Below are 55,287 nucleotides of genomic sequence, written 5' to 3'. Positions count from 1 at the left end.
CCGGCGGTCTCGGCGCTCGTCACCGTGCTGCTGGTGGCCGTGGCGGCGGGGCTCGCGGCGGCGGCGTACGCGGCGATCGGCGACGACCATCCCGGGCAGATCGCCGGTGCGGCCCTGCTCGGCGCGCCGAACGGGGTCTGGCTCGGCCTGCCCCTCGGTCTGTTCGTCCCCTGGGACGGCCACGCCTCCGGCGTCCTCGGCAGGTCCCTCCCCCGCCCGCTGGACCAGCTCCTCGGAGCGCACACCGATCAGCCCGTGACACTGGGCCGGCTGGCCGACCTGGACGGCCGGGTGTGGCTGCTGGCCCTGGCCGCGGCCCTGGCGATGCTGCTGGCCGGCGTCCTGACGGCGGTCCGCACGCCGGTGGTGCGGCAGGCCGACAGCGCCCTGGGTTTCGCCGCGCGGTGCGGACTGCGCCTGGGCATCACCACCGCCCTCGCCCTGCCCCTGCTCGCCTGGCTGACGGGCGTGTCCGTCGCCTCGTCCCTGTCCGTGCTCGGCTTCGACGCCTTCGACGCCGGCCTCGAACTGCACGGCCGCCTCGGCATGGCCCTGCTCCTCGGCGCGGCGTGGGGCGCGGGCGCCGGGGCGATCGGCGCCCTGACGGCCTGGGCGACGGGGGCGGCGGGGGGACGGGCGGTTTGGGCGGCTCGGGCGGCTCGCGGGGTGCCGGGGGGCGTGGCGGTCGGGGGTGACCGTGGTGGCGGGCGCGGGGGCGCCGGTGGTTCCGGACGCGGCGACGGTGTCGGGCCGTATGCGCCGAGCGCGCCGTACCGTCCGCCGAACCCGGACACGAATCCGTATCTCCAGGTGCCGGAGGACCTTCAGGTGCCGCGGGACCTGCGCGAGGAGGCGCCGGGTGCCGGGCCGGGGCCCGCCGGGGACGACATGTACGGCGCTCCGACCATCGCCCGCCCGCTCGGCTCCGCTCCCCCGCCGCCCCGGCGCCGTCCCCCGGCCCGGCGGGGTGAGCGCTCGCAGGGCTCCGACGGCACCGAATGGCCACCGCCGCCCCCTCCACCGCCGCCCCCGGCACCTCCGGGGAAGCCGAAGGGCCGGGGGTGAGTCGGCCGGGGGCGTGCACAAGCGCACGTCCTGCCCGCCGGGGCATCTCGTGGCACAGTCGTGGTGGGGCCGGGGGCCGCCGTGTGCGGGCCGGGCGGCGTCTCCCGGTGGCAAGATCCCTGACACCGGCGCGACATCCATTGTTCCGTGTCCGTCAGTCGGACCTCGACGGCGGACGGCACTGGGTGCCGGATACGGTGGTGACACCATGAGCGCTTCGCAGACCTCCGCTGAACAGACCCCCGAGGTCCCCACCCTCCTCGTCAAGATCTTCGGCAAGGACCGGCCGGGCATCACGGCGGGTCTCTTCGACACCCTCGCCGCCTATCTCGTCGACGTGGTCGACATCGAGCAGGTCGTCACCCGGGGCCGCCTGGTGCTGTGCGCGCTGGTGACGCAGCCGCCGGCCGGCCTGGAGGGCGATCTGAGGGCCACCGTGCACAGCTGGGCCGAGTCGATGAAGATGCAGGCGGAGATCATCTCGGGGCACGGCGACAACCGGCCCCGCGGCCTCGGGCGTTCGCTGGTGACCGTCCTCGGCCATCCGCTGACCGCCGAGTCGACGGCCGCCATCGCCGACCGGATCGCGAAGGCCGGAGGCAACATCGACCGCATCTTCCGGCTCGCCAAGTACCCGGTGACGGCAGTGGAGTTCGCGGTCTCCGGCGTGGAGACCGAGCCGCTGCGCACGGCCCTGGTCACGGACGCGGCGGCACTGGGTGTCGATGTCGCGGTCGTCGCTGCGGGCCTGCACCGGCGCGCTCAGCGCCTGGTGGTCATGGACGTGGACTCCACGCTGATCCAGGACGAGGTCATCGAGCTGTTCGCGGCGCACGCCGGCTGCGAGGACAAGGTCGCCGAGGTCACGGCGGCGGCGATGCGCGGGGAGCTGGACTTCGAGCAGTCGCTGCACGCGCGCGTGGCGCTGCTGCGGGGGCTGGACGCCTCCGTGGTGGAGAAGGTGCGCAACGAGGTACGGCTGACGCCGGGCGCCCGCACCCTGATCCGCACGCTGAAGCGGCTCGGCTACCAGGTCGGGGTCGTCTCCGGTGGCTTCACCCAGGTCACGGACGATCTGAAGGAACGGTTGGGCCTGGATTTCGCACAGGCCAACACGCTGGAGATCGTCGACGGCAAGCTCACCGGCCGGGTCACCGGCGAGATCGTGGACCGCGCGGGCAAGGCCCGGCTGCTGCGCCGGTTCGCCGCGGAGGCCGGGGTGCCGCTGTCGCAGACGGTGGCGATCGGCGACGGCGCCAACGACCTGGACATGCTGAACGCGGCCGGTCTGGGCGTCGCCTTCAACGCCAAGCCGGTGGTCCGCGAGGCCGCGCACACGGCGGTGAACTTCCCCTTCCTCGACACGGTCCTGTATCTGCTGGGCGTCACCCGGGAAGAGGTCGAGGCGGCCGACACGCACGACGAGGGCTGAGCAGGCCTGAGATGCGCGAGGGCCCGGTACCGCACAGGTGCCGGGCCCTCGCCGCATGGGTGGGTCACTCCTCGGGCGCCCAGTAGTCCGTGAGCGTGGCCACGCCCGGCTCCAGGCTCTTCCAGGGGCCGTCGAAGGACAGCAGCGCGAAACCGGCGGCCGGGAAGCCGCGGCGGTTCATCCGGTCGCGGGCGTCGCCCTCGGCGGTGCCGGACAGGATGTCGGCCAGGCCGTGGACGCCCGGGTTGTGGCCGATCAGGATCACGTTCCGCACGTCGTCCGGAGTCTCGTTCAGCACGGCGATCAGTTCGCCGGGCGAGGCCTCGTAGACCCGCTCCTCGTAGACGGTCTTCGGCCGGTGCGCCAGTTCGTGGACGGCGAGCTTCCAGGTCTCGCGGGTCCGGTTGGCGGTGGAGCACAGGGCGAGATCGAAGGTGATGCCGGTGTCGGCCAGCTTGCGTCCGGCGACCGCGGCGTCCTTGCGGCCCCGCTCGGCGAGCGGGCGCTCATGGTCGGACACCTGGGGCCAGTCGGCTTTCGCATGCCGGAGGAGGACGATACTGCGAGGTTCTGCGGCGCTCATGTGACCCAGCTTCGCATGAAACAGGCCATGCGGCGCAGGGAGTTGACATGCGGATTCATCGCGTACGGAGGCTCCTGGTCAGCGCGTCAGGAGCTGGTGGGCGCGCTCGAAGAGGTGCGTGATCGCCGGGTCGCCGCTCGCCGCGCGGGCGTCCGACGGGTTCAGTATCAGCGCCAGCAGTGCGATGAAGGCGAGCGCGGGGAGGGCGAGGGCCCACCAGGGCAGCCGGATGTCGACGCCGCCCGTGGTCGCCGGGTGGGGCCGGGAGTGGGTGCGGGCCGACATGATCGCCTCCGTGGGTCTTCGAGCGGGTCCGTGACCGGGTCGTGCGGTCACATCTCGAAGCTACGGAATCCGGGGCGGCCAACCCATCCGGACTTCCACCCAGTTGACCCTGACCCTTTCCCCCTAGGGGATGGTGGAGCTAACCCCACCATCCGCCCGAAGACGCGGGCCGGGACGCGGCCGTCACGGGGAGGCGAGGGTCGCGATGACGGCGATGATCACGAAGATGGCGAAGAACGAGCCGAAGACGATCAGCATCTTCTTCTGGCCGTTCTGCGGGTTCGGGTCGAGCACAGGCTGCATGCGCCCAGTCTCGCACCCTCCGCTCCGCGGGGGTCGGCCGGGGCGGCCGGTGCGTCCCGCCCCGCGGCCCGACCCCCAGGTCAGCGTGCGGTCGCCTCGTCCTCGACCGTGCGGTTGCGGCCCGCCAGGAAGCCCACCAGCATCTGCGGCAGCATCAGGCCCGTCATGAGGGCGATCGGCAGGCCCCAGCCGCCGCTCTGCTGGTAGAGCACGCCGACCAGCAGCGGGCCGGGGATGGAGATCAGATAGCCGGTGCTCTGTGCGAAAGCGGACAGCTGGGCCACGCCCGGCCCGCTCCGGGCCCGCATGCCGACCATCGTCAGGGCCAGCGGGAAGGCGCAGTTGGAGACGCCGAGCAGGAGCGCCCAGGCCCAGGCTCCGGCGGCCGGCGCGAAGTACAGGCCCGCGTATCCGGCGAGCCCGCACACGCCCAGGACCAGCACGATCGGCCCCTGGTGGGACAGCCGGGCGGCGACCCGCGGGATGACGAAGGCCAGCGGCACGCCCATCACCATGGTGACGGCGAGCAGCACGCCCGCGGTGCCGGCCGGGACACCGGCGTCGCGGAAGATCTGCGGCATCCAGCCCATGGTGATGTAGGCGGCGGTGGCCTGGAGGCCGAAGAAGACGGCGAGCGCCCAGGCCGTGCGGCTGCGGGTGATGCGCAGCGGCGCGTGCTGTACCGCCGCCCCCGCCCGCCGGTCCCCCGCCTGCCGTGTATCCGTGCGCCGTACGTCCCCGTACTGCGTCTCCCTACGCTGCTGCTCCGCGCGCTCCCGCTGCCCCGTCCGCGGCGCGGTCGCGGCCTCGCCGCCACGCTCCCGGACGAGCGGCAGCCAGGGCAGGACGGCGGCGCCCGCGAGGGCGCCCCACACGACGAGGCCGGACCGCCAGCTGCCGCCGAGGGCGTCGGTCAGGGGCACGGTCACCGCGGCGGCGAGGGAGGTGCCGAGGGCGAGGGCCATCGAGTACAGGCCGGTCATGGAGCCGACCCGGTCGGGGAACCAGCGCTTGACGATGACCGGCATGAGCACGTTGCTGACGGCGATGCCCATGAGGGCGAGCGCGCTGGCGGCCAGGAACCCGGCCGTGTTGCCGGCGAACGGCCGTATCAGCAGGCCGGCGGTGATGGCGGCCATGCCGGCGCACACCACGGCGGCCGGTCCGAAGCGGCGGGCCAGCCGGGGCGCGGTGACGCCGAAGACCGCGAAGCAGAGCGGAGGCACGGAGGTGAGCACGCCGGCCACGCTGCCGCTCATGCCGAGCCCGCCGCGGACCTCCTCCAGGAGCGCGCCGAGGCTCGTGATGGCCGGGCGGAGGTTCAGCGCGGACAGGACGATGCCGACGACGACCAGGCGGACCGCCCACGCGCGCGTGCGGGCGGCGCCGGGGGTCGTCTCGAGGCTGCTCGTCGTGGCGGCCGTACCGGGTTCGGTCGGTGACATCGCCGTACGGGTCTCCGCTGTCCGGGTTTCCTCACATGCCATGAGACCCATCATAGAATCATGGGATGATTGGTTGTCCATTCCGTGTTCCGGCCCCGGGGCGTCCCCGTCCGGGCCTCGCGTGCGAAGGTGTGCCATGCCCCTGAGCCACCCGCGCCGTTCGGCGCTGTCCGAGCAGGTCATCGCAGAACTGCGCAACCAGATCACCTCCGGCGAGTGGCCGGTCGGCGCGCGCATCCCGACGGAGCCGGAACTGGTCGAGCAGCTCGGCGTCGCCCGCAACACCGTCCGCGAGGCCGTCCGCGCGCTCGCCCACAACGGGCTGCTGGACATCCGGCAGGGCTCGGGCACCTATGTGGTGGCGACGAGCGAGCTGGCCGGCGTGATGCACCGCCGGTTCGCCGACGCCGACCCCCGGCACATCGCCGAACTGCGCGCCGCGCTGGAGTCGGCCGCCGCGAAGCTGGCCGCCGAGCGGCGCACCGAGAAGGACCTCAAGCAGCTGGACGCGCTGCTGGACCGGCGCGAGGTGGCCTGGGAGACCGGCGAGGCGGAGGCCTTCGTGACCGCCGACGCCACCTTCCACCTGGCCGTCGTGGCCGCCTCCCACAACGACGTGATCACCGCGATGTACGCCGATCTGAGCGAGGTGCTGCGGGACTGGCTGCGCGCGGACGTGGGCGCGGAGCTGACTCCGGAGACGTACATGGACCACACGCGTCTGGTGGACGCGATCCGCACCGGGGACGCCGAGGCGGCGGCGGCCGAGGCCGCGAGCTATCCGTTCCTGTGCCGCCCGGGCCGGTTCAGCGCCCCTTCCGGTGACTGATCGAGCCGCTCAGTGCTCGTTCTGGTGGCTGATCCACACCGAGCGGACTTCCTTCCAGCACCGGCCCGTCAGCCGTACGGTCATGGCGGGTCCGGTGTCCACGGGTGCGCTGTCGGTGTCGATGTCCCACCAGCGGGCGCACTCGATGTGCAGACGCACGCGATCGGTGTCGACATAGGGATTGTGGCAGTACGCCACCACATGGGAGCCGTGGACGGTCGTACGGCAGGTGGCCCCGAAGCTCGGCGCGGGGGGCTTTCCGTGGTCCACGCGCGCGTAGGGCATCGCGTCGTACGGCAGGAGGAGCACGAGGGCCACGGCCACGGTCACCGGGGCCAGGCTTCGGGACAGGCGCACAACGGGACCTCCTCGGCCGGGCTGGGGAGGGACGCGTGGGGTGAACGCTCAATCCAGGGTGAGCCGCCCGGGCCGCGCGGCGCCCGGCAGGTGGGCCGAACGGGTGACGCCCCGCTCCCCGCGCTGCGGGAAACGGGGCGTCAGGGTACGAGGATCAGGCGCCGATGGCGTGCAGACCGCCGTCGACGTGGATGATCTCGCCGGTCGTCTTCGGGAACCAGTCGCTCAGCAGGGCGACGATGCCCTTGCCGGCCGGCTCCGGGTCCTTCAGGTCCCACTCCAGCGGGGCGCGGGTGTCCCAGACGGAGGCCAGCTCGCCGAAGCCCGGGATGGACTTGGCGGCCATGGAGCCGATCGGGCCCGCGGAGATCAGGTTGCAGCGGATGTTCTGCTTGCCCAGGTCACGGGCGATGTACCGGCTGGTGGCCTCCAGGGCCGCCTTGGCCGGGCCCATCCAGTCGTACTGCGGCCAGGCGAACTGCGCGTCGAAGGTCAGGCCGACGACCGAGCCGCCGTTCTGCATCAGCGGCAGGCAGGCCATGGTGAGCGACTTCAGGGAGTACGCCGAGACGTGCATGGCGGTGGCCACCGACTCGAACGGCGTGTTGAGGAAGTTGCCGCCGAGCGCGTCCTGCGGCGCGAAGCCGATGGAGTGCACGACGCCGTCGAGGCCGCCCAGCTCCTCGCCGACGACGTCGGCCAGCCGACCCATGTGCTCGTCGTTGGTGACGTCCAGCTCGATGACCTTGGTGGGCTTCGGCAGCTTCTTGGCGATGCGCTCGGTCAGCGTGGGCCGCGGGAACGCCGTCAGGATGATCTCCGCGCCCTGCTCCTGGGCCAGCTTGGCCGCGTGGAAGGCGATGGAGGACTCCATCAGCACGCCGGTGATCAGGACGCGCTTGCCCTCGAGGATTCCGCTCATGGTGATCAGTGACCCATTCCCAGTCCGCCGTCAACGGGGATGACGGCTCCAGTGATGTACGAGGCGTCGTCCGAGGCGAGGAACCGCACCGTCGCGGCGATCTCCTCCGGCTGCGCGTAACGGCCGAGCGGCACCTGCGAGACGATGTTCTGGCGCTGCTCGTCGCTGAGCACCTTGGTCATGTCGGTGTCGACGAAACCGGGCGCGACGACGTTGAAGGTGATGTTGCGCGAGCCCAGCTCACGGGCGAGGGAGCGCGCGAAGCCGACGAGGGCGGCCTTGGAGGCGGCGTAGTTCGCCTGGCCCGCCGAGCCGAGCAGGCCGACGACGGACGAGATCAGGATGACGCGGCCCTTCTTGGCGCGCAGCATGCCGCGGTTGGCGCGCTTGACCACACGGAAGGTGCCGGTGAGGTTCGTGTCGATGACCGAGGTGAAGTCCTCCTCGGACATGCGCATCAGGAGCTGGTCCTTGGTCACACCGGCGTTGGCGATCAGTATCTCGACCGGGCCGTGCTGCTCCTCGACCTCCTTGTAGGCCTGCTCCACCTGCTCCGGGTCGGTGATGTCGCACTTGACGGCCAGGCAGCCCAGTTCCGTCAGGGCGGCCGGCGGCTCACCCGAGCGGTACGTGATCGCGACCTTGTCGCCGGCGTCGGCGAACGCGCGGGCGATGGCGAGGCCGATGCCCCGGTTTCCTCCGGTGACGAGAACCGAGCGGCTCAACGGATCACCCTTTCGATAGCGGTCTGCAGATGTCGGACAACCCGCCCGGACACCTGGATGACAGGCGGCTTCATCGAAAACCTATCGGTACGGCCGGGCCCGTGGGCAATCGGGCACCGACAGTGGCGGGCGGGAGTCACTGTCGGGTCCCTACAGAACCGCTCGGTCCGGGCGCGAAACGTGTGGTCCGCCGGGCCGCTCCCGCGACATGATCGGACCGACAGGCCACGACAGCAGGGAGACCTCCGTGCCCCATTCCATCGACGAAGCCTTCACGGCGCTTCCGCTAAGGTCCCTCGCCGACGCCGCCCTGGCACGCGCGCGTGCGCTCGGGGCCGAGCACGCGGACTTCCGGTTCGAGCGGGTGCGCAACGCGTCCTGGCGGCTGCGGGACGCCAAGCCCGCCGGGTCCTCGGACACCACCGACCTCGGGTACGCGGTGCGGGTCGTGCACGGCGGTACGTGGGGCTTCGCCTCCGGTGTGGACCTGACCATGGACGCGGCCGCCAAGGTGGCCTCGCAGGCGGTGGCCATGGCCAAGCTGTCCGCGCAGGTCATCAAGGCGGCCGGGTCGGACGAAAGGGTGGAGCTGGCCGACGAGCCGGTGCACGCGGACCGCACGTGGGTGTCGTCGTACGAGATCGACCCGTTCTCCGTGCCGGACGAGGAGAAGGCCGCGCTGCTGGCGGACTGGAGCGCACGGCTGCTGGCCGCGAAGGGCGTCAACCACGTGGACGCCTCCCTGCTCACCGTGCACGAGAACAAGTTCTACGCCGACACCGCCGGGACCGTGACGACCCAGCAGCGGGTGCGGCTGCATCCGCAGCTGACCGCGGTGTCGGTGGACGAGTCCAGCGGCGAGTTCGACTCGATGCGGACCCTCGCGCCGCCGGTCGGCCGGGGCTGGGAGTACCTGACCGGCACCGGCTGGGACTGGGACCAGGAACTGGAGCGGATCCCGGAGCTGCTCGCCGAGAAGATGCGGGCGCCGAGCGTGCAGCCGGGGCTGTACGACCTGGTCGTCGACCCGTCCAACCTGTGGCTGACCATCCACGAGTCCATCGGGCACGCGACGGAGCTGGACCGGGCGCTCGGCTACGAGGCCGCCTACGCCGGCACCTCCTTCGCCACCTTCGACCAGCTGGGCAAGCTGCGTTACGGCTCCGAGCTGATGAACGTCACCGGCGACCGCACCGCCGAGCACGGCCTGGCGACCGTCGGGTACGACGACGAGGGCGTCGAGGCGCAGTCCTGGGACCTGGTGAAGGACGGCACGCTGGTCGGCTACCAGCTGGACCGGCGGATCGCCCGGCTCACCGGCTTCGACCGGTCCAACGGGTGCGCGTACGCCGACTCCCCCGCGCATGTGCCGGTGCAGCGCATGGCCAACGTCTCGCTCCGGCCGGACCCGGCGGGGCTGTCCACGGAGGACCTGATCGGGAGTGTCGACCGGGGCATCTACGTGGTCGGCGACCGTTCCTGGTCGATCGACATGCAGCGGTACAACTTCCAGTTCACCGGGCAGCGCTTCTTCAGGATCGAGAACGGGCGGATCGCCGGTCAGCTGAAGGACGTGGCGTACCAGGCGAACACGACCGACTTCTGGGGCTCGATGACCGCGGTCGGCGGTCCGCAGACCTATGTCCTCGGCGGCGCTTTCAACTGCGGCAAGGCCCAGCCGGGGCAGGTGGCCTCGGTGTCGCACGGGTGCCCGTCCGCCCTCTTCAGGGGCATCAACATTCTGAACACCACGCAGGAGGCCGGTCGATGAGCGCCCGTACGAACAAGCCGCACGAGATCGTCGAGCAGGCGCTCGCGCTGTCCCGGGCCGACGGCTGTGTCGTCATCGCGGACGAGTACTCCACGGCCAACCTGCGCTGGGCGGGCAACGCGCTCACCACGAACGGCGTGACCCGCGGCCGTACGCTCACCGTGATCGCGACCGTGGACGGCAAGGAGGGCACCGCCTCCGGTGTCGTGTCGCGCTCGGCGGTCACCGCTCAGGAGCTGGAGCCGCTGGTGCGGGCCGCCGAGACCGCGGCGCGCGGAGCGGGGCCCGCCGAGGACGCGCAGCCGCTGGTCGGCGAGGTGGCGCAGTCGCCGGACTTCACGGACGCGCCCGCCGAGACCTCCTCCGCGGTGTTCGCCGACTTCGCCCCGGCGCTCGGCGAGGCGTTCGCACGCGCGCGTGCGGGCGGCCGTGAGCTGTACGGCTTCGCCAACCACGAGCTGGTTTCGACGTACCTGGGCACGTCCACCGGGCTGCGCCTCAGGCACGACCAGCCCACCGGCACGCTGGAGGTGAACGCCAAGTCGCCCGACCGCACCCGCTCGGCGTGGGCGGGCCGCTCCACGCGGGACTTCAAGGACATCGACCCGGGTGCCCTCGACGCCGAGCTGGCGGTACGGCTCGGCTGGGCCGAGCGGCGCGTGGAGCTGCCCGCCGGCCGGTACGAGACGCTGCTGCCGCCCACGGCCGTCGCGGACCTGCTGATCTACCAGTTGTGGTCGGCGTCCGGCCGGGACGCGGCCGAGGGCCGGACGGTGTTCTCGAAGCCGGGCGGCGGCACGCGTGTCGGCGAGAGGCTCACCGAGCTGCCGCTGACCCTGCGCAGCGACCCGAACGAGCCGGGCCTTGAGTGCCCGCCCTTCGTGGTCGCCCACTCCTCCGGCGGGGACCAGTCCGTGTTCGACAACGGGCTGCCGACCCACACGACGGAGTGGATCGGCGAGGGTGTGCTCAAGCACCTCACGACCACCCGGCACAGCGCGGGTCTGACCGGGCTGCCGGTCGCCCCGGTCCTCGGGAACCTGATCCTGGACGGCGGGAACGACCGCTCCCTGGAGGACATGGTCGCGGGCACCGAGCGCGGGCTGCTGCTGACCTGTCTGTGGTACATCCGCGAGGTGGACCCGGCCACGCTGCTGCTCACCGGTCTGACCCGGGACGGCGTCTACCTCGTGGAGAACGGCGAGGTGACGGGGCAGGTGAACAACTTCCGGTTCAACGAGTCGCCGGTCGACCTGCTGCGGCGGGCCACGGAGGCGGGCCGTACGGAGAAGACGCTGCCGCGCGAGTGGAGCGACTGGTTCACCCGGGCCGCGATGCCGGCGCTGCGGATCCCTGATTTCAACATGAGCTCTGTCAGCCAGGGCGTATAACCTCGTAGGCGTTCGTGGTCGGGTGTCACCCGGCTGCCCGAAGATCATCAAGGAGACACGAGAACCGTGACGGACATCGTCGACGAGCTGAAGTGGCGTGGGCTCATCGCCCTCTCCACGGACGAGGACGCACTGCGCAAGGCGTTCGCGGACGGCCCCGTCACGTTCTATTGCGGCTTCGACCCGACCGCGCCCAGCCTGCACCTCGGCAACCTGGTGCAGATCCTCACGATGCGTCGCCTCCAGGAGGCCGGTAACCGGCCGCTGGCGCTGGTCGGCGGTGCCACGGGTCTCATCGGCGACCCGAAGCCGACGGCCGAGCGCACGCTGAACGCGCCGGAGACCGTGGCGGGCTGGGTGGACCGGCTGCGCGCCCAGATCGAGCCGCTGCTGCACTTCGACGGGCCGAACGCCGCTGTCATGGTCAACAACCTGGACTGGACCCAGGGCCTGTCGGCCATCGAGTTCCTGCGGGACATCGGCAAGCACTTCCGGGTCAACAAGATGATCGCCAAGGAGGCCGTCTCCCGGCGGCTGAACTCCGATGCGGGCATCAGCTACACCGAGTTCAGCTACCAGATCCTGCAGGGCATGGACTTCCTGCAGCTCTACCGGCGGTACGGCTGCGCCCTGCAGACGGGCGGCAGCGACCAGTGGGGCAACCTCACGTCGGGCACGGACCTCATCCACCGGGTCGAGCAGGACGCCGTGGTGCACGCGCTCGGTACGCCGCTGATCACCAAGGCGGACGGGACCAAGTTCGGCAAGACCGAGTCCGGCACGGTCTGGCTCGACCCCGAGATGACGACGCCGTACGCGTTCTACCAGTTCTGGGTGAACGCGGACGACCGTGACGTCTCGAAGTTCCTGCGCATCTTCAGCTTCAAGTCCCGGGAGGAGATCGAGGAGCTGGAGCGGCAGACACAGGAGCGGCCGCAGGCCCGGGCCGCGCAGCGTGCGCTCGCCGAGGAGCTGACGACGCTGGTGCACGGCGCGGACCAGACGGCCGCGGTGATCGCCGCGTCGCGCGCCCTGTTCGGGCAGGGCGAGCTGTCGGAGCTGGACGGCCGGACGCTGGCCGCGGCGCTCTCCGAGGTCCCGCACATCCAGGTCGCAGAGCTGGGTCCGGTGGTCGATCTGTTCGCCGAGGTCGGGCTCGTCGCCAGCAAGTCCGCCGCGCGGCGGACCGTGAAGGAGGGCGGGGCCTACGTGAACAACGCGAAGGTCGGCTCCGAGGACGCGGTGCCCTCGTCCGAGGATCTGCTGGACGGGCGGTGGCTGGTGCTGCGGCGGGGGAAGAAGAACCTGGCCGCGGTGGAGGTCGTTTCCGCTTAGCGCCGTGTGGGGCGGGGGGAACGCAGCCCCGCGCCCCATTCGGGGCGCCCCCGCTCAGCGAGATCTCACGCCCCGACCCTCTCCTGCTTCCGCTTGCCCAGCGTCGCCATGTACAGGGCGTCCACCGCTGCGACGATGATGATCGCCGCCACGAGCTGGAAGGCGTGCCGGGTCCAGTCGATGCCGCGGGTCTGCGCCACGCCGACGGCGCGGGCGACCGCGTTGCCCACGATGGCGCCGAGCATGCCACAGATGGTGGTCAGCCAGAGCGGGCTGTGCTGCTTGCCCGGGATGACCGCCTTGGCGATCAGGCCCAGCACGAATCCCACGATGATCGCCCACAACCAGCCCATGGCTGCCTCCTCGTACGGCTCGACGTGAGCATTACGGCAAGTGTGGGTCGGTGGTCCGTACGGCGCATGTCGGGTTCCCCCGTGCGCGGTACGGCCGGTGGCGTTGCCGCAGGCAGCGGGCGACCCGGTCTCGTGGGCTGCGCAGCCGCGGCGTAACGTAAAGGGTTGGGGCGAGCCGATGTGGGCGGATGGTGGAATGCGATGCGGAAACAGCACGGCGGCAACGTCCAGGTGTTCCGGATCACCGGAGCCCGGACGGGACTCGCCGAGGACGTACGGGGCCGGCAGCGCAGGTACGTCATCTCGATGACGATCCGCACGGTGTCGGTGATCCTCGCGGTCTCCCTGTGGAACGTCGAGCGGTACATCGCCGTCGTGGCGCTCGTCGCCGGGGCGCTGCTCCCCTATATCGCGGTGGTGATCGCGAACGCCGGCCGGGAGCGGCCGCCGTCCCTGCCCTCCACGTTCATCACCGCGCCGACGCGGCCGATGATCACGCCGCCGCGGGCGGAGGAGGCGCAGGCGGAATCCGTTCCGGAGGATGCGGCGGCTCGTCCGACGGCGGCGGGTGGTGAGCGGTCGGACCCGATGTGACCGTTGCGGATACGCCGGAAGCGGAATGCCGTCGCCCGTCAAGCTCAAGAAAAGCTCAGATGGATCGTGTAGTTCCAGTGCCGGGCGGCGGGGTAGCCGTGACATACTGCGTACGCGCTCCGCATCCCCCGTCGGAGCGACGGACCGACGCCGGGCAGCTCCCCCCGTGGCTGCTCGGCGTCGCCTTGTTCAGGCCCCTTCTGCACGACGAACCCGAGACGAACCCGTGAGTGACGAGACGCCGATCTGCTCCGCCAAGGGCTGCCGTGCCGCTGCAGTGTGGGTGCTGGCGTGGAACAACCCGAAGATCCACACGCCGGAGCGGCGCAAGACGTGGCTCGCGTGCGAGGAGCATCGCGAGCATCTTTCGCAGTTCCTCGGAGTGCGGGGTTTCCTGAAGGACGTCGTGAAGTTCGCCGACTGGCAGGATCCCGAGGACGCCTAGCCGCCGATCGCCGACATCGGTCGGTCCGGCTGGACGAACGACGGGTCGTCCAGGCCCGCTCCCGCCTTCTTCCCCCACATCGCCAGCTTCCAGATGCGGGCGACCTCCTCGTCGGGAGCGTCGCTGCGCAGCGCTGCGCGCAGGTCCGTCTCCTCCGTCGCGAAGAGACAGGTGCGTATCTGCCCGTCGGCCGTGAGGCGGGTGCGGTCGCAGGCCGCGCAGAAGGGGCGGGTGACCGAGGCGATGACGCCGACCCGGTGCGGGCCGCCGTTCACCAGCCAGCGCTCCGCCGGGGCCGAGCCGCGCTCGTCGGCGCCCTCGGGGGTGAGGTCGAAGCGGGTGCGCAGGGAGGCCAGGATGTCCCCGGCGGTGACCATGCCCTCGCGCTTCCATCCGTGCTGGGCGTCCAGTGGCATCTGCTCGATGAACCGAAGTTCGTAGTCGTGCTCCACGGCCCAGGCCAGCAGGTCGGGGGCCTCGTCGTCGTTCATGCCCGGCATCAGGACCGAGTTGACCTTGACGGGGGTCAGACCGGCCTCGCGGGCGGCCTCGAGGCCTTCGAGGACGTCCCTGTGGCGGTCGCGGCGGGTCAGGGTCTTGAAGACGGCGGGGCGGAGGGTGTCCAGGGAGACGTTGACCCGGTCCAGACCGGCCGCCTTCAGCGCGGTCGCGGTGCGCTTGAGGCCGATGCCGTTGGTGGTGAGGGACGTCTGCGGGCGGGGGGTGAGGGCCGCGACGCGCTCGACGATGCCGACCAGGCCGGGGCGCAGCAGGGGCTCGCCGCCGGTGAAGCGGACCTCCTCGATACCGAGCATGCGCACGGCGATGTCGACGAGGCGGACGATCTCGTCGTCGGTGAGCAGATCGGGCTTGGCCAGCCACTGCAGGCCCTCCTCGGGCATGCAGTACGTGCAGCGCAGATTGCAGCGGTCGGTCAGCGAGACCCTCAGGTCGGTGGCCACCCGGCCGTAGGTGTCGATGAGCACGTGGGCCCCCTCCCTAGATCCCGGATCACTCATTTTCCGTCACCTGCGAGCCTACGTGACACCACTGACAACGACAGCGGCCCGATCCGACGAGGTACGACACGGCCGCGTCGTAGGACCGTACAGCCCCCCACGACGCGGCCGTCGTACGAATCTCAGTGTGCTCCGGTGCCGGTCAGGGACCGCACCTCCAGTTCGGCGTACTTGCCGGCGTCCGGGACCTCCTTGGACAGCAGGGTGCCCACGACGCCGAGCAGGAACCCGACGGGGATGGAGATGATGCCGGGGTTCTCCAGCGGGAACCAGTGGAAGTCGACGCCGGGGAACATCGAGGCCGGGCTGCCGGAGACCACCGGGGAGAACAGCACCAGGCCGACCGCGGTGACCAGGCCGCCGTAGATCGACCACAGGGCGCCCGAGGTGGTGAACCGCTTCCAGAACAGGCTGTAGAGGATGGTCGGCAGGTTGGCGGAGGCGGCGACCGCGAAGGCGAGGGCGACCAGGCCGGCCACGTTCAGGTCGCGGGCCAGGGCGCCGAGGACGATCGAGACCGCGCCGATGCCGACGGTCGCCCAGCGGGCCGCGCCGACCTCCTGCCTCTCGGTGGCCTGCCCCCTCTTGATGACGTTGGCGTAGATGTCGTGGGCGAAGGAGGACGACGAGGCCAGGGTGAGGCCCGCGACGACAGCGAGGATCGTCGCGAAGGCGACGGCCGAGATGGTGGCGAGCAGGATCGCGCCCCAGTTGGAGTCGACGCCGCCGAGATGCAGCGCCAGCAGGGGTGCCGCGGTGTTGCCCGCCTTGTTGGAGGCGATGATCTCGTCCGGTTTGATCAGCGCGGCGGCGCCGAAGCCGAGGGCGAGGGTCATCAGGTAGAAGGCGCCGATCAGGCCGATCGCCCAGATGACCGACTTACGGGCGGCCTTTGCGGTCGGGACCGTGTAGAAGCGGATCAGGATGTGCGGCAGGCCGGCGGTGCCCAGGACCAGGGCGAGGCCGAGCGAGATGAAGTCCAGCTTGGTGGTGCCGGTGGCGCCGTACTTCAGACCGGGCTCCAGGAACGCCGAGCCCTTGCCGCTGTTGTCGGCGGCCTTGCCGAGCAGGTCGGAGACGTTGAAGTGGAACTTCAGCAGGACCAGGAAGGTCAGCAGCAGAGCGCCCGCGATCAGCAGCACCGCCTTGACCATCTGGACCCAGGTGGTGCCCTTCATGCCGCCGATGGTGACGTAGACGATCATCAGCAGGCCGACCAGGGCGACGATGCCGATCTTGCCGCCGTCGCTGGTGATGCCGAGCAGGAGCGAGACGAGGACACCCGCGCCCGCCATCTGGGCCAGCAGGTAGAAGATCGAGACCACGATGGTGGAGGTGCCGGCGGCCGTGCGGACCGGGCGCTGGCGCATGCGGTAGGCCAGCACGTCGCCCATGGTGTAGCGGCCGGAGTTGCGCAGGGGTTCGGCGACCAGGAGCAGGGCGACGAGCCAGGCGACGAGGAAGCCGATGGAGTACAGGAAGCCGTCGTAGCCGAACAGGGCGATGGCGCCGGCGATGCCGAGGAAGGACGCGGCGGACATGTAGTCGCCGGAGACGGCGAGTCCGTTCTGGAAGCCGGTGAACTGGCGTCCGCCGGCGTAGAAGTCGGCGGCGTTCTTCGTCTGGCGGCCGGCCCAGACGGTGATGACGAGGGTCGCGGCGACGAACACCGAGAACAGGGTGATGATCAGCGTCCGGTGGTCGCTCGCCTCGCCGGCGGCCAGCGTGATCGCGGGGCTCATGCGCCGCCCTCCATCCGGGACTTGATGGCCTCCGCCTTGGGGTCGAGCCGGGTGGCGGCGTGCCGTGCGTACCACCAGGCGATGAGGAAGGTGGTGAAGAACTGGGCGAGGCCCAGGACGAGGGCCACATTGACGTTGCCGGCCACCTTGGTGCCCATGAAGCCGCCCGCGTAGTTGGAGAGCAGCACGTACAGCAGGTACCAGGCGGTGAAGGCGACGGCCAGCGGGAAGACGAACGAGCGGTGGGCGCGGCGCAGTTCGCCGAACTCCGCGCTCTGCTGCACCTCGGCGAACTCCTCGGTGGAGGGAAGTGGGGCCCCCGGTGTGGCGGGGGGCGGTGTCTCGGTGGCCACGGGGTCTCCTCGCGTTGCGGAAGCAATGACGAACGGGGAGCTCGATCGTGCTGGCGCTCCCTGCCCAAGGTCCACGGCGCCACGCGAGGACCGGTTCAAGTCCTATGAGTTCTTTCGCAAGCGGTCTTGTCGAGGCATTGCCAAGTCATTGCCGAGCGGTGAGCCGTGGGGATAGCTTCTGCCTGCACCACTCGCCATGCACCTGCCCGGGCACCATCTGTGTCTCGGGCGGTTTCGTATCCGGATGATGTGGAGATCCCATGGTTCATCTGCGTTCCAGACGCCGGCTCGCGCTCGCCGTGCCCGTCGTGCTGTCGCTGACCGCCTCGCTCGGCTTCCTGCCGACGGCGGCCTCCGCGGCGCCCGCCGCGGCCAGGGCGGCGCGGGTGGCGGACGACGGACCGAACCTCGCGTACGTGGTCAACACCCGTACGGATCACGGCACGATCGAGTCCGTGCAGCGGGAGATCCTGCGCAACGGCGGCTCGGTCGTGGCCAGTTACGACAGGATCGGCGTGATCGTCGCCCACTCCGCGAAGGCGGACTTCGCCGCGCGGATGCGCGCGGTGCGCGGGGTGGACTCGGCGGGCGCCACGCGTACCGCGCCGCTGAGCGCTGCGGGGACGACCGACGAGGGCGCGGTGCAGGTCCTGTCGAAGGCGGAGGCCGCGAGGCTCACCCAGGCCGCGGCCCCGGGCGAGGAGCCGCTGGAGGCGGACCAGTGGGACCTGCGGGCGATCGGCGCCGACCGGGCCGCGCGGATCGACCCGGGCAGCAGCAGTGTGACCGTCGGTGTCATCGACACGGGCGTGGACGACACCCATCCGGACATCGCCCCGAACTTCTCCGCCTCCCAGTCGGCGAACTGCGTGAGCGGCAAGGCGGACACGACGTACGGCGCCTGGCGCCCGGCGGACGCCGCCCACTACCACGGCACCCATGTGGCCGGCGAGATAGCCGCGGCCCGCAACGGCATTGGCGTGGCCGGCGTGGCACCGGGCGTGAAGGTCGCGAGCATCACCGTGGCCCAGCCGGACTCCACGCAGCTGTTCTACCCGGAGAGCGTGGTCTGCGCCTTCGTGTTCGCCGCCGACCACGGCATCCAGGTCACCAACAACAGCTACTACGTTGATCCGTGGCTGTACAACTGCATGGACGATCCGGATCAACGGGCCATCGTCGACGCGGTCAACAGGGCCCAGCTGTATGCACAGAGCAAGGGCACGCTCAATGTGGCCTCCGCGGGCAACTCCAACGACGACCTGGACTCGCACGCGCTCGTGGACGCCTCCAGCCCCGACGACTCGACGTCGACGACCCGCACGGTCGATCCGCACGAGTGCTTCGACGTGCCGACCCAGCTGCCCGGTGTGGTGACGGTGAGCGCGGTGGGCGTGAAGGGCGCCAAGTCCTACTACTCCAGCTACGGCCGGGGCGTGATCGACGTGGCGGGGCCGGGCGGCGACAAGTACCAGATCCCGGACACGCCGTCGAAGAACGGCCGCATCCTGTCCACGCTGCCGAACGGCCAGTACGGCTTCCTCCAGGGCACCTCAATGGCCTCCCCGCACGTGGCCGCGGTGGCCGCGCTGCTGAAGTCCGCCCATCCGAACGCCACTCCGGCCCAGCTGCAGGCCCTGCTGAAGGCCGAGGCGGACAACCCGGGCTGCCCGAGCGAGCCCTACGACGGCAACGGTGACGGGGTCGTGGACGCGACCTGCGCCGGCGGCAAGCGCGTCAACGGCTTCTACGGCTTCGGCGTCGTCAACGCACTGCGCGCGGTCGAGTAGCCCGTACCACGAGTTGATTCGATCAATATTGATCGATCAATAATGCATAGTGTGGTCATGACTGCTGACATCGAGGTGGCATGGTCCGCACTGGGCGGCGACTCCGCCCTCGTCTCCCGGGTGACGACGGTCGGGCGCCCCGGCGCGCTTCCGGCGCGGCTTCCCGTGCGGGAGCTGGCGCGCACGTGCGTCGGGGTCTGTGCGCTGGCCGCCGCCGAACTGGCGGCCCGCCGGGCCGGACTCGCCGAGGTGCCCGCCGTCCGGGTCGACGACGGCGCCGTGGCGGCCGCCTTCCACAGTGAACGGCACCTGCTGGTCGACGGGCGGGCACCGGTCGTCTTCGCGCCGCTGTCGCGGTTCTGGCGGACGGCCGACGGCTGGGTGCGCACCCACGCCAACTACCCGCACCACCGGGCTCGGTTGCTCCACGCGCTGGGCCTGCCGGCGGACGCCACGCCGGAGGCGGTGGCCGGCCGGCTCGCCGAGCGGTCCGCGGTGGCGGTCGAGCAGGCGGTGTACGGCGCCGGCGGCCTCGCGGTGGCCCTGCGCACCCCGAAGGAGTGGGCGGCCACCGAGCAGGCCGCCGAGGTCGCTGCACGCCCGCTGGTCGAGCGCGAGCGCCTCGGCTCCACACACGCGCGCGTGCTCAGCCCGCTCGATCCCGCCGCCGCTCCCCTGCTGCCCGCCGCCGGGCTGCGCGTGCTGGACCTGACCCGGGTCCTCGCCGGCCCGGTCGCCACCCGCACCCTCGCCCTGCTCGGCGCGGACGTGCTCCGCGTGGACGCCCCCTGGCTGCCCGAACTCCCCGACCAGCACGCCGACACGGGTTTCGGGAAGCGGTCGGCGACGCTCGACCTCACCGCCGACCGCGCCGCCTTCGAGGAACTGCTGGCCGCGGCGGACGTCGTCGTCACCGGCTACCGGCCGGGCGCCCTCGACCGGTTCGGGCTCTCGCCGCAGGCACTGGCCGCGCGCCGGCCCGGACTGGTCGTGGCGCAGGTCTCGGCGTGGGGCGCGTACGGTCCCTGGGGCGGGCGGCGCGGCTTCGACAGCCTGGTGCAGGTCGCGACCGGCATCGCCGCGACCGAGGGCTCGGCCGGGGAGCCGGGTGCACTGCCCGCGCAGGCGCTGGACCACGGCACCGGCTATCTGCTGGCGGCGGCCGTCCTGCGGGCGCTGACCGAGCAGTCGTACGACGGGGGCGGCCGGTCGGTGCGGCTGGCGCTGGCCAGGACCGCGCACTGGCTGACCGGCGGGATCCGGCCGACCGCTGCCACGGGTGCGCCGTACGCGGGGCCGGACGCCTGGCTGGCCGAGACGGACAGCCCGCTCGGCCGGCTGCGGCACGCGCTGCCGCCGGTGTCCTTCGCGGGCGGCCCCGCCGACTGGGCGCGGCCTCCGCTGCCGTGGGGGTCGGACAGCGCCCGCTGGCGGTGAGTGCCGGCGGCCGGAGACACGTGAGTGCGGGGGCGGCCGGAAACGTATGTATGCGTGGAATTCCGTACTGCCAGTTGTTTTCCGGGACTTGCCCGGTTCTGCGGCGGCTGGCGAAGATCACGGGGTGGGCTTGACACGACCGACCGCCGAGGCGCCCGACGACCAGGGCTCGGCGCGGCGGTCCGGCACCGGCCGGGCCGTCGCGCTCCTGGTCCTGGTGGCGCTGGGCGCCCTGATCCCCCTGCTCGGGCCGTCGGCGGCGCTGCACGGCACCGGGGAGGCCGCCGCGCCGGGGGTCGGCGGCATCGGGCTGCTGCGCGCGGTGGTGTTCGCCGCTCTGAGCGTGCCCCTCGGTGAGCTGTTCGTGCACCGGCTCGCCCGGCGCCTGCCCGGCGTCCCGCCCGAACGGCCGTGCAGCTGGGCGCTGTTCGCGACCGCCGCCGGTTTCGTCGCCGCGCTGGCGCTCGCCTCGGTGGTGTCCGCCGGCAATCTGATCCCGCACCGCCTCGGCCAGATCGACGTCGGCGGCCTGTACGGCTCCCGCGACGGCAGGCTGGCCCTGCTGGAGGTCAACGCCTTTCTGCTGGCGGCCCTGTGCGCATTCCTGCGCCGTCCGGCGGCCCAGGTGTGGCCGCTGGCCGCGGTGGTGGTCGCGGAGGCGCTGCGCGCCCACCCGACGACCGAGCAGAGCCCGCTGGCCGGCTCGGGTCTGACACTGGTGCACCTGACGTGCGCGGCGCTGTGGACCGGCGGTCTGCTGCACGCCCTGCGGCTGCTGAGGCTGTGGCCCGCCGATCCGGCCGGTGCCGCGCTGCTCGGCCGCTACGCGCGCGTGGCGGCCGTCCTGCTCGCCGCCATCACCGCGACGGGCCTGTGCAGTTCGCTGCGCCGCATGCCGTCGGCCACGATCCTGGACCAGCTGACGACGACGGCGTACGGACGCACCCTGCTGGCCAAGGTGATCCTGGTCACCGTCGTCGCGCTGCTCGCCCTGTGGGCGCGGATCCGGCTGCGCCGCGCCGCCGACCCGCTGACCGCGTACCCGCCCGCGCGGGCCGAGCTGATCGCGCTGGGCGCGGTGGTCGCGGTCTCGGGTCTGCTCACGGCGCTGCCACTGCCGATCCGCTGGACCTAGCGGGTCACCGGTCGCACGTGACCAGGACCTTGAGGGCGGTGCGCTCGTCCATCGCCTTGTAGCCCGCGGGCACGCCCTCGATGTCGACGGTCATGTCGAACACCGGCGACGGGTCGATCGTGCCGTCCAGGACGTCGGGCAGCAGGTCGGGGATGTAGGCGCGGACCGGGGCGACGCCGCCGCGCAGAGCGATGTTCCGGTCGAACATGACGCCGAGGTCGAGGCCGGTGCCGCTGCCGTGCGGCACGCCCACGAAGCCGATCGCGCCACCGTCGCGGGTGATGTTGACGGCGGTCCGCATGGACTGCTCGGTGCCGACGGCCTCGACGACGGCGTGCGCGCCCTGGCCGCGGGTGAGCTCACGGACGGCCTCGACGGCCGCGTCGCCGCGCTCGGCGACGACGTCGGTGGCACCGAAGCGGCGCGCGATGTCGGTGCGGACCTCGTGCCGGCCGAGCGCGATGATCCGCTCGGCGCCCAGCCGCTTGGCGGCGAGGACCGCGCACAGGCCGACCGCGCCGTCGCCGACGACGGCGACCGTGGCGCCGGGGCGGGCGCCCGCGCCGAGGGCGGCGTGGTGGCCGGTGCCGAGGACGTCGGAGAGGGTCAGCAGGGCGGACAGCAGGTGGTCGTCGGCGGCCGCGTCCTTGGGGAGCTGGACGAGGGTGCCGTCGGCGAAGGGCACGCGCACGGCCTCGCCCTGGCCGCCGTCGTAGCCGACGGAGCCCCAGAAGCCGCCGTGCTCGCAGGACGTCGTCAGGCCCTCGCGGCAGTAGTCGCAGACGCCGTCGGACCACATGAACGGCGCGACCACCAGGTCACCGCGCCGGACGGTGCTCACCTCGGAGCCGGTCTCCTCGACGATCCCGAGGAACTCGTGCCCGATGCGCTGCCCCGGCTGCCGGGCCGCCTCGCCCCGGTAGGCCCACAGGTCGCTGCCGCAGATGCAGGCGCGCAGCACCCTTACCACGGCGTCGGTGGGCAGCTGCGCCACGGGCTCGGGGACGTCCTCCACGCGCATGTCGTACGGGGCGTGGATGGTGGTGGCGCGCATGGCGAGGGTCCTTCTCGTGCGGGTCGGTACCGGGTGCTCGGGGGGTGGTCGAGCGCAGCTCACGGTACGCCGTCGCCGGCCCGGCCCGCGCGCCCAGGGTCCCCGGCCACGTATCAGACCCCCACCGCGCCCAGCAGGCTGCCCGCCGCGTAGGTGACCCCCATCGCCAGCGCCCCGCCCACCACATTGCGCAGCACCGCGTGTTTCGGGTCGGCCGCGCCGAGCCTCGCGCTCATCCAGCCGGTGAGGACGAGCGCGGCCAGGACGGAGACGACGGTCACGCCCAGCCGCCAGCCGGCCGGGGGCAGGACGATGGCCAGCAGCGGCAGCAGCGCGCCCACCGTGAAGGCCAGGAAGCTCGCCCAGGCCGCGTGCCAGGGGTTGGTGAGGTCCTCCGGGTCGATACCGAGCTCCACGCGCGCGTGGGCCCTGAGCGCGTCCCGCGCGGTGAGCTGTTCGGCGGCCTCCCGGGCCACCTCGTGGGACAGCCCACGCTCCTCCAGCAGCGTGGTCAGCTCCTGCAGCTCGGCCTCCGGCTGCTCCCGCAGTTCCCGTTTCTCCACGGCCAGCGCGGCCACCTCGGAGTCGCGCTGGGTGGACACGGAGACGTACTCGCCGGCCGCCATGGACATCGACCCGGCGAGCAGGCCGGCCAGTCCGGCGGTGAGCAGGGCGGACCGGCTCTGGGTGGCGCCCGCCACGCCGACGACGATGCCCGCGGTGGAGACGATGCCGTCGTTCGCGCCGAGCACCGCGGCCCGCAGCCAGTTCAGCCGCGAGCCGAGCGCGGCCCCGTGGGCCTCTTCGTGGGTGGGTTCCGTCACAGCAGGGAGGATCGCACTCCCGGGGCTGCCGCCTCCACATCACCACACCCGCAGCGACGCCCCCCGGGCGAACACCGGACTGGTCGCGTCCGCCGGTGGCTGCGTCAGGGGCTCGGCCACCTCCGCCACCGTGGGCCCCACCTTCGCCGCGACGGGGTCGAGGTGGGCGAGGTCGAAGCCGTAGACGCGGGCCGCGTTGCCGCCGAGCATGGCCGCGACCTCCTCGCGCGGCACGCCCGCGTAGGCGCACCGCAGGGCCTCGCGGGTGTAGGGATGGGTGCCCTCGTCGTGTGGGTAGTCGCTGCCCCACATGATCTTGTCGACGCCGATGCGGTCGCGCAGCGGCACCTCGTGCGGGCGCATGAAGCTGGCGCCGACGAAGCAGTTGTCCTGCCAGACCCGGGAGGGCGGCGCGCCCATGCCCGCGGCGAGTCCGGTGCCGAACCTGGCCTCCGCCGTGTCGGCCCTCGTGGCCGCGGAGACCAGGCGGCCGTGGTAGTAGTCCAGCATGCCGAGCACCCCGGGGATCCAGCCGGAGCCCTGCTCGGTCAGGACCAGTTTCAGCTCGGGGTGCCTGCGGAAGGCGCCGCCGAAGACCAGGTGCCACAGGGCGCGGTGGGAGAACCAGGTCGTCTCCACCATGAACACCGCGCGGGCGGCCGGTTCCTCGCCGAGCGGCGGGGAGGCCGAACCGGCGTGGTGGTTGACCGGGACGCCGAGTTCCGCGCAGGTGGCCCAGATCGGGTCGTACGTCCGCGAGTACAGCTCGGGGAGCCCCGAGCCGGGCGGGGTGCCCGGCAGCATCAGGCCGCCCTTCAGGCCCGCGGAGGCGGCCCACCGGATCTCCTTGACGGCCTCCTCGACATCGCCCAGCAGGATCTGGAAGACACCCGCCCGGCGGCCCGGCGCGGCGGCGCAGAAGTCGGCGAGCCAGCGGTTGTGCGCGCGCAGGCCCGCCCAGCGGCGCTCGAAGTCCTCGGCGCCGGGCGGCGGGGCCATCAGGGAGCCCGACGGGAAGAACGGCGGGATGGTGTTCGGGAAGATCACCTCCGCCACGATCCCGTCCGCCTCCAGCTCCGCGAGGCGCCGCTCGGAGTTCCAGTTGCGGTCGGCGGAGTCGGCGAGCAAGTCCTCGTAGGGGTTCACGTACGTGGCGGCCCAGACGTCGAAGTCGTCGTGGTACCGCTTCTCCAGGTAGGGCCGGTAGTCGAGGAGGTCGGCGCCGGCGTGGCAGTCGGCGGAGATGACGGTGTACCGGTCGTCGCTCATGCGGACGCTCCCTCCGCAAAGAAGCCGGGCTCGGTGCCCAGCACCGGGAAGTCCCGGTCGGTCAGCCAGTGCCGGCCCGTTTCGCGCGAGCGCGCCCAGGACGCCTCGACGGCCGTCTGGTCGGCGGGCTGGCCGAGGTCGGCGGGGGTCGGCCCGATGCGGCGGGCCAGGGGCGTGAGCTTGTCGGCGTCGAAGCCGAAGACCTCGGCCGCGGCGAGGCCGAGCATGCGGCGGGTCTCGGTGACGGGGATGTCGTGGAAGGTACGGCGCAGCCACGCGCGCGTGTCGGGCCAGGTGCCCTCGGGGTGCGGGAAGTCGCTGCCCCACAGGATGTTGTCGACGCCGATCTCGTAGCGCTGGGCCAGCTCGCGCCGCTTGGTGTTGGTGGCGCAGACGAACACCTGCCGGTCCAGGTACTCGTGCGGCGGGCGCTTCAGCTCCTCGAACGGGGAGAGCTTCTTGCCGCCGTGCGCGCCGAGGTAGAGGCGGTCCATGAACCACAGCAGGTTCGGCAGCCACCAGCAGCCGGACTCGGCGACGCCGAAGCGCAAGGAGGGGTGGCGTTCGAAGACGCCGGACCAGAGCAGGAACCACAGCGGCCGGGCCGGCCACCAGGTCACCTCGCTCACATAGATGCCGAGGTGGTCGCCGTACTCCTGGCGCGGGGCTGCGCCGGAATGGGTGAGCACCGGCATGCGGCACTCGGCGGCGGCCGCCCACACGGGGTCGTAACGGCGGGCGTGGTAGGGCTCCTTGTGCGCCCACATGGCCGGGATCATCAGCGCGCCGAGGCCGGACTCCCGGGCCCGGTGGATCTCGGCGACGACCTGCTCGACGGGGGCCGTGACCGGCAGCAGGGCGACTCCGCAGTGCCGTTCAGGATGCTCGGAGACGAAGTCCGCGAGCCAGCGGTTGTGCGCCCGGGCACCCGCCATGCCCAGCTCCGGGTCGTGGTCGCCGCTCAGGCCGAGGCCCACGCCGAAGGGGGCGGCGGTGCGGCTGTCGACGGCGTCGGCGTCCGGGAACACCACCTCGGCGGCCACGCCGTCCCCGTCCAGCTCCTTCAGCCGTTGTGCGGTGTCCCAGCCGCCGCGCAGGCCTTCGGCGTTGTCGTGGAACCACCGGTCGGCGAAGGCCTCGTTGCGGATGCCGAGCCGGGTCATCTCCTCGCGGCGCCGGTCGCGACCCGCGAGGAACTCGTCGAAGTCCCGGTGGAAACGGGACTCCAGATAGGGCCGGTACTCCTCGGTGGGCAGCCCGGCGTGGCAGTCGGAGGAGATGATCAGGTACGGGTCGTCGTATGCGCTCACCAGGGCCTCCTCTCGGTTCAGTCCAGGACGAAGCTTTCGAGGTACGACGGGTTCGCCCGGTCCAGCATCGACCGGGCCCGGGCGCGGATCTGCGCGTCGCTGTGCTCGCTCTCCGGCAGCAGCCAGAAGCGGCCGGCGCGGATGCCGGCCACGACGAGGCCGGCGACGTCCTCGACCGGCGTGAAGCGGACCTCCTGGCCGGCCGCGCGCATCGCCGCCTCCCACTGGTCGAGGCTGCGGTACGGCGCCCTGCGCGGGCGCTGTTTGGCGTAGCGGGCGGGGCGGTTGCGGTGCGACTCCCACAGGCCGGTGCGCAGCATGTGCGGGCCGGGGAAGAGCACCGAGGCACCCACGCGTGCGTGCTCGGCCTTCAGGTGGGCGTACAGGGACTCGGTCAGGGTGACGACGGCCGCCTTGGTGACCGCGTACACGGAGGCGGTCGGGAGGGGCGCGATGCCGCCGTCGCCGGAGGATGTATTGACCACATGACCGGGTTGACCCGACTTGATCATCCTGGGGACGAAAGCCTGGACACCATGGAAGACGCCCCACACATTGACGGCGAAGGCCCACCGCCAGTCGTTCGGGTCGTGCTCCCACATCCGGCCCTCGGCGCCCGAGCCGACGCCCGCGTTGTTGCACAGGACGTGCACGGCGCCGTAGGTGTCGTACGCCGCGTCGGCCAGCTCCATGACCTGGGCGCGTTCGCCGACGTCGACCACGCGCGCGTGCACGTCGGCGCCCTCGGCCCGCAGCCCGGCCGCGGCCTTGTCCAGTGCGGCCCCCTCCACGTCGGCGAGGACGACCTTCAGGCCCTCGGCGGCGAACCGCCGGGCCATCGCGAGCCCGATGCCGCTCGCGGCGCCGGTGACGACCGCGACCTGTCCGGCGTGGAGGTCCATCACGCACTCCCCTCGGGCGAGGCGAGCTCCGGTGGCCCGTCGAGGATCTGCAGCGGATCGTCGTAGCGCTGGTGGACGTACGGCAACAGGGCCTGGGCGTCGACGCGTTCGACGACCCGGCCGCTCTGGTCGCTCGTCTTCTCGCCGACGGTGATCTCGCACAGGCGCTGCACGGGAAGGTCGGCCACGGGGTCGTACGCCGACTCGCGCAGGACGACCTCCCCGATGACCCGCTCCAGCCGGCGCACCCGCTCGTGGCGGACGCAGTGGACCAGCACCGGGTCGAGGTCGAAGCCGGAACCGTCCACGGCGGGCAGGAACTTGAAGTAGAAGTCGGTCTTGCGGCTCGGTTCCGGCAGCGGCAGCCCGGTGCCGACCGTGCCGCGCACCTCGACGAACGCGATGCCGTGCCGGCTCAGCGCCGCGCGCACGTCGGCGCCGTCGCGCTCGACGGTCACCTCGCCCAGCTTCTTGGGCTCGCCGAAGACCTCGCGCCCGCCGGTGAGGGCGCGCTCGTGGGTCATCGGCATGACCAGCGGGTACCAGCCCTCGACCGTGCCATGGGCGGCGGCGACCGCGACCGAGCCCGCGCCGAGCGGATACCCGGGCAGGTCGACCTTGCTGATGTTCACTCGGACGAGCGGGCTGCCGGTGGGTTTCAGGGGTGGCGGCAGGACCGCGGCGACCGCGTCCGGGGCGGTCTCCCAGACGGCCACCACCCCGGTGGACCAGATGTCGGGAAGCCGCGCGCTCGCGGTGCGCGTCGCGGCGATCTCCCGCTCGGTCCGTGCGCCGTACCGTACGCGTGCGTGTGCCATACGCCGTACCGCCCCTTCTTCTGACGGGCCGTCATCTGTAACACAGTTACAGCAGACTCGGTGAGGGGTAAAGGCACCGGGGCGGACGGGAGTTGGGGGATCATGCCGAGCGGGTCGAGAAGTGCGCTCAGCCGTCAGACGGTGCTGGACGCGGCCGCGGGACTGGTGAAGCGGCACGGTCCGGACGCGCTCACCATGCGGGGGCTGGCAGCGGAGCTGGGCACCGCCGTGACGTCGATCTACTGGCACGTCGGGGGCCGGGAGGCGCTGCTCGACGCGCTCGTGGAGCGGACCGTGGCCGAGCTCGGCGAGATCCGGCCGTCCGGGCGCACGCCCGAGCAGCGGGTGGTCTCCGTGGCGCGCGCCCTGCGCCGGCAGTTGCGCGACCATCCGCATCTGGTGGCCCTGGTGCACGAGCGGGGGCTGACCGAGCGGATGTTCCTGCCGGCGCAGCGGGTCCTGGTGCGCGAGGCGCACGCGGCCGGTCTGCGCGGCGCCCGGGCCGCCGAGTTCGTCCGGGCGGTGCAGTTCCAGGTCGTCGGCCATGTGCTGGTCGAGCGCAACCGCGAGCGGGCCCCCGTGCAGTGCCCCGGCGAGGAGGAGCTGTGGAGCGCGGAGGCCGCCGGGGGCGACGCCGCGCTGGCGCGTGCGCTGGCCCGGCCGGTGGACACCGACCGGCTGTTCGTGACGGCCGTCCGGGCGCTGGTGCGGTCGCTTCTGGCCGACCACTTGCCCACCCACTCGCCCGACTCGGCACGCACGCGTGTACGGCGGCCGAGCGGCTGAGCGGCAAGCCGGCGAAGCCTCCGGCACCTGCCGGACCGCGCTGTCAGTCGCGGCCCGTATCCTCAGTGACCATGCTCGAAGACCGTGCGACCGCAGTGTCCTCCCCCACCCAGTGGCCGGCCGCGTATCCGAAGGGATACGCGGTCGTTGACGTGGAGACCACCGGCCTTGCCCGGGACGACCGGATCATCTCGGCGGCCGTGTACCGGCTGGACGAGCGCGGCGAGGTCGAGGACCACTGGTACACGCTGGTCAACCCGGAGCGCGATCCGGGGCCGGTGTGGATACACGGTCTGACGAGCGAGGTGCTCGAAGGGGCGCCGCTCTTCACGGACATCGCCGAGGAGTTCGCGGACCGGCTGGACGGCCGGGTGCTGGTCGCGCACAACGCCGTCTTCGACTGGCAGATGATCGCGCGGGAGTACGCGCGCGCAGAGCGCGAGGCGCCGGTGCGTCAGCGGCTGTGCACCATCGCGCTGTCGAAGGAGCTGGGGCTGCCGCTGCCCAACTTCAAGCTGGAGTCGCTGGCGGCGCACTACGGCGTCGTACAGCAGCGGGCGCACCACGCGCTGGACGACGCGCGCGTGCTGGCGGAGGCGTTCCGGCCGAGCCTGCGGGCCGCGGCGGCGGGCGGCGTACGGCTGCCGCTGCTGGAGTGCCGGCCGCTGACGGAGTGGTCCGACCGCCCGGTGCCGCGGCAGTCGTCGGGCGGGTACGGGGGCTACGGCGGCTACCGGACGACCAGTTGGCGACCCTCCCGCAAAAGGCCCGCATGCCCGTACCCCAACCCGGGTCGCTACGAAGACGGCAAACGCCTCAAACAGGGCATGCGGGTGGCGTTCTCCGGGGACACCTCCGTCGAGCGCGAGCTACTGGAGGACCGGGCCACCGAGGCCGGTCTGCACGTGGCGTCCAGCATCTCCCGGCTGACCAGCCTGCTGGTGACCAACGACCCCGACGCGGGCACGTCCAAGGTGGTCAAGGCGCGGCAGTTCGGCACGCCGATCGTGGACGAGGCCGCGTTCGGGCAGCTGCTGCGGGACGTCGAGCCCGCCGACGGATAGCGGCACGGAAGACCGACTCCGAACCGGAAGGAAATCGTACGAACGGGTGGTTGCCGGACGACTCACCCAGCGACCGCTCGCCGTGCGCCGGTGGCGGGCTCACCCTGTGGCGCATGGCGAAATGCGAAGTTTGCGGCAATGACTACGGAATGACCTTCGAGGTCCACGCACAGGGGGCGGTGCACGTCTTCGACTGCTTCTCCTGTGCGATCCACCGGATGGCCCCCATCTGCGAGCACTGCCGGGTGCAGATCATCGGCCAGGGCGTGGAGGCCGACGGCCGGTTCTACTGCGGGGCCCACTGCGCCCGCGCCGAGGGGAAGGTGGGAATTGTCGACCGGGTGTGACCCGGTACCCGCCTGAATGCACCCCACGGCCCGGATGTACCGTCGTGGGGTGCACCGCTACCGCTTCCTGTTGTCCCGCCAGTGGGTGATCCTCAGCATCGTCGCGATCGCACTGATCCCGACGATGATCAGGCTGGGCTTCTGGCAGAAGCACCGGTACGAGGAGCGCACCGCGCGCAACGACCTGGTCTCCTCGGCGCTGCACGCCAAGCCGGTCCCGGTCGAGCGGCTGACCTCTCCCCGGCACACGGTGACCCGCACCGAGAAGTACCGCACGGTCACCGCGACCGGCACCTTCGACACCGCCAGGGAGGTCGTGGTCCGGCGCCGGACCAATTCCGACGGCGAGGTCGGCTTCCATGTGCTCACCCCGCTCGTCCTCACGGACGGCAGGGTCCTCCTCGTCAACCGTGGCTGGATCCCGGCGGACGGCGTCCAGACCGCCTTCCCGAAGATCCCCGCCCCGCCGTCCGGCCGCACCACCATCACGGGGCGGCTGATGGCCGACGAGACGACCGCGGCGAGCGGAATCAAGAACGTCAAGGGCCTGCCCGACCGGCAGCTCATGCTGATCAACAGCACGGAGGAGGCGCACCGGCTCGGCGCGCAGGTGCTCGGCGGCTATGTCGAGCAGACGGCGCCCACGCCCAAGGGCGGCCCGGAGCAGATCTCCGACCCCGGCAGCGAGGACGCCCCGCTGAACTACGCGTACATGATCCAGTGGTGGCTGTTCGCCGCGGGCGTCCCGGTCGGCTGGTGGTTCCTGGTCCGCCGGGAGATCCGCGACCGGGAGGAGGCCACGGCGGCTGTGCAGCCGGAGGAGAGCGCACCGGCCACGGTCTGACCGGGCACCAGGGGAAGCGTCACGGGAAGCATCGCGCGGGTTACGTCACTCCCCCGGCGCACCACCTGATTGGCCCTCTGGCCCGCCGGGAAACCGGATCCCGTGAACCCGCGCATCGAGGACTACGCACTCATCGGTGACGAGCAGACCGCGGCGCTGGTCGGCAAGAACGGCTCGATCGACTGGCTGTGCCTGCCCCGCTTCGACTCCGGCGCCTGCTTCGCCCGGCTGCTGGGCGACGAGGACCACGGCTACTGGCGGATCGCCCCGAAGGGAGCGGACACCTGCTCGCGCCGCGCCTACCGGCCCGACACCCTCGTCCTCGACACCGAGTGGGAGACCCCGGACGGCACGGTCCGGGTCACCGACCTGATGCCGCAGCGCGACCGCGCCCCCGACGTCGTACGCATCGTCGAAGGCGTCAGCGGCCGGGTCACCGTCCGCAGCACCCTCCGGCTGCGCTTCGACTACGGCTCGATCATGCCGTGGATGCGCCGCGCGGACGGGCACCGGGTGGCCGTCGCGGGCCCGGACTCGGTCTGGCTGCGCTCCGAGCCGTCCGTGCACACCTGGGGCGAGGACTTCGGCACCCACTCCGAGTTCACCGTCGCCGAGGGCGAGCGGGTCGCGTTCGTGCTCACCTGGCATCCCTCGCACGAGGAGCGCCCGCCGCTCAACGACCCCTTCGAGGGCCTGGAGTGCAGCGTCGCCGACTGGCAGGGCTGGAGTCGGCAGTGCCGTTACCGGGGGCCCCACCGGGACCTGGTCGTCCGCTCCCTGATCACCCTCAAGGCCCTCACCTACAACCCGACCGGCGGGATCGTCGCCGCGGCGACCACCTCGCTGCCGGAGAAGCCGGGCGGGGTGCGCAACTGGGACTACCGGTACTGCTGGCTGCGCGACTCCACCCTCACCCTCGGCGCGCTGCTCAACGCCGGCTACCACGACGAGGCCTCGGCCTGGCGCGACTGGCTGCTGCGCGCGGTCGCGGGCGACCCGGCCGACCTGCAGATCATGTACGGCGTCGCGGGCGAGCGGCGGCTGCCGGAGATGGAGCTGTCCTGGCTGCCCGGCTTCGCCGAGTCCGCCCCCGTACGCATCGGCAACGGCGCGGTCGAGCAGCTCCAGCTCGACGTGTACGGCGAGGTGATGGACTCGCTCGCCCTGGCCCGCAACTCGGGTCTGTCCCCGCGGCCCCACATGTGGGCGATGCAGCGCGCCCTCATGCAGTTCCTGGAGTCGGCGTGGCGGCAGCCGGACGAGGGCGTGTGGGAGGTGCGCGGCGGCCGGCAGCAGTTCGTGCACTCCAAGGTGATGGTGTGGGTGGCCGCCGACCGGGCCGTGAAGACCCTGGAGCAGTACAAGGACCTCAAGGGCGACCTGGAGGGCTGGCGCAGATTCCGCGACGAGGTCCACCAGGAGGTGTGCGAGAAGGGCTACGACCACGAGCGCAACACCTTCACCCAGTACTACGGCTCCCACGAACTCGACGCGTCGCTGCTGCTCATCCCGCGCGTCGGCTTCCTGCCGCCCGACGACCCCCGGGTGGTCGGCACGGTCGACGCGATCCGTCACACCCTCGGGCACGGTGGCTTCCTGCGCCGCTACGACACCGAGGACTCGGTGATCGACGGGCTGCCGGGCGGCGAGGGCGCCTTCCTGGCCTGCTCGTTCTGGCTGGCCGACGCCCTGCATCTGACCGGCCGGAAGGACGAGGCGCGGGAGCTGTTCGGCCGGCTGGTGGGCCTGGTCAACGACGTGGGGCTGCTGGCCGAGGAGTACGACCCGGTCGACGGCCGCCATCTGGGCAACTTCCCGCAGGCCTTCAGCCACATCGCGCTGGTGAACACCGCCCTCACACTGTTCGGGGACGACCGGGCAGGATAGGGGCCATGGATCTTGGACTGAAGGACCGGGTGTACGTCGTCACCGGGGCGACCCGCGGGCTGGGCAACGCCGCCGCGCGGGAACTCGTCGCGGACGGGGCGAAGGTCGTGATCAGCGGCCGGGACGAGAAGCGGGTGGCCGACGCCGCCGCCGAACTGGGCCCGAACGCGGTGGGCGTGGGCGTGGACAACGCCGACCCCGAGGCACCGGAGCGGCTGATCGCGGCCGCGCGTGAGCACTTCGGCGGCTTCCACGGCGTCCTGGTGAGCGTGGGCGGGCCGGCGCCGGGGTTCGTCGCGGACAACACCGACGACCAGTGGCGCGCCGCGTTCGAGTCGGTGTTCCTCGGTGCGGTCCGGCTCGCTCGCGCGGCGGCGGCCGAGCTGGAGCCGGGCGGCGTCATCGGATTCGTGCTGTCCGCGTCGGTGCACGAGCCGATTCCGGGGCTGACCATCTCCAACGGGCTGCGGCCCGGGCTCGCCGGGTTCGCCAAGTCCCTCGCGGACGAGCTGGGGCCGCGCGGGATCCGGGTGCTGGGGCTGCTGCCGTCGCGCATCGACACCGACCGCGTGCGCGAGCTGGACGCGTTGTCGGCGGATCCCGAGGCCACCCGGACCGCGAACGAGGCCCGGATTCCGTTGCGGAGGTATGGGACTCCGGCGGAGTTCGGGAAGGTGGCGGCGTTTCTGCTGTCTCCGGCCGCGTCGTATCTGAGTGGTGTCATGTTGCCCGTGGACGGGGGCATGCGGCACGGGTTCTGAACAACATCGCCGTTCGCGGTCAAGTGACCCTTTCCGCGCGGTGCTTGACCGACCCGAGCCGCACTTCCGCCGGAAGCGTAGGCAAGCGGGCCGACTGACGGGCGCGGGTCAGGGCCTTGGCGGTGAACTCGTTCAGGGCCGTTGCCGGGTCCACGTGCGGCTCCAGTTGGAGCCACACCCTTGCCGCGGGTGCCGTACGGCGGCCCCGCAGCAGGATCTCCGCGTGCGCCACGCCCTCCTGCTGTACGACGTCCTGGGCGAGGGCCGACTCCAGGGCCCTGGCGCGCAGGAGGGCGGACTCGTCGTCGCCGGTGTCGATCAGGATCTCGGTCAGCCGGCGGCGGCGCAGGACCGTCGTGAGCCACCACAGGGCGAGCAGGACGACGAGGGCCAGGGCGGCGAGGACCGCCGGCCACCACCAGCCGGCGGCCCGCCAGTGGGTGCGCTCGGCCCGCGTGAGCAGGACGTCGTGCGGGCCGGTGTGGATCCACCAGGAGGGCGGCGGCGCCCCCAGGCCGACGGCCAGCACCGCGCCGCCGAGCGCGAGCAGAAGCAGGCCGACGAGGGCCAGCAGGACGCGGTTGAGGCCGCCGGCGCGCATCGCCGTCACCCCTTCCGTCCGGGCCGGGCCACCCGCAAGGACAGTGTGGGCGGCCGGGCCAGGCCGAGGCCCTGGATCGCGTCCGTGAGCACGGTGTCCAGGTCGGCGCGTACCTCGTCGAGATCACGGAAGTGCGAGACGGCACGGACGTCGGCCTTCGTGCGGCGCATCCGCACCCGGACCGACCGGACGCCGGAGATGTCCATGGCCCGGTCGCGGAGCAGGAGCGCCGCAGCGTCGCGCCGGAGTGCGGCGCGGACATCGGGGTGCGGGCGCCGCATGGACAGCAGCCCGCGCAGGCCGGGTGTGACCGCGAGGACGATCAGCCACAGGCCGAGTGCGACGGCGACGGCCGCGCCGGTCAGCACCCAGATGTCGTCCAGGGACCGTTCGGCCAGTTGCCGGGCGAGTGCGCGGCGCCAGTGCATCGCGGGGTGGTGGGCGCGCACGGCGGCGATGTCGTACAACAGCAGGCCCGCGCCGGCCAGCAGCAGGAGCGCGACGACGGCGGCCGGAACGCGGCGCGGGGACCAGAAGCGGCCGCTGCCCTCGGCGGGTGCGGGCGGGGTGGTGCCGGGGTCCTTGTCGAGGGTCGGTGCAGTCGACTGGGGTTCGCTCATCACGCCCTCCCGTGCGGTGCCGGGTGCAGCCGTTCGACCTGGACGGCGACCTCGGGCACCGCCATGTCCACCAACGCGCCTACCCGCTCGGCGACATGACGACGCACGGCGGCGCAGTGGGCGCCGATGTCGCAGGGGTAGCCGAGTTCGAGATACAGGCTCACGCGGGCTGTCTCCTGGTGGACGACGACCGTGGCGTGCGGGGCGGCCGCGTCGGCGGGCAGCGGGGGCAGCGCCTCACGGGCGGCCTGCGCAGCGATCTTCGCCACGACCCGGTCGGCGATCCGGGTGGCGCCGCGCTCGCCCGGAGGCACGAGGGCCGACGGCGGGCGCACCGCGCCGGACTCGGCACTCACCGTCGGTCACCGCCGCCGTTCGCGCCGGCCGTCGCGGGTGCGGAAGAAGTCACCCAGTTCCAGGTCGCCCTCGGCGAACCGGCCGACGACGAACCCGAGCGCACCCAGCGCCGCCACCAGCAGAAAGGCACCGAAGCCGCCGAAGTACCCGGCGAAGCCCAGCGCCATTCCGGCGATCATGCCGACTACGGCCATGCTCATGCCTCGCTCCTCAGCTCGTCGGGAGTGCGGTGTCGGGTCGCCGGGGCCTCACTGGATCCGGGGCGGCTCGGGCTCCTCGTCCTCTTCCTCGGGCAACTTGACATCGCTGACGGCGATGTTGACCTCGACCACCTCAAGTCCGGTCATGCGTTCCACGGCGCCAATCACATTCTCCCGCACGGCGCGGGCGACATCGGCGATCGAGACGCCGTAGTCCACGACGATCTCCAGGTCCAGCGCCGTCTGCACCTCACCGACCTCGGCCTTCACGCCCCGGGTGACCGACCTGGAGCCGCCGGGCACCCGGTCGCGCACGGCGCCCAGGGTGCGGGCCAGGCCGCTGCCCAGGGCGTGCACGCCGACCACGTCCCGGGCGGCCAGAGCGGCGATCTTCTCCACGACGCCGTCGGCGATGGTCGTCCGTCCGCGGGCCGCGGGATCACCACCGCCGCGCCTGGTCGTCTTGCGGGTCGAGACCTGCGGCTCGTGTTCGCCCTCGGGGGTCGTCGTCATGTCGGTCATCGCGGTACGTCCCTTTCGGTCGTCCCCTTCGATCGTCCTCCGCCCACCGTAAGCAAGGTTCCCCGACCGCGCCCCGGTGATACGGCAGGCTGGAGGAATGACGGCTGACCGGTGGACACAGGTGGTCCGGCGCCAGGTCCGGCTGGGACGGCTGCTGCCGCTCGGCGGGCCGCGCGACGGCGTGTGGATCGCGGAGGGCGCAGCCGCGGCGGTACTGGAACGCGCGGCGGCGGAGGGGATGCCCGGGGTGCGGCTCGGCACCCTGCGGCTCGCGCTCGCCGATCCGGAGGCGGTCCACGAGCCCGTCGTACCGGCGCCGCCGAGTGCGCTGCCACCGGGCCCGCTGCGGCTGACGGCGGACTTCGCCGCGACGGCCACCGAGCCGCTGCCGGCCGTCGCGTCCGAGCTACGGCTGACACTGGCGACGGCCGCGGTGGAGCGGCTCGGGCTCGCGGTGACGGAGGTGGACCTGCGGGTCACCGACCTGCTCGCGGCGGCGGAGCCGCCCGCGGAGGTGCGTGCACCGCGGCCGGTGCCCGCGCGGGAGCCCTCGGACCCGGACGAGATCCGGGTGGCCGCGGCCGCGCTGTCCGTCCCCGGTGTGACCGGGCTGACGGGTTCCCTCGGCGGTGTGGGCCGGGCGGTGCACCTGGAGGAGCGCATGGCCGGTACGGCGCTACCGCACCGGCACGCGCGCGTGGAGCTGACGACGAGCACCGACCGCCGGGCCATCGACGTGGCTCGGCAGGTCCGCACGGCCGTGAGGGATGCGCTGGAGGACCGGCCGACGGTGGCCGTGCTGGTGACGGCGGTCGGCTGAGCGGCCCGCTCGCGCAGGGTGCCTCACCGGCGCAGGCTCATTCCCCGAGGCCGGCCAGCTCCCGAAGTCGCCGTGCCTGGGCGGCACGCTCGGCCGCCCGCTGCGCCTCGTAGTCGCGTCCCAGCGCCCCGCGCAGCAACGCCTTGGTCTCCACGACGGCGTCCCGCGGCGCAGCCAGCAGCGCGGCCGCCAAGTCCTGCACCGCCGCATCGAGTTCGGCTGCCGGCACGGCGACGTTGGCCAGCCCGGACGCCACCGACTCCGCGGCGCCGACGAACCGTCCGGTCGCGCAGATCTCGAGCGCGCGGGCGTAGCCGACCAGACCGACCAGCGGGTGCGTGCCGGTCAGGTCGGGGACCAGGCCGAGGCTGGTCTCGCGCATGGCGAACTGCACGTCGTCCGCGACGACCCGCAGATCGCACGCGAGCGCGAGCTGGAAGCCGGCCCCGATGGCATGTCCTTGGACAGCGGCGATGGACACGATGTCGTTCCGCCGCCACCAGGTGAAAGCCTCCTGGAACTCGGCGATGCTCTCGTCGAGCCCGGCGTCGTCACGGCGCGCGAGTTCGATGAAGGTCGCCTCGCCCGGGATCCCCTCCGGGGTGAACATCTGCCGGTCCAGCCCGGCGGAGAAGGACCTGCCCTCGCCGCGCAGCACCACGACACGGACGGAGCCCGGCAGCAGCCGGCCGGCCTCGGTGAGCGCGCGCCACAGAGCGGGGCTCTGCGCATTGCGCTTGGCCGGGTTGGTCAGCGTCACCGTGGCGAGCGCGTCGTCAACGGTGAGCCGTACGCCGTCCTTGTCGAGTACAGGAGCGAGGTCCTGGTCGGGCGAAGCCATGGGGCGCCTCCGATGGGTGCGGTCATCCGGGCATGCCTACGGCATGCTCAAGTGACTGCACAGTAACCACCCGGCTGAGCTGGGGGTCCCCCCGGGCCCCATAAGAGCCCAGGGGGGAGGCCGACCGGGTGGCCCACCATCGAAGCCGATGGCCGCCCGGCGTCAGGTCGATGCGGCCTTCTTGCCCCGGGTCGCTCCGCCACGCCCACGAAGCGTGACGCCCGACTCACTGAGCATCCGGTGTACGAAGCCATACGAGCGGCCGGTCTCCTCGGCCAGCGCCCGGATGCTCGCACCGGAGTCGTACTTCTTCTTCAGGTCTGCCGCGAGCTTGTCGCGCGCGGCGCCGGTCACCCGGCTGCCCTTCTTCAGAGTCTCGGCCACCCGTGCCTCCTCATGGGAAGTGCGCTCTGGTCCCCTCATGATCACCCCTCTTGGGCCTGATGGCCACCCATTCGGCAAGGTCCGTGAGACATCGTTGTGACGACAGGAGTCGATCCCCACAAGCGGAATCAAGGATTCCGTGGGGTGGTGTCGAGGGGGCCGAACGGGTGGATTCGCGAAGTGCCAGGTCAGGGACGCGCGGCGGCCGATCCCTTGGTACGCAAGGGATCGGCCGGGAATTCCGTGTACGACACACCTCGATACGAGGAGATCTCACACAGATGATGGATCACGGATGAGCCGAATGATCCATACGCAGTGGATCACGCCAGGGCGACGAGATCCGCGTAGTCGGAGCCCCACAGATCCTCGACACCGTCGGGCAGCAGGATGATCCGCTCCGGCTGGAGCGCCTCGACGGCGCCCTCGTCGTGGGTGACGAGGACGACCGCGCCCTTGTAGGTGCGCAGGGCGCCGAGGATCTCCTCGCGGCTCGCGGGGTCGAGGTTGTTGGTCGGCTCGTCGAGGAGCAGCACGTTCGCCGCGGAGACGACCAGGGTGGCCAGGGCGAGCCGGGTCTTCTCGCCGCCCGAGAGCACGCCGGCCGGCTTGTCCACGTCGTCGCCGGAGAAGAGGAACGAGCCCAGCACCTTGCGGACCTCTACGAGGTCCATGTCGGGGGCGGCCGAGCGCATGTTCTCCAGGACCGTGCGGTCGGCGTCCAGGGTCTCGTGCTCCTGGGCGTAGTAGCCGAGCTTGAGGCCGTGGCCGGGGACGACCTCACCGGTGTCGGGCTTCTCGACGCCGGCGAGCAGGCGCAGCAGCGTGGTCTTGCCCGCGCCGTTGAGGCCGAGGATGACGACCCGCGAGCCCTTGTCGATGGCGAGGTCTACGTCGGTGAAGATCTCCAGCGAGCCGTACGACTTCGACAGGCCCTCCGCCATCAGCGGGGTCTTGCCGCAGGGCGCGGGCTCCGGGAAGCGGAGCTTGGCGACCTTGTCGGACATCCGGACATCTTCGAGGCCGGAGAGCAGCTTCTCGGCCCGGCGGGCCATGTTCTGCGCGGCGACCGTCTTGGTGGCCTTGGCGCGCATCTTGTCGGCCTGGGCGTTGAGGGCGGCGGCCTTCTTCTCGGCGTTGGCCCGCTCCCGCCTGCGGCGCTTCTCGTCGGCCTCGCGCTGCTGCTGGTAGAGCTTCCAGCCCATGTTGTAGATGTCGATCGTGGACCGGTTGGCGTCCAGGTAGAACACCTTGTTGACCACGGTGTCGACCAGATCGACGTCGTGGGAGATCACGATGAAGCCGCCGCGGTAGGTCTTCAGGTAGTCCCGCAGCCAGATGATCGAGTCCGCGTCGAGGTGGTTGGTCGGCTCGTCGAGGAGCAGGGTGTCCGCGTCCGAGAAGAGGATGCGGGCCAGCTCGATACGGCGGCGCTGACCGCCGGAGAGGGTGTGCAGCGGCTGGCCGAGGACGCGGTCGGGCAGGTTCAGCGCGGCGGCGATGGTGGCGGCCTCGGCCTCGGCGGCGTACCCGCCCTTGGTGAGGAACTCGGTCTCCTGGCGCTCGTACTGCTTGAGGGCCTTCTCGCGGGTGGCGCCCTTGCCGGTGGCGATGCGCTCCTCGTTCTCGCGCATCTTGCGGATCAGTACATCGAGGCCGCGCGCGGACAGGACGCGGTCGCGGGCGAGGACGTCCAGGTCGCCGGTGCGGGGGTCCTGCGGGAGGTAGCCGACCTCGCCGGAGCGGGTGATCTGGCCGGCGGCCGGGATGCCCTCGCCCGCGAGGCACTTGGTGAGGGTGGTCTTGCCGGCGCCGTTGCGGCCGACGAGGCCGATGCGGTCGCCCTTGGCGACACGGAAGGTGGCGTTCTCGATGAGGACGCGCGCACCGGCGCGCAGCTCGATACCGGAGGCGGAGATCAAGGACAGACTCCAGGGCGTACAGGGGTTGGCGGGTGGGCGGCTGAGGACGTTCCCGCCGTCTAATGCGCGAGGAGAATGGCCATGGGAGAAAGTCTAACGGGGCCATGCAAGCGGTTTTTCTACGTCCGCGCGTTCGGTCCGCGCTGCGGAGATCGTCGCGGAAGATCGTTGCCGAGCGGTGTGCTGACCGGGACGATCCGCCCGAGGCCGTTTGGGAGCGGGCGCAGCTCTCGCCGGCGGGCAGGCCGACGGCGAGGAGGCCATCGCCGAGGATCCGCAGAACGCGTGCGGGTACGCCACTCCCCGCCGGGCAGGCTCGGCGGACCGCCCGCAGTGCGTCGGCGGTGGGGCCGGGCCGACGGCAGAGGGCCGAGGGGCACGTTTCGCTGAGGCGTTGTCAGTGGTGGCTGCAAGACTGAACGAGACGCCACAGAACCGACGCACGAAGGAGTGATCGGCATGGCAGGCACCGGCGGCGGACGGCCGAGCCTCTACCCCACGCTGCTGTACGGGGACGCGAAGGCGGCGATGAGACAGCTCACGGAGGCCCTCGGCTTCACCGAGCTGTCGGTGTACGAGACGGAGAGCGGCAAGGTGATGCACGCCGAGCTGGTCCAGGGCAACGGCGCGGTGATGATCGGCTCCAAGGGCCGGGGCGGCCTCTTCGACGCGGCGATGAAGGACGCCGGGCCCGCCGGGGTGTACGTCGTCGTGGACGACGTGGACGCCCACCACCAGCGGGCCCTGGAGCACGGCGTGGAGATCCTGATGCCCCCGACGGACCAGGACTACGGCTCGCGGGACTACATGGCCCGGGACATCGAGGGCAACATCTGGAGCTTCGGGACGTACGCCCCCGAGATCGGCGCCTGAGCGACCCCCGCGCCGCTCATCCTCCGGTGTGCACCTGGAAGGCGGCCCGGCGCACGGCCTTGGCCAGGGCCGGGTCGGGATGCGCGGCGGCGAGCGCGACCAGGACCTGCACGGTGCGTGGGTGCCCGACGGCGCGGACCTCGTCGAGCAGCTGGGGGACGGTGGGCTGCACCGCGGACTCCAGGTGCCGGACCAGCATCGGCGACTCGCCGTGGTCGGCGACGGCGGCGGCCGTGTCCACCCACAGCCAGGTCGCCTCCTCCCTGGTGAGGACCTCGTGGGCGTCCTCCGGGTCGATCCCGTCGTGCTCGGCGAGCCACAGCAGGGCGTAGGGCCGCAGGGCCGGCTCCTCCACGACGGCGCGTACGTCGGGCTCGGCGGGGGCGCCGACGACGCGCAGCGCCTCGAAGGCCAGGCCGCGCAGCAGCGCGTCATCGCCGCGCGCGGCGTGGATCAGCTCGGTGATGGCATCGCCGACGGTGCGGGCGGCGAGCCAGGCGCGGTATTCGGCGCGGGCGGCGTTGGGGCGGAGCTGGGCGCAGCCGCGGAGCATGTCCTCGGCGGACTGCTCGATGTTGCCGGCCGGGCTCTGCGCGGCCACGCAGATCTGCTCCAGCTTGACCCACACCGCCCAGCTGCCCAGCGGGGTGAGGGTGGCCTGGCCGTCGCCGTAGGTCAGCGCGCCGACCGAGGCGAGGGCCCGCAGCGCCCAGTCGAGGAGGGGTTCGAGCGGGGCGTCGCCGGTGGGCGCGGCGTCTTCCGGGACGGCGGCCGCGAGTTCCGCCGGGCTCGGGGAATCGGCGGCCGGGCGCGCGTGTCTGGGCTCGGACGGCCGCTGCGCCCCCGGCGGGGCGGGCTGTGCGGACCGGGGCTCGGACGGCGGCCGGGCCGCCGGCACGGTCGGCCGCGCGGGCCCGGGCCCGGCCGGCTGCTGGGTGCCGGGCTCGTAGGGCACCTCGCAGCGCTCGGTGCGCAGTTCGGTGACGCGCTGCTGGAGCAGGTCGAGGAGCTGCTCGACCGGGACGGGCCCGGCGGACAGCTGGAGGAAGGAGAGCACTTGAGGCATGGCCGAGACGACCTCGGCGACGGCGGCCGGCTCGTGCCCCTCGGGTTCCGGGGAGGCGAGCGACCAGGCGTCGAAGAGGGCGACCCAGCCGCGCAGTACGGCGCTGTCGTCACGGTCCCAGGCGCGCAGCCGCCAGCCGGGGCGCGCGCTGTCGCCGTGCACCTCTACGAGTCCGGCGAGGCGTGCGGTGTCCCAGTCGGTGCGGATCTGCGTGACGCTCAGGCCCAGGTCGGCGGCGGCGCGCCGGGCGGTGGCGTCGGACAGGGTGGCCTTGCCGTCGGCGGTGGCGGCGTCGCTGCCGGGGCCGAGTGCGGCGTCGGCCCAGCGGGCGACCCGGACCGGGCCGGCCAGTCCGGTGCGGGCGATTCCGGCCAGTTCCGCGGGGGCGGGGGTGCCCTCCGGCGGCCGGGGTGCGGGGCGGCGCGGGCGCCGCTGGTTCACAGCTCTGGGGGCGGCGGCCAGGGGTCGCGGTCGGACGAGTCGGAGCCTGGAGTCGCGCGGGATACGGGACGTCACGGGTGCAGTCTTCCGGTTGACGGTCCGAAAACCCAAACGGAATGTCACGGCGGGCGACGGGGCTGGCCAAGGCACGGGGTTCGGACCGGGGCGAGGAGGGTGATCAGGCCAGTCGTGCGGCCTCGGTACGCATGAAACGGAATGCCCGGCGCCGGGACTTCGGGCATCTGCGGGAGGGCCGGGGAGCGCCCTCATACCAGCGAGGTCAGGAAGCGGCGCAGTCGCTCCTCGTACTCCTTCGGGTCGGCGTTCCACATCGCCGCGTGCGGGGCCTGCGGGACGGTGTGCAGGGCGACCAGATCCGGACGGCGGCGGGCGAGCCGGCGGGAGAACTCCCAGGGGGCCACCTGGTCGTCGGGCCCGTGGAAGATCAGGGTCGGTACGGTGAGCACGTCGGAGTCGGTGATCTCGGGGACCCGGTCGGCGTACAGGCCGGCCCGGCCCTGGGCGGCGCGCACCGCGAGCGGCAGCAGCGGCTGCGGGATGCGGCGGGCCCGGGCGAGGGCGCGCAGCGTGGCCTCCCAGCTGAGCACCGGCGAGTCGAGGACCAGTCCGGCGATGCGCTCGCGCACCGGGGAGTGCTCGGCGGCGCGCAGGGCCATCGTGGCGCCGGTGGACCAGCCGAGCAGGACGACCCGGCGGGCGCCGCGGCGGACGGCGTGGCGGATCGCCGCGTCCAGGTCGCGCCACTCGGTCTCGCCGAGGTGGCTCAGGCCGTCCGGCGGGCGGGGAGCGCCGAGGTCGCCCCGGTAGGCGAGCGCGAGGACCGGCACCCGGCTGGCGTGCAGGGGGGCCATGAGGTTCATGGCCTGTTCCCGCGTGGTGCCGAGGCCGTGCACGGCGATCACCCAGGTGTCCCGGGCCCCGGGCACGAACCAGGCGGGCAGCTCGCCGAGTTCGCCGGGCACGTCGATGTCGGTGTGGTCGAGGCCGAGGGCGGTGCCGGGATCGCCGACGTACAGGTTCGGGGTGAGCCACACCGGGTCGCCGGGGGCGAGGGTGCCGTGGGTGACGCGTTCCAGGCGGCGTACGACGGTGTCGGCCGCGTGCGGGGCCGCCTCCAGGACGGGGCCGACGACCGCGTGCGAGCCGTCGCCGGCGAGGCCGTAGGTGCCGGGGCGCAGCGAGGCCAGGTCGCGGGTGAGGGTGATCTGGCCGGCGGCGGTGCTGTGCACGGTGAGGCGGGGTTCGGTGGGCAGGGGGCGGCCCGCGGGCGCCTTCAGGGCGGCGTCGCTGGCGATCCGGCCGGCGGCGACGGACGCCGCGCCGGCGGCGAGGACCGCGGTCAGTGCGGTGGCGGTCGCTTTGACTGGGCGCACGCGTCCAGTGTCGTGGGGGTTGGACCTGCCGGCCAGTGGAAAGGCGGGGCGGCGAGGAGCGCCGGGGTGCGGGGGGTTCGGCACCTCCCCCACTGCCTTGAGGGCGGACGCCCAGCACCTGCGTGGTGGCTGAGCGCCGCGGCGGACACCAGGGACGAGAAAGCGCCGGAGCGAAGGGCTGGGCAGCACGGGGTCACCTCCGTTGGCCGTACCCCTTCAAACGTTCCCCGACCTCCGCCAGTTGTGCCTCCGTCAGCAGGGACGGGGTCAGGCCCGGTACCGAGGACGCCGTCAGCCACAGGCGGCACATCCACTCCAGTTGGGCGGTGCGGTCGTAGGCCTGGTCGAGGGTGGTGCCGTAGGTGATCGTGCCGTGGTTCTGCAGGAGGCAGCCGGAGCGGTCGGTCAGGGCGCGGAGCATGTTGTCGGCGAGTTCGTCGGTGCCGTAGGTGGCGTAGGGGGCGACCCGGACGGGGCCGCCCAGGGCTGCCGCCATGTAGTGGACGAGCGGGAGCTCCGGCACGAGCGTGGAGAGCGCCGTCGCGTGCACGGCGTGGGTGTGGACGATCGCGCGGGCGTCGGTGGTGCGGTAGACGGCGAGGTGCATGGGCAGCTCGCTGGTCGGCACCAGCGTGCCGAGCACCTGGCGTCCGGTGAGGTCGACGCCGGTGATGTCGTCCGGGGTGAGCCGGTCGTACGGCACGCCCGACGGGGTGACCAGGACGAGGTCGCCCACGCGCGCCGAGACGTTCCCGGAGGTGCCGACCACCAGCCCGTCGGCCACCGTCCGCCGTGCCGTCGCGACCAGTTCCGTCCAGATCCGTTGCTGTTCCGCGTCCCGCCGCTGTTCAGCCATGCCGCGATCCTGCCAGCCGGGCCCGCGGAGAGGGGCACGGACGGTCGCCTCCGGCCGGAAGCGCATGCCCCCGATCGGGCGAAAGTCCTGGTGAATCGCCGCGGGGAGGCGCTGATTCGGCGATCAGCGGACCTTCAATGGTCCCCCTTGCCCACCGGAGGTTCTCTCGTCCGCCGACCCGGGGAGACACATGGCCAGCAAACGCACCCTTCTCCGTCACAGCGCCGGTGCCCTCGCGGCGACCATGGCGGCGCTCGCCCTCACGGGCACCGCGTCCGCGGCTGCCGGACCTTCGGCACCGGCCGCCTCGGGCCTGCCCCAGGGACACGACGTCTCGTCCCACCAGAAGCCCGTCGACTGGGCGACCGCCCGGTCGACGGGCGCGCGGTTCGTCTACGTCAAGGCGACCGAGTCCACGGACTACCGCAACCCGTACTTCTCCCAGCAGTACGAGGGCGCGCACGAGGCGGGCCTGTACCGGGGCGCGTACCACTTCGCCCGGCCGGACAGGTCCTCCGGCGCCCGGCAGGCCGCGTACTTCGTGCGGAACGGCGGGGCCTGGGTGGCGGACGGCCGGACCCTGCCGCCCGCGCTGGACATCGAGGACAACCCGTACAACAGGAAGGACGAGTGCTACGGACTGGACGGGACGCAGATGGTCCGCTGGATCCAGTCCTTCAGCGACGAGATCGAGCTGGAGACCGGCCGCCGCCCGGTGATCTACACGACGACCGAGTGGTGGCGGCTCTGCACCGGCAACAGCCACGCCTTCGCCGGGAGCCACGCCCTGTGGATCGCCCGGCACGGCACCTCGCGGCCGGGGCCGCTGCCGGGTGGTTGGCAGCACTGGATGTTCTGGCAGTTCGACGCGGACGGCCGGCTGCCGGGTGACCAGAATCTCTTCAACGGGTCCACGAGCCGACTGCGGACCTTCGCCCGGGGCTGGTAGTCAAGGGGCGCCTGGGCCGCCGGAGCCGAGCGGAACCTCGAACCACCTCTTCAGACACCCTGGCGCCCGCCGCAGTTCACCTTCTGTTCACTCAGGTTGCCTACGGTCGTCCAGCCAATGACCTCGAACGATTGCCTGGGTAAATGGAAAGCTTCTCGCTGATCCTCGCGATAGTGGTAGTAACCGCTCTCGCGTTCGATTTCACGAACGGTTTCCACGACACCGCCAACGCGATGGCGACCGCCATCTCGACAGGCGCCCTGAAGCCCAAGATCGCGGTGGCCATGTCCGCCGCCCTCAATCTGGTGGGCGCCTTCCTCTCCGTGGAGGTCGCCAACACGATCTCCAAGGGTCTCGTCGACGAGACCGGCATCCGTCCCGAGGTCATCTTCGCCGCCCTGGTCGGCGCGATCCTCTGGAACCTGCTGACCTGGCTGGTGGGCCTGCCCTCCAGCTCCTCGCACGCCCTGATGGGCGGTCTGATCGGCGCCACCGTCGCCTCGGCCGGCTTCGGCGCGGTGCACGGTGACGTCCTGGTCACCAAGGTGCTGCTCCCCGCGGTCGCCGCCCCGATCGTGGCGGGCGTCGCCTCGATGCTGGCCACCCGGTTCTCCTACGGCATCGGCGGCAAGACCGAGGGCGAGGCCACCCGCAAGGGCTACCGCGCCGGCCAGATCGCCTCCGCCGGCCTGGTCTCCCTCGCCCACGGCACCAACGACGCCCAGAAGACGATGGGCATCATCACCCTGGCGCTGATCGCGGGCGGCGCCATCGCCCCGGGCTCGAACCCTCCCACCTGGGTCATCCTCTCCGCGGGCCTGGCCATCGCGCTCGGCACCTACATCGGCGGCTGGCGGATCATCCGCACCATGGGCAAGGGCCTGACCGACCTGGAGCCGCGCCAGGGCTTCGCGGCCCAGACCAGCGCCGCGACCGCCATCCTGGCCTCCTCGCACCTGGGCTTCTCCCTCTCCACCACGCATGTCGTCTCCGGCTCGGTGATGGGCGCGGGCCTCGGCCGCAAGGGCGGGGTGGTCCGGTGGTCCACCGCGACCCGCATGGTCGTCGCCTGGGTGCTCACCCTCCCGGCCGCCGCGCTGGTCGGCGCGGGCGCCGAGTCCGTCACGGACCTGGGTGACTGGGGCACCGCAGTCGTCGCCGTCTTCCTGGTCGCCGCGAGCGTCACGATCTGGAAGATCTCCCGCCGCGAGGTCGTCGACCACACCAACGTCGTCGACGTGCCCGAGGAGCCGGCCGGCGTGGTGACCGCCGCCATCGCCGCGGTGACCCCGCCCCCGGCGGGCACGATCACCGAGGACCTGACGGCCACGATCCTCTCCCCGGCCGCCGCTGAGGCCGCGCCCGAGGCCGCCCCGCCGGCCGCCACCGTCTGACCCCGGCCACACTGGTAACCAAGGAAGCAACCCCATGAAGATCGACTGGTCGGCCCTCGGCTCCGTCTTCGGCGTCAGCCTCGTGTTCACGGTGGGCCTGGTGGCCCTGTTCACCCTCGGCGTCAACGGTCTGGCCCGGCGCGAGAAGGCCGCGGCCCAGGGCAACTCCGCCGCCCTCGCCGTCACCGGCGCCTACCTCTGCTTCGCCGCCTGTGCCGCGGCGGTGTCGTACGGCATCTACCTCATCGTCTCCAAGTCCTGACCGAGCGGCACGAACCGGGCAGTCCGAAGGCTCCTCTCCGTCCCTGACGGAGAGGAGCCTTCGCCATGCCCAGGGGTCACGGGCGCCCCACGATGTGGGGATCGGCACACTCTCCCCGCGCAGGTCAACGGCAAGTTGACGGCCGTTCGGAGCGCGTGGTGGACTGCCCAGGCCATGTACGGCGGCAGGAGAGGAAGCCGGTGCGAATCCGGCGCGGTCCCGCCACTGTCACCGGGGAAGAACCCCCGGGAGCCAGGAACTCTCACCGCCGAATCTCGTCGAACCAGGGCGCGGACACCCTGAGTGAGGACACAGATCGCCATGCCCGGCTGCCGAAGGACCAGTACCAGGCCCGCTCCTGTACCCACGGCCGGCTGAGCCGATGGGTGCCGATCGCACTTACGCGTACGGCGCCGCCGCCGGCCTTCTCGGTGACCTGCTCCTCGGCGATCCGCGCCGCGGACATCCGGTCGCCGCGTTCGGGCGTGCGGCCGCTGCCGTGGACCGCGCGTTGTGGCACGACCACCGCGGCTGGGGCGCCGTGCACACCGTCGTGTGCGCCGGTGGCGCCGTCGCACTCGGCACGCTGGCCGCACGCGCCGTACGCCCCTCCCCTGCCGCCTCCGTCGCACTGACCGCCTCCGCCACCTGGGCGGTCGTGGGCGGTACTTCGCTCGCCCGGGAGGCCCGCACGATCGGGCGCGCCCTGGAGTCCGGGGACGTCGAGGCGGCGCGGGCGCGGCTGCCGCATCTGTGCGGCCGGGACCCGCAGGCGCTGGACGCCGACGGGATCGCCCGGGCCGTGGTCGAGTCGGTCGCCGAGAACACCTCCGACGCCGTCGTGGGCGCCCTGGTGTGGGGCGCCCTTGCCGGGGTGCCCGGGCTGCTGGGCTTCCGGGCCGTCAACACCCTGGACGCGATGGTCGGTCACAGGTCCCCCCGCTACCGGCGCTACGGCTGGGCCTCCGCCCGGCTCGACGACCTGGCCGGCTGGCCGGGGGCCCGGCTGACCGCCGTACTCGCCGCCGCGGCCGGACCCGACCCGCGCGGTGCCCTGCGCGCCTGGAAGGCCGACGCCCACCGGCATCCGAGCCCCAACGCCGGGCCCGTGGAGGCATCGTTCGCGGGCGCTCTCGGCGTCCGGCTGGGCGGAACGCTCTCCTACGGCGGCCGGGTCGAGCACCGGCCCGTGCTGAACGGGGACACCGGCCGGGCCGTCCGGGGCACCGACATCGACCGGGCCGTACGGCTCTCCCGCCGCGTCGGCCTGCTCGCGCTCGGCGGCACGGTCGCCGCGCGCTCCCTCGCCAAGAACGTCAAGGGTCTGAAGGGACGTGGGAAGTGAACGGGGGACTCCTCGTCGCCGGCACCACCTCCGACGCCGGAAAGAGCGTCGTGACGGCCGGGATCTGCCGGTGGCTGGTGCGACAGGGCGTGAAGGTCGCGCCGTTCAAGGCGCAGAACATGTCGCTCAACTCCTTCGTCACCCGCGAGGGCGCGGAGATCGGGCGGGCCCAGGCCATGCAGGCCCAGGCGTGCCGGATCGAGCCGACCGCGCTGATGAACCCGGTGCTGCTCAAGCCGGGCGGCGAGCAGAGCAGCCAGGTGGTGCTGCTGGGCAGGCCGGTGGGCGAGTTGAGCGCACGCGGTTATCACGGCGGGCGGCAGCAGAGGCTCCTCGGCACGGTGCTGGACTGCCTGGCCGAGTTGCGGGGCACGTATGACGCGGTGATCTGTGAGGGCGCGGGCTCGCCTGCGGAGATCAATCTGCGGCGGACGGACATCGTGAACATGGGGATCGCGCGGAACGCGCGGCTGCCCGTGCTGGTGGTCGGGGACATCGACCGCGGAGGCGTGTTCGCCTCCTTCTTCGGGACCGTCGCCCTGCTCTCGCCGGAGGACCAGGAACTGGTCGCCGGCTTCCTGGTGAACAAGTTCCGCGGCGACGTCTCGTTGCTGGAGCCCGGTTTGGAGATGCTGTACGGCCTCACCGGGCGGCGTACGTACGGCGTGCTGCCGTTCCGGCACGGGCTCGGCATCGACGAGGAGGACGGGCTGCGGGTCTCGCTGCGGGGCACGGTCCGCGAGTCCGCCGTGCCCCCGCCCGTCGGCGAGGACGTGCTGCGGGTCGCCGTGTGCGCGATCCCGCTGATGTCCAACTTCACGGACGTCGATGCGCTGGCCGCCGAACCCGGGGTCGTGGTGCGGTTCGTGGACCGGCCGGAGGAGCTGGCGGACGCGGACCTGGTGGTGATTCCGGGGACCCGGGGCACGGTCCGGGCGCTGGAGTGGCTGCGGCAGCGGGGCCTCGCGGACGCCGTCGTCCGGCGGGCCGCCGAGCAGCGGCCGGTCCTCGGCATCTGTGGCGGCTTCCAGATCCTCGGCGAGCGCATCGAGGACGAGGTCGAGTCGCGGGCCGGTGAGGTCCCGGGGCTCGGTGTGCTGCCCCTGCGGGTGCGGTTCGCCCGCGAGAAGACCCTGACCCGGCCGTCCGGGGAGGCCCTCGGCGAGCGGGTCGAGGGGTACGAGATCCACCACGGGGTCGCCACGATCGACGGCGGCGATCCCTTCCTCGACGGCTGCCGGGTCGGCCAGACCTGGGGCACGCACTGGCACGGCTCGCTGGAGTCGGACGGCTTCCGCCGGGCCTTTCTGCGCGAGGTGGCCGCCGCCGCGGGCCGCCGCTTCGTGCCCGCGCCGGACACCTCCTTCGCCGCGCTGCGCGAGGAGCAGCTCGACCGGCTCGGCGACCTGATCGAACAGCACGCGGACACGGACGCGCTCTGGCGGCTCATCGAGTCGGGCGCGCCGCAAGGACTGCCTTTCATTCCACCGGGAGCGCCCGCATGAGCACAGTGTTGTTGTTGTCGACCGCCGACACGGATCTGCTGGCGGCCCGGGCCTCCGGCGCGGACTACCGCATCGGCAACCCGACGCGGGTGGATGTCGCCGGTGAACTCCCGGGCCTCGTCCAGGGCGCGGACCTCGCCGTCGTACGGCTGCTGGGCGGCAAGCGCGCCTGGGAGGAGGGGCTGGCCGTGCTGCGGACGTCCGGCGTCCCGACCGTGCTGCTGGGCGGCGAGGCCGTACCGGACGCCGAGTTGATGGCCGAGTCGTCGGTGCCGGCCGGTGTGGTGGCGGAGGCACTGAAGTACCTGGTCGAGGGCGGGCCCGCGAACCTGCTGGAGCTGTCCCGGTTCCTGTCGGACACCGTGCTGCTGACCGGTGAGGGCTTCGAGGAGCCGCGCAGGATGCCGGAGTACGGCGTCCACGGCGACCGCCCTCTCGTCGACGGCCGGCCGACGGTGGGCGTGCTCTTCTACCGGGCGCACGAACTCAGCGGCAACACCGCCTTCGTGGACACCCTGTGCGCGGCGATCGAGGCGCAGGGCGCCAACGCCCTCCCCGTCTACTGTGGTTCGCTGCGCGGCGCGGACGCCGGGCTGTACGAGCTGCTGGGGCGGGCCGACGCGCTGATCGCGACCGTGCTCGCGGCCGGCGGCACCCATGCCTCGCAGGCCTCGGCGGGCGGTGACGAGGAGTCCTGGGACATCGGCGCGCTCGCGGAACTGAACATCCCGGTGCTCCAGGGCCTCTGCCTCACCTCCTCGCGGTCCGCGTGGCAGGAGTCGGACGCCGCCCTCTCCCCCATGGACGCGGCGATGCAGGTCGCGATCCCGGAGTTCGACGGCCGGCTGATCACCGTGCCGTTCTCCTTCAAGGAGCAGGGCCCGGACGAGGTCCCGGTGTACGTCGCCGATCCGGAGCGGGCCGCGCGGGTGGCCGGAATCGCCCTGCGGCACGCGCGGTTGAAGCACAAGCCGAACGCGGAGAAGAAGATCGCGCTGGTCTTCACCGCGTACCCGACCAAGCACTCCCGGGTCGGCAACGCGGTCGGCCTGGACACGCCCGCGTCGGCGGTCCGGGTCCTGGACGCCCTGCGGGAGGCCGGCTACGGCCTCACCGAATACCCCTCGGGTGGCGACGAGTTGATCCACCGGCTGATCGAGGCCGGCGGCCACGACGTGGAGTGGCTGACCGAGGAGCAGCTGGCGACGGCGCCCGCGCGGGTCCCGCTGGCCGACTACCGAGCGTGGTTCGAGAGGCTGAACCCCGAGCTCAGGGACGCCATGGTGGAGGCGTGGGGCGAGCCGCCGGGCAGCCTGTACGTCGACGGCGAGGACATCGTGCTGGCGTCCCTGCAGTTCGGGAACGTCGTGGTGATGATCCAGCCGCCGCGCGGATTCGGGGAGAACCCGATCGCGATCTACCACGACCCCGACATGCCGCCCTCGCACCACTACATGGCGGCCTACCGCTGGCTGGAGAACAGCTTCGGCGCCGACGCGATCGTGCACATGGGCAAGCACGGCACGATGGAGTGGCTGCCGGGCAAGGGGCTGGGACTGTCGCGCGGCTGCGCGCCGGACGCGGTCCTCGGCGAGCTGCCGCTGATCTACCCGTTCATCGTCAACGACCCCGGCGAGGGCACCCAGGCCAAGCGGCGCGGGCACGCCACGGTGGTCGACCACCTGGTGCCGCCGATGGCCCGCGCCGACACCTACGGCGACCTGGCCAAGCTGGAGCAGCTGCTGGACGAGTACGCGCTCGTCTCCGACCTGGACCCGACGAAGGCCCCGGCGGTCCGCGCCCAGATCTGGACGCTGGTCAAGGCGGCCGAGCTGCACCACGACCTGCATGTGGACGAGCAGCCGGACGACGAGGCGTTCGACGAGTTCGTCATGCACATCGACGGCTATCTGTGCGAGATCAAGGACGTGCAGATCCGCGACGGCCTGCACGTCCTGGGCGGCGGCCCGGTCGGCGAGCCGCGGGTGAACCTGGTGCTGGCGGTGCTGCGGGCGTCCCAGGTGTGGGGCGGAAAGGCCAACGCCCTGCCGGGTCTGCGTGCGTGTCTGGCCACCCATTTCGGGCTCGTCGAGAAGGAGCTGCTGGCCGAACCCGGTGCCCCGGTGAAGGTGCCGGTGGAGCTGACGGACCTGGTGGACGGGCCGGCTCGTACCGCCTCCGACGCGATCGACCTGCTGGAGCAGCTGTGCCGACGGATCGCGGAGGGGATGGAGGCGCGGGCCTGGGACCGTGCGGTCGTTCCCGCCGTCCTGCGGGGCGTGCTCGGTGGCGAACTTCCCGATGGCATCGCGGTGGTGGAGTTCGCCTGCGACGAGGTCGTGCCGCGGCTCGCCCGCACCACCGACGAGCTCGGGCACATCCTGCGGGCCCTGGACGGCGGTTACGTCCCGGCCGGCCCCTCCGGCTCCCCGACCCGCGGTCTGGTCAACGTGCTGCCGACCGGCCGGAACTTCTACTCGGTGGACCCCAAGGCCATTCCCTCGCGGCTGAGCTGGGAGGTCGGCCAGTCGCTCGCCGACTCCCTGGTGCAGAGGTATCTGCAGGACACGGGCGAGTACCCGAAGTCCGTCGGCCTGACCGTGTGGGGCACGTCGGCGATGCGCACCCAGGGCGACGACATCGCCGAGATCCTGGCGCTGCTGGGCTGCCGTCCGGTGTGGGACGACGCCTCGCGCCGGGTGACGGGCTTCGAGGTGGTCCCGCTGGAGGAGCTGGGGCGACCGCGCATCGACGTCACGGTCCGCATCTCCGGCTTCTTCCGGGACGCGTTCCCGCATGTGGTCGGGCTGATCGACGACGCGGTGCGGGCCGTGGCCGAGCTGGCCGAGCCCGCCGAGAGCAACTTCGTGAAGGCGCATGCCGACGAGGACACCGCCGAGCACGGTGACCGGCGGCGCGCGACGGCCCGTGTCTTCGGCTCCAAGCCGGGGGCGTACGGCGCCGGTCTGCTGCCGCTGATCGACGCCCGCAACTGGCGCTCCGACGCCGACCTCGCCGAGGTGTACGCCGTCTGGGGCGGCTACGCGTACGGGCGCGGGCTCGACGGGCGGGCGGCGCGCGGGGACATGGAGACGGCGTTCCGGCGCATCGCGGTCGCCGCGAAGAACGTCGACACACGCGAGCACGACCTGGTCGACGCCGACGACTACTTCCAGTACCACGGCGGCATGGTCGCCATGGTCCGGCACCTCACCGGCGCCAACCCCGAGGCGTACGTGGGCGATTCGGCCGTACCGGACCAGGTGAGGACGCGGACGCTCGGCGAGGAGACGCACCGCGTGTTCCGGGCCCGGGTGGTCAACCCGCGCTGGATGGCGGCCATGCGCCGGCACGGCTACAAGGGCGCCTTCGAGATGGCGGCGACCGTGGACTACCTGTTCGGCTACGACGCCACGGCGGGCGTGGTCGACGACTGGATGTACGAGAAGTTGAGCGCGGAGTACGTCTTCGACCCGGAGAACCGGGACTTCATGAAGAGGTCCAATCCTTGGGCGCTGCGCGGCATCACCGAGCGCCTGCTGGAGGCGGCGGACCGGGGGCTGTGGTCGGAGCCGGACGCGGACACGCTGGAGCGGCTGCGCGCCACCTATCTGGAACTGGAAGGCGACTTGGAGGGCGACGACCAGTGACAACCCCCTTTCCTTTCACGGCTGTTGTCGGCCAGGACGATCTGCGGCTCGCGCTGCTGCTGAACGCCGTCTCGCCGGCGGTCGGCGGCGTGCTGGTGCGCGGCGAGAAGGGCACCGCCAAGTCGACGGCCGTACGGGCCCTTGCGGCGCTGTTGCCGGAGGTGGCCGTCGTCGCCGGGTGCCGTTTCTCCTGTGACCCGGCGGCGCCGGACCCCTCCTGCCCGGACGGTCCGCACGAGCCGGGGGCGGGCGCTCAGAGGCCTTCGCGCATGGTCGAACTCCCCGTCGGCGCCTCCGAGGACCGCCTCGTCGGCGCCCTCGACATCGAGCGGGCGCTGGCCGAGGGCGTGAAGGCGTTCGAGCCTGGCCTGCTGGCCGACGCGCACCGCGGGATCCTGTACGTGGACGAGGTCAACCTCCTCCACGACCACCTGGTCGACCTGCTGCTCGACGCGGCGGCGATGGGCGCCTCGTACGTCGAGCGGGAGGGTGTCTCGGTACGGCATGCATCGAAGTTCCTGCTCGTCGGCACGATGAACCCCGAAGAGGGCGAGCTGCGGCCCCAGTTGCTGGACCGGTTCGGGCTGACGGTCGAAGTCGCCGCCTCGCGGGAGCCGGACCAGCGGGTCGAGGTGGTGCGGCGCCGACTGGCGTACGACGACGATCCGGCCGCCTTCGCCGCGCGGTGGGCCGAGGAGGAGGCCGCCGTACGGCAACGGATCGTCGCGGCGCGGAAGCTGCTGCCGCAGGTGCGGCTGGGCGACGGGGCGCTGCGGCAGATCGCGGCGACCTGTGCCGCCTTCGAGGTGGACGGCATGCGGGCCGACATCGTGATGGCGCGTACGGCGACCGCGCTCGCCGCGTGGGCCGGGCGGACGGACGTGCTCGCCGAGGACGTCCGGCAGGCCGCGCTGCTCGCGCTGCCGCACCGACGGCGGCGGAACCCGTTCGACGCGCCGGGTCTCGACGAGGACAAGCTGGACGAGACGCTGGAGCAGTTCGGCGGTTCCGAGGACGAGGACCCGGACGACGATCCTGGCCCCGACGGGCCCGGTGGCGGCGGTGGGCAGCCGGCGCCCGAGAGCGGTCCCCAGGGCGACGGCGAAAGCGCCGCGCAGCCCGAGGCCGGTGAGGGCGGGCAGCCACAGGCCTCCGGCGGACAGGAGCAGTCGCCGGTGCGGGCCGCGGAGCCGTTCCGTACGAAGGCGCTGAGCGTGCCCGGCATCGGTGAGGGGGCGGCGGGGCGGCGTTCCCGCGCCCGCACCGAGCACGGGCGGACCACCGGGGCCCGGCGGCCCCAAGGGGTGCTGTCCAAGCTGCACCTGACGGCGACCGTGCAGGCCGCCGCCCCGCATCAGCGGGCGCGCGGGCGGTCGGGGCCGGGGCTGGTGATCCGGCGGGACGATCTGCGCCAGGCGACGCGGGAAGGCCGCGAGGGGAACCTCGTTCTCTTCGTGGTGGACGCCTCCGGTTCGATGGCGGCCCGGCAGCGGATGAGCGCCGTGAAGGGTGCCGTGCTGTCCCTGCTGCTGGACGCCTACCAGCGGCGGGACAAGGTGGGTCTGGTCACCTTCCGGGGTGCCTCGGCGGACGTCGCTCTGCCGCCCACGTCCTCCGTGGACGCGGCGGCGGCCCGGCTGGAGCGGCTCCCCACCGGTGGCCGTACGCCGCTGGCCGCAGGGCTGCTCAAGGCGCACGAGGTGCTGCGCGTGGAGCGGCTGCGGGATCCGGCGCGCCGGGCGCTGGTGGTCCTGGTGACGGACGGGCGGGCCACCGGCGGCCCGGAGCCCGTCGCCCTCGCCGGGCGTGCGGCCCGGCTGTTCGCGGCCGAGGGGGTCGCGTCGGTGGTCGTGGACTGCGAGTCGGGGCCGGTGCGGCTCGGGCTCGCCGGGCAGCTCGCCGGTGAGCTGGGCGGTACGGCCGTCACGCTGGACGAGCTGCGGGCCGACTCGATCGCCGGGCTGGTCAGGGATGTGCAGGGGACGTCGGGGAGGGCCGCGTAATGCCGCAGGGACAGCCGAGTGTCGTACCCGATGACGGTCTGACGACCCGCCAGCGACGCAACCGTCCGCTGGTCGTCGTGCACACCGGTGTCGGCAAGGGGAAGT

At 72.5% G+C, this 55,287-nt stretch carries 55 protein-coding genes and 1 riboswitch (2 of these 56 cut by a window edge); of the genes, 27 read left to right on the top strand and 28 right to left on the bottom strand.

Annotated features, from left to right (window positions below; translation table 11 throughout):
* Positions 1-1,065, top strand: the 3' portion of a protein-coding gene (locus tag ACZ5NH_RS21615; RefSeq protein WP_468777382.1) for a streptophobe family protein. It extends 738 nt beyond the left edge of the window; only the last 1,065 of its 1,803 coding nucleotides appear in the window; its start codon lies off the left edge, out of view; the stop codon is at positions 1,063-1,065.
* A gap of 208 nt (positions 1,066-1,273) precedes the next feature.
* Positions 1,274-2,497: a phosphoserine phosphatase SerB gene (serB, locus tag ACZ5NH_RS21610; RefSeq protein ID WP_388634801.1), complete on the top strand. Its 1,224-nt coding sequence runs from the start codon at positions 1,274-1,276 to the stop codon at positions 2,495-2,497.
* Positions 2,498-2,561: 64 nt separating this feature from the next.
* Here the strand turns inward: serB and ACZ5NH_RS21605 are convergent, their stop codons facing one another.
* From ACZ5NH_RS21605 to ACZ5NH_RS21590, 4 genes are all read right to left on the bottom strand, one after another.
* On the bottom strand, positions 2,562-3,080 hold the full coding sequence (locus ACZ5NH_RS21605; RefSeq protein WP_388634803.1) for a SixA phosphatase family protein: 519 nt from the start codon (positions 3,078-3,080) through the stop codon (positions 2,562-2,564).
* Between the two features lie 78 nt (positions 3,081-3,158).
* On the bottom strand, positions 3,159-3,365 hold the full coding sequence (locus ACZ5NH_RS21600) for a hypothetical protein (protein WP_468777381.1): 207 nt from the start codon (positions 3,363-3,365) through the stop codon (positions 3,159-3,161).
* Positions 3,366-3,548: 183 nt separating this feature from the next.
* Entirely contained in the window at positions 3,549-3,668 is a 120-nt protein-coding gene (locus ACZ5NH_RS21595; protein WP_279617406.1) for an SGM_5486 family transporter-associated protein, read from the bottom strand.
* Positions 3,669-3,748: 80 nt separating this feature from the next.
* Positions 3,749-5,155 (bottom strand): CynX/NimT family MFS transporter, encoded by a 1,407-nt coding sequence (locus tag ACZ5NH_RS21590; RefSeq protein ID WP_468777379.1) that lies wholly within the window; start codon positions 5,153-5,155, stop codon positions 3,749-3,751.
* A gap of 94 nt (positions 5,156-5,249) precedes the next feature.
* Between ACZ5NH_RS21590 and ACZ5NH_RS21585 the strand changes: the two genes are divergently transcribed.
* The gene (locus ACZ5NH_RS21585; RefSeq protein WP_468777378.1) at positions 5,250-5,942 is read left to right on the top strand and encodes a FadR/GntR family transcriptional regulator; all 693 of its coding nucleotides are present in this window, start codon (positions 5,250-5,252) and stop codon (positions 5,940-5,942) included.
* Positions 5,943-5,951: 9 nt separating this feature from the next.
* Here ACZ5NH_RS21585 and ACZ5NH_RS21580 read toward each other — a convergent pair whose 3' ends face one another.
* The 3 genes from ACZ5NH_RS21580 to fabG all read right to left on the bottom strand — a co-directional run bounded on the left by ACZ5NH_RS21580 (position 5,952) and on the right by fabG (position 7,946).
* Positions 5,952-6,299 carry a hypothetical protein gene (locus ACZ5NH_RS21580; protein ID WP_388634811.1) on the bottom strand — a complete coding sequence of 116 codons (348 nt, stop codon included), beginning with the start codon at positions 6,297-6,299 and terminating at the stop codon, positions 5,952-5,954.
* 154 nt (positions 6,300-6,453) lie between these two features.
* Entirely contained in the window at positions 6,454-7,221 is a 768-nt protein-coding gene (gene fabI, locus ACZ5NH_RS21575) for an enoyl-ACP reductase FabI (RefSeq protein WP_365721999.1), read from the bottom strand.
* 5 nt (positions 7,222-7,226) lie between these two features.
* Positions 7,227-7,946, bottom strand: a complete 720-nt coding sequence (gene fabG / locus ACZ5NH_RS21570; protein WP_450984958.1) for a 3-oxoacyl-[acyl-carrier-protein] reductase — start codon at positions 7,944-7,946, stop codon at positions 7,227-7,229.
* Positions 7,947-8,193: 247 nt separating this feature from the next.
* Here fabG and ACZ5NH_RS21565 point away from each other — a divergent pair, with 247 nt between their 5' ends.
* The 3 genes from ACZ5NH_RS21565 (at position 8,194) to tyrS (ending at position 12,443) form a co-directional block, all read left to right on the top strand.
* Complete coding sequence (locus ACZ5NH_RS21565) at positions 8,194-9,717, top strand: TldD/PmbA family protein (protein ID WP_468777376.1); 1,524 nt, start codon at positions 8,194-8,196, stop codon at positions 9,715-9,717.
* Positions 9,714-11,108: a metallopeptidase TldD-related protein gene (locus ACZ5NH_RS21560; protein WP_468777374.1), complete on the top strand. Its 1,395-nt coding sequence runs from the start codon at positions 9,714-9,716 to the stop codon at positions 11,106-11,108. The genes ACZ5NH_RS21565 and ACZ5NH_RS21560 overlap by 4 nt, the downstream gene beginning before the upstream one ends.
* 66 nt (positions 11,109-11,174) lie before the next feature.
* Positions 11,175-12,443 carry a tyrosine--tRNA ligase gene (gene tyrS, locus ACZ5NH_RS21555; RefSeq protein ID WP_388634819.1) on the top strand — a complete coding sequence of 423 codons (1,269 nt, stop codon included), beginning with the start codon at positions 11,175-11,177 and terminating at the stop codon, positions 12,441-12,443.
* A gap of 65 nt (positions 12,444-12,508) precedes the next feature.
* Here tyrS and ACZ5NH_RS21550 read toward each other — a convergent pair whose 3' ends face one another.
* Positions 12,509-12,796, bottom strand: coding sequence for a GlsB/YeaQ/YmgE family stress response membrane protein (locus tag ACZ5NH_RS21550; RefSeq protein WP_388634821.1), 288 nt, complete (start codon positions 12,794-12,796; stop codon positions 12,509-12,511).
* 201 nt (positions 12,797-12,997) lie between these two features.
* Between ACZ5NH_RS21550 and ACZ5NH_RS21545 the strand changes: the two genes are divergently transcribed.
* Together ACZ5NH_RS21545 and ACZ5NH_RS21540 are read left to right on the top strand one after the other, a co-directional pair.
* Positions 12,998-13,390 (top strand): DUF3099 domain-containing protein, encoded by a 393-nt coding sequence (locus ACZ5NH_RS21545; protein ID WP_468777371.1) that lies wholly within the window; start codon positions 12,998-13,000, stop codon positions 13,388-13,390.
* A 226-nt stretch (positions 13,391-13,616) separates the two neighbouring features.
* Entirely contained in the window at positions 13,617-13,835 is a 219-nt protein-coding gene (locus ACZ5NH_RS21540; RefSeq protein WP_388634825.1) for a hypothetical protein, read from the top strand.
* On the opposite strand, the gene moaA is transcribed toward ACZ5NH_RS21540, so the two are convergent.
* The 3 genes from moaA to ACZ5NH_RS21525 form a co-directional block, all read right to left on the bottom strand.
* Positions 13,832-14,821: a GTP 3',8-cyclase MoaA gene (gene moaA, locus ACZ5NH_RS21535; RefSeq protein ID WP_451552059.1), complete on the bottom strand. Its 990-nt coding sequence runs from the start codon at positions 14,819-14,821 to the stop codon at positions 13,832-13,834. The two genes, ACZ5NH_RS21540 and moaA, sit on opposite strands and share 4 nt — an antisense overlap.
* A gap of 155 nt (positions 14,822-14,976) precedes the next feature.
* Positions 14,977-16,596, bottom strand: coding sequence for a solute symporter family protein (locus ACZ5NH_RS21530; RefSeq protein WP_468777370.1), 1,620 nt, complete (start codon positions 16,594-16,596; stop codon positions 14,977-14,979).
* Positions 16,593-16,949 (bottom strand): DUF485 domain-containing protein, encoded by a 357-nt coding sequence (locus ACZ5NH_RS21525; protein WP_468777368.1) that lies wholly within the window; start codon positions 16,947-16,949, stop codon positions 16,593-16,595. The genes ACZ5NH_RS21530 and ACZ5NH_RS21525 overlap by 4 nt, the downstream gene beginning before the upstream one ends.
* A gap of 260 nt (positions 16,950-17,209) precedes the next feature.
* On the opposite strand from ACZ5NH_RS21525, the gene ACZ5NH_RS21520 reads away from it, so the two are divergent.
* From ACZ5NH_RS21520 to ACZ5NH_RS21510, 3 genes are all read left to right on the top strand, one after another.
* Positions 17,210-18,739, top strand: coding sequence for a S8 family peptidase (locus ACZ5NH_RS21520; RefSeq protein ID WP_468777366.1), 1,530 nt, complete (start codon positions 17,210-17,212; stop codon positions 18,737-18,739).
* 57 nt (positions 18,740-18,796) lie between these two features.
* Positions 18,797-20,176, top strand: coding sequence for a CoA transferase (locus tag ACZ5NH_RS21515; RefSeq protein ID WP_468777364.1), 1,380 nt, complete (start codon positions 18,797-18,799; stop codon positions 20,174-20,176).
* Between the two features lie 124 nt (positions 20,177-20,300).
* Positions 20,301-21,311 carry a CopD family protein gene (locus ACZ5NH_RS21510; protein ID WP_468777362.1) on the top strand — a complete coding sequence of 337 codons (1,011 nt, stop codon included), beginning with the start codon at positions 20,301-20,303 and terminating at the stop codon, positions 21,309-21,311.
* A gap of 4 nt (positions 21,312-21,315) precedes the next feature.
* On the opposite strand, the gene ACZ5NH_RS21505 is transcribed toward ACZ5NH_RS21510, so the two are convergent.
* The 6 genes from ACZ5NH_RS21505 to ACZ5NH_RS21480 form a co-directional block, all read right to left on the bottom strand.
* Entirely contained in the window at positions 21,316-22,365 is a 1,050-nt protein-coding gene (locus ACZ5NH_RS21505; protein WP_468777360.1) for a zinc-dependent alcohol dehydrogenase family protein, read from the bottom strand.
* A gap of 113 nt (positions 22,366-22,478) precedes the next feature.
* Positions 22,479-23,189: a VIT1/CCC1 transporter family protein gene (locus ACZ5NH_RS21500; protein WP_451555500.1), complete on the bottom strand. Its 711-nt coding sequence runs from the start codon at positions 23,187-23,189 to the stop codon at positions 22,479-22,481.
* A 39-nt stretch (positions 23,190-23,228) separates the two neighbouring features.
* Positions 23,229-24,458, bottom strand: a complete 1,230-nt coding sequence (locus ACZ5NH_RS21495) for an amidohydrolase family protein (RefSeq protein ID WP_468777358.1) — start codon at positions 24,456-24,458, stop codon at positions 23,229-23,231.
* Entirely contained in the window at positions 24,455-25,768 is a 1,314-nt protein-coding gene (locus tag ACZ5NH_RS21490; protein ID WP_468777357.1) for an amidohydrolase family protein, read from the bottom strand. The genes ACZ5NH_RS21495 and ACZ5NH_RS21490 overlap by 4 nt, the downstream gene beginning before the upstream one ends.
* 17 nt (positions 25,769-25,785) lie before the next feature.
* Positions 25,786-26,670: an SDR family NAD(P)-dependent oxidoreductase gene (locus tag ACZ5NH_RS21485; protein ID WP_468777355.1), complete on the bottom strand. Its 885-nt coding sequence runs from the start codon at positions 26,668-26,670 to the stop codon at positions 25,786-25,788.
* Positions 26,670-27,488 carry an acetoacetate decarboxylase family protein gene (locus ACZ5NH_RS21480; protein ID WP_468777353.1) on the bottom strand — a complete coding sequence of 273 codons (819 nt, stop codon included), beginning with the start codon at positions 27,486-27,488 and terminating at the stop codon, positions 26,670-26,672. Before ACZ5NH_RS21480 ends, ACZ5NH_RS21485 begins: the two co-directional genes overlap by 1 nt.
* 102 nt (positions 27,489-27,590) lie before the next feature.
* Between ACZ5NH_RS21480 and ACZ5NH_RS21475 the strand changes: the two genes are divergently transcribed.
* From ACZ5NH_RS21475 to ACZ5NH_RS21450, 6 genes are all read left to right on the top strand, one after another.
* Positions 27,591-28,274 carry a TetR/AcrR family transcriptional regulator gene (locus tag ACZ5NH_RS21475; RefSeq protein ID WP_468777352.1) on the top strand — a complete coding sequence of 228 codons (684 nt, stop codon included), beginning with the start codon at positions 27,591-27,593 and terminating at the stop codon, positions 28,272-28,274.
* Positions 28,275-28,345: 71 nt separating this feature from the next.
* Entirely contained in the window at positions 28,346-29,338 is a 993-nt protein-coding gene (locus tag ACZ5NH_RS21470) for a DEDDh family exonuclease (protein ID WP_468777350.1), read from the top strand.
* 113 nt (positions 29,339-29,451) lie between these two features.
* Positions 29,452-29,685 carry a hypothetical protein gene (locus tag ACZ5NH_RS21465; RefSeq protein ID WP_055704294.1) on the top strand — a complete coding sequence of 78 codons (234 nt, stop codon included), beginning with the start codon at positions 29,452-29,454 and terminating at the stop codon, positions 29,683-29,685.
* Between the two features lie 49 nt (positions 29,686-29,734).
* On the top strand, positions 29,735-30,529 hold the full coding sequence (locus tag ACZ5NH_RS21460) for an SURF1 family cytochrome oxidase biogenesis protein (protein WP_468777348.1): 795 nt from the start codon (positions 29,735-29,737) through the stop codon (positions 30,527-30,529).
* Between the two features lie 102 nt (positions 30,530-30,631).
* Positions 30,632-32,416: a glycoside hydrolase family 15 protein gene (locus tag ACZ5NH_RS21455; protein ID WP_468777346.1), complete on the top strand. Its 1,785-nt coding sequence runs from the start codon at positions 30,632-30,634 to the stop codon at positions 32,414-32,416.
* A gap of 5 nt (positions 32,417-32,421) precedes the next feature.
* Positions 32,422-33,177: an SDR family oxidoreductase gene (locus ACZ5NH_RS21450; protein ID WP_388634857.1), complete on the top strand. Its 756-nt coding sequence runs from the start codon at positions 32,422-32,424 to the stop codon at positions 33,175-33,177.
* A 19-nt stretch (positions 33,178-33,196) separates the two neighbouring features.
* Here the strand turns inward: ACZ5NH_RS21450 and amaP are convergent, their stop codons facing one another.
* From amaP to ACZ5NH_RS21425, 5 genes are read right to left on the bottom strand one after another with little or no spacing between them, the layout of a single operon-like run.
* Positions 33,197-33,778, bottom strand: a complete 582-nt coding sequence (gene amaP, locus ACZ5NH_RS21445) for an alkaline shock response membrane anchor protein AmaP (RefSeq protein ID WP_468777344.1) — start codon at positions 33,776-33,778, stop codon at positions 33,197-33,199.
* Between the two features lie 5 nt (positions 33,779-33,783).
* Positions 33,784-34,398, bottom strand: coding sequence for a DUF6286 domain-containing protein (locus ACZ5NH_RS21440; RefSeq protein ID WP_468777342.1), 615 nt, complete (start codon positions 34,396-34,398; stop codon positions 33,784-33,786).
* On the bottom strand, positions 34,398-34,754 hold the full coding sequence (locus ACZ5NH_RS21435) for an Asp23/Gls24 family envelope stress response protein (RefSeq protein WP_388634863.1): 357 nt from the start codon (positions 34,752-34,754) through the stop codon (positions 34,398-34,400). The genes ACZ5NH_RS21440 and ACZ5NH_RS21435 overlap by 1 nt, the downstream gene beginning before the upstream one ends.
* Before the next feature lie 6 nt (positions 34,755-34,760).
* On the bottom strand, positions 34,761-34,955 hold the full coding sequence (locus ACZ5NH_RS21430) for a hypothetical protein (protein WP_388634865.1): 195 nt from the start codon (positions 34,953-34,955) through the stop codon (positions 34,761-34,763).
* Positions 34,956-35,003: 48 nt separating this feature from the next.
* Positions 35,004-35,477 (bottom strand): Asp23/Gls24 family envelope stress response protein, encoded by a 474-nt coding sequence (locus ACZ5NH_RS21425; protein WP_468777340.1) that lies wholly within the window; start codon positions 35,475-35,477, stop codon positions 35,004-35,006.
* A gap of 97 nt (positions 35,478-35,574) precedes the next feature.
* On the opposite strand from ACZ5NH_RS21425, the gene ACZ5NH_RS21420 reads away from it, so the two are divergent.
* Entirely contained in the window at positions 35,575-36,297 is a 723-nt protein-coding gene (locus tag ACZ5NH_RS21420; protein WP_468777338.1) for a nucleopolyhedrovirus P10 family protein, read from the top strand.
* A 37-nt stretch (positions 36,298-36,334) separates the two neighbouring features.
* Here ACZ5NH_RS21420 and ACZ5NH_RS21415 read toward each other — a convergent pair whose 3' ends face one another.
* The 3 genes from ACZ5NH_RS21415 to ACZ5NH_RS21405 form a co-directional block, all read right to left on the bottom strand.
* Positions 36,335-37,138, bottom strand: coding sequence for an enoyl-CoA hydratase/isomerase family protein (locus ACZ5NH_RS21415; protein ID WP_451557421.1), 804 nt, complete (start codon positions 37,136-37,138; stop codon positions 36,335-36,337).
* Between the two features lie 162 nt (positions 37,139-37,300).
* Positions 37,301-37,522: a helix-turn-helix domain-containing protein gene (locus ACZ5NH_RS21410; RefSeq protein WP_017948860.1), complete on the bottom strand. Its 222-nt coding sequence runs from the start codon at positions 37,520-37,522 to the stop codon at positions 37,301-37,303.
* Between the two features lie 323 nt (positions 37,523-37,845).
* A complete protein-coding gene (locus tag ACZ5NH_RS21405; protein ID WP_468777335.1) occupies positions 37,846-39,444 on the bottom strand; it encodes an ABC-F family ATP-binding cassette domain-containing protein in 1,599 nt (532 codons plus the stop codon).
* A gap of 459 nt (positions 39,445-39,903) precedes the next feature.
* Between ACZ5NH_RS21405 and ACZ5NH_RS21400 the strand changes: the two genes are divergently transcribed.
* Positions 39,904-40,317 (top strand): VOC family protein, encoded by a 414-nt coding sequence (locus ACZ5NH_RS21400; protein ID WP_468777333.1) that lies wholly within the window; start codon positions 39,904-39,906, stop codon positions 40,315-40,317.
* A gap of 16 nt (positions 40,318-40,333) precedes the next feature.
* On the opposite strand, the gene ACZ5NH_RS21395 is transcribed toward ACZ5NH_RS21400, so the two are convergent.
* The 3 genes from ACZ5NH_RS21395 to ACZ5NH_RS21385 form a co-directional block, all read right to left on the bottom strand.
* Positions 40,334-41,899 (bottom strand): hypothetical protein, encoded by a 1,566-nt coding sequence (locus tag ACZ5NH_RS21395; RefSeq protein WP_468777331.1) that lies wholly within the window; start codon positions 41,897-41,899, stop codon positions 40,334-40,336.
* A gap of 191 nt (positions 41,900-42,090) precedes the next feature.
* Entirely contained in the window at positions 42,091-43,218 is a 1,128-nt protein-coding gene (locus ACZ5NH_RS21390) for an alpha/beta hydrolase (protein WP_468777329.1), read from the bottom strand.
* A 193-nt stretch (positions 43,219-43,411) separates the two neighbouring features.
* Positions 43,412-44,074 carry a class II aldolase/adducin family protein gene (locus ACZ5NH_RS21385; protein WP_388634881.1) on the bottom strand — a complete coding sequence of 221 codons (663 nt, stop codon included), beginning with the start codon at positions 44,072-44,074 and terminating at the stop codon, positions 43,412-43,414.
* A gap of 190 nt (positions 44,075-44,264) precedes the next feature.
* On the opposite strand from ACZ5NH_RS21385, the gene ACZ5NH_RS21380 reads away from it, so the two are divergent.
* From ACZ5NH_RS21380 to cobO, 8 genes are all read left to right on the top strand, one after another.
* Positions 44,265-45,023: a lysozyme gene (locus ACZ5NH_RS21380; protein ID WP_468777327.1), complete on the top strand. Its 759-nt coding sequence runs from the start codon at positions 44,265-44,267 to the stop codon at positions 45,021-45,023.
* Between the two features lie 143 nt (positions 45,024-45,166).
* On the top strand, positions 45,167-46,417 hold the full coding sequence (locus ACZ5NH_RS21375; protein WP_468777326.1) for an inorganic phosphate transporter: 1,251 nt from the start codon (positions 45,167-45,169) through the stop codon (positions 46,415-46,417).
* Between the two features lie 34 nt (positions 46,418-46,451).
* On the top strand, positions 46,452-46,679 hold the full coding sequence (locus tag ACZ5NH_RS21370; protein ID WP_388634887.1) for a hypothetical protein: 228 nt from the start codon (positions 46,452-46,454) through the stop codon (positions 46,677-46,679).
* A 141-nt stretch (positions 46,680-46,820) separates the two neighbouring features.
* Positions 46,821-46,961, top strand: a riboswitch (cobalamin riboswitch).
* Positions 46,962-47,061: 100 nt separating this feature from the next.
* Positions 47,062-48,024, top strand: a complete 963-nt coding sequence (locus tag ACZ5NH_RS21365; protein ID WP_468777325.1) for a cobalamin biosynthesis protein — start codon at positions 47,062-47,064, stop codon at positions 48,022-48,024.
* A complete protein-coding gene (locus tag ACZ5NH_RS21360) occupies positions 48,021-49,529 on the top strand; it encodes a cobyric acid synthase (RefSeq protein ID WP_468777324.1) in 1,509 nt (502 codons plus the stop codon). The genes ACZ5NH_RS21365 and ACZ5NH_RS21360 overlap by 4 nt, the downstream gene beginning before the upstream one ends.
* Positions 49,526-53,179 (top strand): cobaltochelatase subunit CobN, encoded by a 3,654-nt coding sequence (gene cobN / locus ACZ5NH_RS21355; RefSeq protein ID WP_468777323.1) that lies wholly within the window; start codon positions 49,526-49,528, stop codon positions 53,177-53,179. Before ACZ5NH_RS21360 ends, cobN begins: the two co-directional genes overlap by 4 nt.
* The gene (locus tag ACZ5NH_RS21350; RefSeq protein ID WP_468777321.1) at positions 53,176-55,182 is read left to right on the top strand and encodes a putative cobaltochelatase; all 2,007 of its coding nucleotides are present in this window, start codon (positions 53,176-53,178) and stop codon (positions 55,180-55,182) included. The genes cobN and ACZ5NH_RS21350 overlap by 4 nt, the downstream gene beginning before the upstream one ends.
* Positions 55,182-55,287, top strand: partial view of a cob(I)yrinic acid a,c-diamide adenosyltransferase gene (gene cobO, locus ACZ5NH_RS21345; RefSeq protein ID WP_468777319.1) — the beginning only. Its footprint extends 494 nt past the window's final position; the window shows 106 of its 600 coding nt (coding positions 1-106); the start codon lies at positions 55,182-55,184; the stop codon falls past the right edge of the window. The genes ACZ5NH_RS21350 and cobO overlap by 1 nt, the downstream gene beginning before the upstream one ends.

This window comes from Streptomyces sp. NPDC031426 (assembly GCF_055581585.1).
The sequence above is the reverse complement of the archived record's forward strand: the minus strand, read 5'-3'. Positions and strand labels throughout refer to the sequence as shown.

Excerpts from the sequence above, each read along its gene's own strand:
- amaP (WP_468777344.1), bottom strand. The coding sequence starts at position 33,778 with ATGCGCGCCGGCGGCCTCAACCGCGTCCTGCTGGCCCTCGTCGGCCTG.
- ACZ5NH_RS21530 (WP_468777370.1), bottom strand. The coding sequence starts at position 16,596 with ATGAGCCCCGCGATCACGCTGGCCGCCGGCGAGGCGAGCGACCACCGG.
- ACZ5NH_RS21380 (WP_468777327.1), top strand. The coding sequence starts at position 44,265 with ATGGCCAGCAAACGCACCCTTCTCCGTCACAGCGCCGGTGCCCTCGCG.
- ACZ5NH_RS21415 (WP_451557421.1), bottom strand. The coding sequence starts at position 37,138 with ATGGCTTCGCCCGACCAGGACCTCGCTCCTGTACTCGACAAGGACGGC.
- ACZ5NH_RS21600 (WP_468777381.1), bottom strand. The coding sequence starts at position 3,365 with ATGTCGGCCCGCACCCACTCCCGGCCCCACCCGGCGACCACGGGCGGC.
- ACZ5NH_RS21450 (WP_388634857.1), top strand. The coding sequence starts at position 32,422 with ATGGATCTTGGACTGAAGGACCGGGTGTACGTCGTCACCGGGGCGACC.
- ACZ5NH_RS21365 (WP_468777325.1), top strand. The coding sequence starts at position 47,062 with ATGGGTGCCGATCGCACTTACGCGTACGGCGCCGCCGCCGGCCTTCTC.
- fabI (WP_365721999.1), bottom strand. The coding sequence starts at position 7,221 with ATGAGCGGAATCCTCGAGGGCAAGCGCGTCCTGATCACCGGCGTGCTG.
- ACZ5NH_RS21585 (WP_468777378.1), top strand. The coding sequence starts at position 5,250 with ATGCCCCTGAGCCACCCGCGCCGTTCGGCGCTGTCCGAGCAGGTCATC.
- ACZ5NH_RS21495 (WP_468777358.1), bottom strand. The coding sequence starts at position 24,458 with ATGAGCGACGACCGGTACACCGTCATCTCCGCCGACTGCCACGCCGGC.
- ACZ5NH_RS21505 (WP_468777360.1), bottom strand. The coding sequence starts at position 22,365 with ATGCGCGCCACCACCATCCACGCCCCGTACGACATGCGCGTGGAGGAC.
- ACZ5NH_RS21420 (WP_468777338.1), top strand. The coding sequence starts at position 35,575 with ATGACGGCTGACCGGTGGACACAGGTGGTCCGGCGCCAGGTCCGGCTG.
- ACZ5NH_RS21375 (WP_468777326.1), top strand. The coding sequence starts at position 45,167 with ATGGAAAGCTTCTCGCTGATCCTCGCGATAGTGGTAGTAACCGCTCTC.
- ACZ5NH_RS21545 (WP_468777371.1), top strand. The coding sequence starts at position 12,998 with ATGCGGAAACAGCACGGCGGCAACGTCCAGGTGTTCCGGATCACCGGA.
- serB (WP_388634801.1), top strand. The coding sequence starts at position 1,274 with ATGAGCGCTTCGCAGACCTCCGCTGAACAGACCCCCGAGGTCCCCACC.
- ACZ5NH_RS21440 (WP_468777342.1), bottom strand. The coding sequence starts at position 34,398 with ATGAGCGAACCCCAGTCGACTGCACCGACCCTCGACAAGGACCCCGGC.
- ACZ5NH_RS21560 (WP_468777374.1), top strand. The coding sequence starts at position 9,714 with ATGAGCGCCCGTACGAACAAGCCGCACGAGATCGTCGAGCAGGCGCTC.
- ACZ5NH_RS21425 (WP_468777340.1), bottom strand. The coding sequence starts at position 35,477 with ATGACCGACATGACGACGACCCCCGAGGGCGAACACGAGCCGCAGGTC.
- cobN (WP_468777323.1), top strand. The coding sequence starts at position 49,526 with ATGAGCACAGTGTTGTTGTTGTCGACCGCCGACACGGATCTGCTGGCG.
- ACZ5NH_RS21550 (WP_388634821.1), bottom strand. The coding sequence starts at position 12,796 with ATGGGCTGGTTGTGGGCGATCATCGTGGGATTCGTGCTGGGCCTGATC.
- ACZ5NH_RS21400 (WP_468777333.1), top strand. The coding sequence starts at position 39,904 with ATGGCAGGCACCGGCGGCGGACGGCCGAGCCTCTACCCCACGCTGCTG.
- ACZ5NH_RS21520 (WP_468777366.1), top strand. The coding sequence starts at position 17,210 with ATGGTTCATCTGCGTTCCAGACGCCGGCTCGCGCTCGCCGTGCCCGTC.
- ACZ5NH_RS21590 (WP_468777379.1), bottom strand. The coding sequence starts at position 5,155 with ATGGCATGTGAGGAAACCCGGACAGCGGAGACCCGTACGGCGATGTCA.
- ACZ5NH_RS21475 (WP_468777352.1), top strand. The coding sequence starts at position 27,591 with ATGCCGAGCGGGTCGAGAAGTGCGCTCAGCCGTCAGACGGTGCTGGAC.
- ACZ5NH_RS21430 (WP_388634865.1), bottom strand. The coding sequence starts at position 34,955 with ATGAGCATGGCCGTAGTCGGCATGATCGCCGGAATGGCGCTGGGCTTC.
- ACZ5NH_RS21595 (WP_279617406.1), bottom strand. The coding sequence starts at position 3,668 with ATGCAGCCTGTGCTCGACCCGAACCCGCAGAACGGCCAGAAGAAGATG.
- ACZ5NH_RS21465 (WP_055704294.1), top strand. The coding sequence starts at position 29,452 with ATGGCGAAATGCGAAGTTTGCGGCAATGACTACGGAATGACCTTCGAG.
- ACZ5NH_RS21370 (WP_388634887.1), top strand. The coding sequence starts at position 46,452 with ATGAAGATCGACTGGTCGGCCCTCGGCTCCGTCTTCGGCGTCAGCCTC.
- ACZ5NH_RS21515 (WP_468777364.1), top strand. The coding sequence starts at position 18,797 with ATGACTGCTGACATCGAGGTGGCATGGTCCGCACTGGGCGGCGACTCC.
- ACZ5NH_RS21385 (WP_388634881.1), bottom strand. The coding sequence starts at position 44,074 with ATGGCTGAACAGCGGCGGGACGCGGAACAGCAACGGATCTGGACGGAA.
- ACZ5NH_RS21605 (WP_388634803.1), bottom strand. The coding sequence starts at position 3,080 with ATGAGCGCCGCAGAACCTCGCAGTATCGTCCTCCTCCGGCATGCGAAA.
- ACZ5NH_RS21485 (WP_468777355.1), bottom strand. The coding sequence starts at position 26,670 with ATGGACCTCCACGCCGGACAGGTCGCGGTCGTCACCGGCGCCGCGAGC.
- ACZ5NH_RS21470 (WP_468777350.1), top strand. The coding sequence starts at position 28,346 with ATGCTCGAAGACCGTGCGACCGCAGTGTCCTCCCCCACCCAGTGGCCG.
- ACZ5NH_RS21480 (WP_468777353.1), bottom strand. The coding sequence starts at position 27,488 with ATGGCACACGCACGCGTACGGTACGGCGCACGGACCGAGCGGGAGATC.